This window comes from Janthinobacterium sp. SUN026, from assembly GCF_030397625.1.
Taxonomy (GTDB): domain Bacteria; phylum Pseudomonadota; class Gammaproteobacteria; order Burkholderiales; family Burkholderiaceae_D; genus Janthinobacterium; species Janthinobacterium kumbetense.
In genome coordinates this window covers 57,672-114,505 of sequence record NZ_JAPQNU010000009.1, presented here as the reverse complement: position 1 = coordinate 114,505, position 56,834 = coordinate 57,672, and the positions used below count along the sequence as shown (strand labels likewise).

At 62.8% G+C, this 56,834-nt stretch carries 52 protein-coding genes (1 of these 52 only partly in view); 28 read left to right on the top strand and 24 right to left on the bottom strand.

Translation table 11 applies throughout. From position 1 onward, the window contains the following. On the top strand, window positions 1-851 hold the 3' portion of the coding sequence (locus OX459_RS26930) for a LysR family transcriptional regulator (RefSeq protein WP_034778821.1). Its footprint begins 67 nt before the window's first position; the window shows 851 of its 918 coding nt (coding positions 68-918); its start codon lies off the left edge, out of view; it ends in the stop codon at window positions 849-851. A 14-nt stretch (window positions 852-865) separates the two neighbouring features. Here the strand turns inward: OX459_RS26930 and rsmA are convergent, their stop codons facing one another. The 4 genes from rsmA to OX459_RS26910 form a co-directional block, all read right to left on the bottom strand. Further along, window positions 866-1,645, bottom strand: coding sequence for a 16S rRNA (adenine(1518)-N(6)/adenine(1519)-N(6))-dimethyltransferase RsmA (rsmA, locus tag OX459_RS26925; RefSeq protein WP_076573213.1), 780 nt, complete (start codon window positions 1,643-1,645; stop codon window positions 866-868). Between the two features lie 52 nt (window positions 1,646-1,697). Next, window positions 1,698-2,747 carry a 4-hydroxythreonine-4-phosphate dehydrogenase PdxA gene (gene pdxA, locus OX459_RS26920; protein WP_289907291.1) on the bottom strand — a complete coding sequence of 350 codons (1,050 nt, stop codon included), beginning with the start codon at window positions 2,745-2,747 and terminating at the stop codon, window positions 1,698-1,700. Between the two features lie 19 nt (window positions 2,748-2,766). Continuing rightward, window positions 2,767-4,170: a peptidylprolyl isomerase gene (locus OX459_RS26915; protein WP_289907289.1), complete on the bottom strand. Its 1,404-nt coding sequence runs from the start codon at window positions 4,168-4,170 to the stop codon at window positions 2,767-2,769. 88 nt (window positions 4,171-4,258) lie between these two features. Beyond that, window positions 4,259-6,496 (bottom strand): LPS-assembly protein LptD, encoded by a 2,238-nt coding sequence (locus OX459_RS26910; RefSeq protein ID WP_289907287.1) that lies wholly within the window; start codon window positions 6,494-6,496, stop codon window positions 4,259-4,261. Window positions 6,497-6,595: 99 nt separating this feature from the next. Between OX459_RS26910 and OX459_RS26905 the strand changes: the two genes are divergently transcribed. From OX459_RS26905 to OX459_RS26885, 5 genes are all read left to right on the top strand, one after another. Continuing rightward, complete coding sequence (locus OX459_RS26905) at window positions 6,596-7,663, top strand: phosphotransferase (protein WP_099666250.1); 1,068 nt, start codon at window positions 6,596-6,598, stop codon at window positions 7,661-7,663. A 198-nt stretch (window positions 7,664-7,861) separates the two neighbouring features. Then, entirely contained in the window at window positions 7,862-8,581 is a 720-nt protein-coding gene (gene murU, locus OX459_RS26900; RefSeq protein WP_289907286.1) for an N-acetylmuramate alpha-1-phosphate uridylyltransferase MurU, read from the top strand. Beyond that, entirely contained in the window at window positions 8,581-9,903 is a 1,323-nt protein-coding gene (locus tag OX459_RS26895) for an aminopeptidase P N-terminal domain-containing protein (protein ID WP_289907368.1), read from the top strand. Before murU ends, OX459_RS26895 begins: the two co-directional genes overlap by 1 nt. 9 nt (window positions 9,904-9,912) lie before the next feature. Then, window positions 9,913-11,055: an FAD-dependent monooxygenase gene (locus tag OX459_RS26890; RefSeq protein WP_289907285.1), complete on the top strand. Its 1,143-nt coding sequence runs from the start codon at window positions 9,913-9,915 to the stop codon at window positions 11,053-11,055. Between the two features lie 115 nt (window positions 11,056-11,170). Then, a complete protein-coding gene (locus OX459_RS26885) occupies window positions 11,171-12,124 on the top strand; it encodes a sensor domain-containing diguanylate cyclase (RefSeq protein ID WP_077408800.1) in 954 nt (317 codons plus the stop codon). 45 nt (window positions 12,125-12,169) lie between these two features. Here the strand turns inward: OX459_RS26885 and OX459_RS26880 are convergent, their stop codons facing one another. The 3 genes from OX459_RS26880 to OX459_RS26870 are packed head-to-tail and all read right to left on the bottom strand — an operon-like array spanning window position 12,170 to window position 15,098. Continuing rightward, a complete protein-coding gene (locus tag OX459_RS26880) occupies window positions 12,170-13,624 on the bottom strand; it encodes an NAD(P)(+) transhydrogenase (Re/Si-specific) subunit beta (protein WP_099666245.1) in 1,455 nt (484 codons plus the stop codon). Window positions 13,625-13,632: 8 nt separating this feature from the next. Then, complete coding sequence (locus tag OX459_RS26875) at window positions 13,633-13,947, bottom strand: NAD(P) transhydrogenase subunit alpha (protein WP_034778841.1); 315 nt, start codon at window positions 13,945-13,947, stop codon at window positions 13,633-13,635. Window positions 13,948-13,985: 38 nt separating this feature from the next. Further along, entirely contained in the window at window positions 13,986-15,098 is a 1,113-nt protein-coding gene (locus tag OX459_RS26870) for a Re/Si-specific NAD(P)(+) transhydrogenase subunit alpha (protein WP_289907284.1), read from the bottom strand. A gap of 412 nt (window positions 15,099-15,510) precedes the next feature. Between OX459_RS26870 and OX459_RS26865 the strand changes: the two genes are divergently transcribed. Further along, window positions 15,511-15,990, top strand: a complete 480-nt coding sequence (locus OX459_RS26865; RefSeq protein WP_010401817.1) for an NUDIX hydrolase — start codon at window positions 15,511-15,513, stop codon at window positions 15,988-15,990. A 41-nt stretch (window positions 15,991-16,031) separates the two neighbouring features. After that, complete coding sequence (gene mnmA, locus OX459_RS26860; protein ID WP_289907283.1) at window positions 16,032-17,153, top strand: tRNA 2-thiouridine(34) synthase MnmA; 1,122 nt, start codon at window positions 16,032-16,034, stop codon at window positions 17,151-17,153. On the opposite strand, the gene OX459_RS26855 is transcribed toward mnmA, so the two are convergent. The 3 genes from OX459_RS26855 to OX459_RS26845 form a co-directional block, all read right to left on the bottom strand. After that, a complete protein-coding gene (locus OX459_RS26855; RefSeq protein ID WP_289907367.1) occupies window positions 17,150-17,557 on the bottom strand; it encodes a response regulator in 408 nt (135 codons plus the stop codon). The two genes, mnmA and OX459_RS26855, sit on opposite strands and share 4 nt — an antisense overlap. A 50-nt stretch (window positions 17,558-17,607) precedes the next feature. Then, complete coding sequence (locus OX459_RS26850; protein WP_077408804.1) at window positions 17,608-18,381, bottom strand: 5'-3' exonuclease H3TH domain-containing protein; 774 nt, start codon at window positions 18,379-18,381, stop codon at window positions 17,608-17,610. Between the two features lie 71 nt (window positions 18,382-18,452). Then, on the bottom strand, window positions 18,453-19,124 hold the full coding sequence (locus OX459_RS26845) for a glutathione S-transferase (protein ID WP_289907282.1): 672 nt from the start codon (window positions 19,122-19,124) through the stop codon (window positions 18,453-18,455). Window positions 19,125-19,287: 163 nt separating this feature from the next. Here OX459_RS26845 and OX459_RS26840 point away from each other — a divergent pair, with 163 nt between their 5' ends. The 4 genes from OX459_RS26840 (at window position 19,288) to nagZ (ending at window position 24,793) form a co-directional block, all read left to right on the top strand. Further along, window positions 19,288-20,340 (top strand): YjgN family protein, encoded by a 1,053-nt coding sequence (locus OX459_RS26840; protein WP_289907281.1) that lies wholly within the window; start codon window positions 19,288-19,290, stop codon window positions 20,338-20,340. Between the two features lies 1 nt (window position 20,341). Then, window positions 20,342-21,355 carry a M48 family metallopeptidase gene (locus tag OX459_RS26835; protein ID WP_289907280.1) on the top strand — a complete coding sequence of 338 codons (1,014 nt, stop codon included), beginning with the start codon at window positions 20,342-20,344 and terminating at the stop codon, window positions 21,353-21,355. 104 nt (window positions 21,356-21,459) lie between these two features. After that, a complete protein-coding gene (locus tag OX459_RS26830; RefSeq protein WP_289907279.1) occupies window positions 21,460-23,070 on the top strand; it encodes an FMN-binding glutamate synthase family protein in 1,611 nt (536 codons plus the stop codon). 181 nt (window positions 23,071-23,251) lie between these two features. Beyond that, complete coding sequence (gene nagZ / locus OX459_RS26825) at window positions 23,252-24,793, top strand: beta-N-acetylhexosaminidase (RefSeq protein ID WP_289907278.1); 1,542 nt, start codon at window positions 23,252-23,254, stop codon at window positions 24,791-24,793. Between the two features lie 45 nt (window positions 24,794-24,838). Here the strand turns inward: nagZ and OX459_RS26820 are convergent, their stop codons facing one another. Continuing rightward, the gene (locus tag OX459_RS26820; protein ID WP_289907277.1) at window positions 24,839-25,828 is read right to left on the bottom strand and encodes an oxidoreductase; all 990 of its coding nucleotides are present in this window, start codon (window positions 25,826-25,828) and stop codon (window positions 24,839-24,841) included. A 128-nt stretch (window positions 25,829-25,956) separates the two neighbouring features. Here OX459_RS26820 and OX459_RS26815 point away from each other — a divergent pair, with 128 nt between their 5' ends. Further along, complete coding sequence (locus OX459_RS26815; RefSeq protein WP_289907276.1) at window positions 25,957-26,877, top strand: AraC family transcriptional regulator; 921 nt, start codon at window positions 25,957-25,959, stop codon at window positions 26,875-26,877. A 35-nt stretch (window positions 26,878-26,912) separates the two neighbouring features. On the opposite strand, the gene OX459_RS26810 is transcribed toward OX459_RS26815, so the two are convergent. The 4 genes from OX459_RS26810 to OX459_RS26795 form a co-directional block, all read right to left on the bottom strand. Then, window positions 26,913-27,074 (bottom strand): hypothetical protein, encoded by a 162-nt coding sequence (locus tag OX459_RS26810; protein WP_161784184.1) that lies wholly within the window; start codon window positions 27,072-27,074, stop codon window positions 26,913-26,915. Between the two features lie 64 nt (window positions 27,075-27,138). Next, on the bottom strand, window positions 27,139-27,420 hold the full coding sequence (locus tag OX459_RS26805; RefSeq protein ID WP_289900615.1) for a hypothetical protein: 282 nt from the start codon (window positions 27,418-27,420) through the stop codon (window positions 27,139-27,141). A 9-nt stretch (window positions 27,421-27,429) separates the two neighbouring features. Continuing rightward, complete coding sequence (locus OX459_RS26800) at window positions 27,430-29,331, bottom strand: ferrous iron transporter B (protein ID WP_289907274.1); 1,902 nt, start codon at window positions 29,329-29,331, stop codon at window positions 27,430-27,432. Window positions 29,332-29,333: 2 nt separating this feature from the next. Then, complete coding sequence (locus OX459_RS26795; RefSeq protein WP_077408814.1) at window positions 29,334-29,618, bottom strand: FeoA family protein; 285 nt, start codon at window positions 29,616-29,618, stop codon at window positions 29,334-29,336. Between the two features lie 412 nt (window positions 29,619-30,030). Here OX459_RS26795 and OX459_RS26790 point away from each other — a divergent pair, with 412 nt between their 5' ends. After that, complete coding sequence (locus OX459_RS26790) at window positions 30,031-30,246, top strand: (2Fe-2S)-binding protein (RefSeq protein WP_034745611.1); 216 nt, start codon at window positions 30,031-30,033, stop codon at window positions 30,244-30,246. Between the two features lie 17 nt (window positions 30,247-30,263). Then, window positions 30,264-30,965: an energy transducer TonB gene (locus OX459_RS26785; protein ID WP_077409313.1), complete on the top strand. Its 702-nt coding sequence runs from the start codon at window positions 30,264-30,266 to the stop codon at window positions 30,963-30,965. A 154-nt stretch (window positions 30,966-31,119) separates the two neighbouring features. On the opposite strand, the gene OX459_RS26780 is transcribed toward OX459_RS26785, so the two are convergent. After that, a complete protein-coding gene (locus tag OX459_RS26780; RefSeq protein WP_077408815.1) occupies window positions 31,120-31,800 on the bottom strand; it encodes a Fe2+-dependent dioxygenase in 681 nt (226 codons plus the stop codon). A 421-nt stretch (window positions 31,801-32,221) separates the two neighbouring features. Here OX459_RS26780 and bfr point away from each other — a divergent pair, with 421 nt between their 5' ends. After that, window positions 32,222-32,698, top strand: coding sequence for a bacterioferritin (gene bfr, locus OX459_RS26775; RefSeq protein ID WP_034745609.1), 477 nt, complete (start codon window positions 32,222-32,224; stop codon window positions 32,696-32,698). 57 nt (window positions 32,699-32,755) lie between these two features. On the opposite strand, the gene OX459_RS26770 is transcribed toward bfr, so the two are convergent. Further along, window positions 32,756-33,370 carry a glutathione S-transferase N-terminal domain-containing protein gene (locus OX459_RS26770; RefSeq protein ID WP_099666233.1) on the bottom strand — a complete coding sequence of 205 codons (615 nt, stop codon included), beginning with the start codon at window positions 33,368-33,370 and terminating at the stop codon, window positions 32,756-32,758. Window positions 33,371-33,647: 277 nt separating this feature from the next. On the opposite strand from OX459_RS26770, the gene purB reads away from it, so the two are divergent. The 6 genes from purB (at window position 33,648) to OX459_RS26740 (ending at window position 39,957) form a co-directional block, all read left to right on the top strand. Further along, on the top strand, window positions 33,648-35,027 hold the full coding sequence (gene purB / locus OX459_RS26765) for an adenylosuccinate lyase (protein WP_289907273.1): 1,380 nt from the start codon (window positions 33,648-33,650) through the stop codon (window positions 35,025-35,027). A 186-nt stretch (window positions 35,028-35,213) separates the two neighbouring features. Further along, on the top strand, window positions 35,214-35,738 hold the full coding sequence (locus OX459_RS26760) for a cytochrome b (protein WP_046684510.1): 525 nt from the start codon (window positions 35,214-35,216) through the stop codon (window positions 35,736-35,738). A gap of 43 nt (window positions 35,739-35,781) precedes the next feature. Beyond that, window positions 35,782-36,336, top strand: coding sequence for a YceI family protein (locus OX459_RS26755; RefSeq protein ID WP_034778891.1), 555 nt, complete (start codon window positions 35,782-35,784; stop codon window positions 36,334-36,336). 142 nt (window positions 36,337-36,478) lie between these two features. Continuing rightward, on the top strand, window positions 36,479-37,054 hold the full coding sequence (locus OX459_RS26750) for a YceI family protein (RefSeq protein ID WP_077408818.1): 576 nt from the start codon (window positions 36,479-36,481) through the stop codon (window positions 37,052-37,054). A 173-nt stretch (window positions 37,055-37,227) separates the two neighbouring features. Next, window positions 37,228-37,497, top strand: coding sequence for a GlsB/YeaQ/YmgE family stress response membrane protein (locus OX459_RS26745; protein WP_071075198.1), 270 nt, complete (start codon window positions 37,228-37,230; stop codon window positions 37,495-37,497). Window positions 37,498-37,803: 306 nt separating this feature from the next. After that, window positions 37,804-39,957, top strand: coding sequence for a S46 family peptidase (locus OX459_RS26740; RefSeq protein WP_251351326.1), 2,154 nt, complete (start codon window positions 37,804-37,806; stop codon window positions 39,955-39,957). Window positions 39,958-40,026: 69 nt separating this feature from the next. Here the strand turns inward: OX459_RS26740 and OX459_RS26735 are convergent, their stop codons facing one another. Then, on the bottom strand, window positions 40,027-40,608 hold the full coding sequence (locus OX459_RS26735) for a hypothetical protein (RefSeq protein ID WP_289907272.1): 582 nt from the start codon (window positions 40,606-40,608) through the stop codon (window positions 40,027-40,029). Between the two features lie 150 nt (window positions 40,609-40,758). Here OX459_RS26735 and OX459_RS26730 point away from each other — a divergent pair, with 150 nt between their 5' ends. Further along, window positions 40,759-42,447 carry a M14 family zinc carboxypeptidase gene (locus OX459_RS26730; RefSeq protein ID WP_289907271.1) on the top strand — a complete coding sequence of 563 codons (1,689 nt, stop codon included), beginning with the start codon at window positions 40,759-40,761 and terminating at the stop codon, window positions 42,445-42,447. Window positions 42,448-42,537: 90 nt separating this feature from the next. Further along, the gene (locus OX459_RS26725) at window positions 42,538-44,688 is read left to right on the top strand and encodes an FUSC family membrane protein (protein ID WP_289907270.1); all 2,151 of its coding nucleotides are present in this window, start codon (window positions 42,538-42,540) and stop codon (window positions 44,686-44,688) included. 11 nt (window positions 44,689-44,699) lie between these two features. On the opposite strand, the gene OX459_RS26720 is transcribed toward OX459_RS26725, so the two are convergent. The 5 genes from OX459_RS26720 to OX459_RS26700 all read right to left on the bottom strand — a co-directional run bounded on the left by OX459_RS26720 (window position 44,700) and on the right by OX459_RS26700 (window position 52,322). After that, the gene (locus OX459_RS26720) at window positions 44,700-46,649 is read right to left on the bottom strand and encodes a S9 family peptidase (RefSeq protein WP_289907269.1); all 1,950 of its coding nucleotides are present in this window, start codon (window positions 46,647-46,649) and stop codon (window positions 44,700-44,702) included. Window positions 46,650-46,716: 67 nt separating this feature from the next. Then, window positions 46,717-48,189 carry an amino acid permease gene (locus tag OX459_RS26715; protein ID WP_099666227.1) on the bottom strand — a complete coding sequence of 491 codons (1,473 nt, stop codon included), beginning with the start codon at window positions 48,187-48,189 and terminating at the stop codon, window positions 46,717-46,719. Between the two features lie 289 nt (window positions 48,190-48,478). Next, window positions 48,479-49,909 carry an amino acid permease gene (locus tag OX459_RS26710; RefSeq protein ID WP_099666226.1) on the bottom strand — a complete coding sequence of 477 codons (1,431 nt, stop codon included), beginning with the start codon at window positions 49,907-49,909 and terminating at the stop codon, window positions 48,479-48,481. A 116-nt stretch (window positions 49,910-50,025) separates the two neighbouring features. Next, entirely contained in the window at window positions 50,026-50,484 is a 459-nt protein-coding gene (locus OX459_RS26705) for a RidA family protein (RefSeq protein WP_076571881.1), read from the bottom strand. 254 nt (window positions 50,485-50,738) lie between these two features. Next, entirely contained in the window at window positions 50,739-52,322 is a 1,584-nt protein-coding gene (locus tag OX459_RS26700) for an ATP-binding cassette domain-containing protein (protein WP_289907268.1), read from the bottom strand. Between the two features lie 97 nt (window positions 52,323-52,419). Here OX459_RS26700 and OX459_RS26695 point away from each other — a divergent pair, with 97 nt between their 5' ends. From OX459_RS26695 to OX459_RS26685, 3 genes are all read left to right on the top strand, one after another. Beyond that, window positions 52,420-52,812, top strand: coding sequence for a hypothetical protein (locus OX459_RS26695; protein WP_289907267.1), 393 nt, complete (start codon window positions 52,420-52,422; stop codon window positions 52,810-52,812). 63 nt (window positions 52,813-52,875) lie between these two features. Continuing rightward, window positions 52,876-53,391: a DUF2844 domain-containing protein gene (locus OX459_RS26690; protein ID WP_289907266.1), complete on the top strand. Its 516-nt coding sequence runs from the start codon at window positions 52,876-52,878 to the stop codon at window positions 53,389-53,391. A 33-nt stretch (window positions 53,392-53,424) separates the two neighbouring features. Continuing rightward, window positions 53,425-54,885: a DUF3443 family protein gene (locus OX459_RS26685; protein WP_289907264.1), complete on the top strand. Its 1,461-nt coding sequence runs from the start codon at window positions 53,425-53,427 to the stop codon at window positions 54,883-54,885. Window positions 54,886-54,932: 47 nt separating this feature from the next. Here OX459_RS26685 and OX459_RS26680 read toward each other — a convergent pair whose 3' ends face one another. Continuing rightward, window positions 54,933-56,045: an NADH:flavin oxidoreductase/NADH oxidase gene (locus OX459_RS26680; protein WP_289907263.1), complete on the bottom strand. Its 1,113-nt coding sequence runs from the start codon at window positions 56,043-56,045 to the stop codon at window positions 54,933-54,935. Between the two features lie 163 nt (window positions 56,046-56,208). On the opposite strand from OX459_RS26680, the gene OX459_RS26675 reads away from it, so the two are divergent. After that, a complete protein-coding gene (locus OX459_RS26675) occupies window positions 56,209-56,781 on the top strand; it encodes a glycine zipper 2TM domain-containing protein (RefSeq protein WP_289907261.1) in 573 nt (190 codons plus the stop codon). Window positions 56,782-56,834 lie beyond the last annotated feature (53 nt).

Genomic DNA, 56,834 nt, shown 5'->3' with positions numbered 1-56,834 from the left:
ACAGCTTCAGCAAGGCTGCACAGGAATTGTGCGTGACCCAGCCGGCCCTCAGCGCGTCGATCAAGCTGCTGGAAAATCAACTGGGAAAAAAGTTGTTTAACCGCACAACCCACCAGCTGGAACTGACGCGCGAAGGCAAGCTGGCGCTCGATTACGCCACGCATTTATTGAATACGGCGAGCAATACCTTTGCCGATATCCAGCGCGCCATCGGCAGCGGCCGCCACCGCATCCGCATCGGCGCCATCCCCTCGGCCATGGCGATGACGGCCGTGGTGGTGGCACGCTACTGCGAACAGCATGGCGATGAAGTGGAAATCGTCCTGTCGGACATGCCCAACGATGGCTTGCTGCACGCGCTGCATTCGGGCCAGCTGGACTTTTGCGTAGGCATCGAGGTGCCCGGCTCCGTGTCGCTGGAAAGCGTGGGCCTGTTCGAGGACGAGCTGGTGCTGGTGACGGCGGGACGCCATGCGCTGGCGCCGCTCAAGGAAGTGCGCTGGGAACAGCTGGCGGGGCAGGAAATCGTCGTGTTTACCAAGGGCAGCATCTGGGAGTTCGCCTCGAGCGCCCTGCGCCAGCATGGCTTGAGCCCGTCGAGCCTGTACCAGATGATCCATAGCGAGTCGCTGTATGGCGTGGTGCGCGCCGGCATCGCCGTGGGCATCATGCCCAGCCTGTACACGACTTTCCTCAACGACGAGGACTTGCACGTGGCGCCGCTGCGCCAGCCCACCTGCAAGCGCAAGATCGCCTTGATGCGGCGCAATGAAATCAGCCGCAACCACCATGTCGACGACTGCTTTTCAGCGTTGCGGCAAGATCTGCAACAGGTCGACCAGTGGTTTTGAGTTAAACCGGGGGCTTAGGCCGGCGCCTTCAGCAAGTTCGCCAGGGCAACATACTGCTCCAGGCCCACGGTTTCCGGACGCAGGGTCGGGTCGATGCCGGCCGCCTTGATCTGCTCTTCCGTAAACATCCCGGCCAGGCAGTTGCGGATCACCTTGCGGCGCTGCGAGAAAGCTTTCATGACCACCGCTTCCAGGGTCGCCTGGTCGCACGCCAGGCGTTCAGCCACGGGGATCATGCGCACGATGGCCGATTCCACTTTCGGCGGCGGGTCGAACGCCGTCGGCGGCACGATGAACAGCAGCGACATGTCATAGCGCCATTGCAGCATCACGGACAAGCGGCCATACGCCTTGCTGCCCGGTTCGGCCACCATGCGCTCGACGACTTCCTTTTGCAGCATGAAATGCTGGTCCTGCACCAGCGGCGCGAAGTCCGCCAGGTGGAACAGCAGCGGGCTGGAGATGTTGTATGGCAAGTTGCCCACGATGCGCAGCTTCTGGCCGGCCGGCACGGGAATTTGCGCGAAATCAAACTTCAGCGCGTCGCCCGAGTGGATCGTCAGCTTGGCCGGGTTGAAGGTCTTTTCCAGGCGCACGATCAGGTCGCGGTCCAGCTCGACCACATGCATCTGTTTCAAATGGCGCAGCAGCTGCTCCGTCATGGCGCCCAGGCCGGGGCCGATCTCGACCATGGCATCGTCCGCCTGCGGCGCGATGGCGGCCGTGATGTCGTCGAGGACGAAGCGGTCATGCAGGAAGTTCTGGCCAAAGCGTTTGCGGGCAACGTGTTTCATATTCTGTTTTTCTATTCTAGAGGCGGTGTAGCGTGGTAAAACCGGTGGGCGGTCAGGCGCGGGTGCTGGCGCGCAGCATGGCGAGCGCCGTTTGCAGGGCTTGCTCCATGCTGTGTCCATCGGCCAGCCCCAGCCCTTGCGCGGCCAGGTCCAGCGCCGTGCCGTGGTCGACCGAGGTGCGGATCAGCGGCAAGCCCAGCGTGACATTGATGCCGCGCCCGAAGGTCGCGTATTTCAGCACGGGCAAGCCCTGGTCGTGGTACATGGCCAGCACGCAATCGGCATCGGCCAGGTATTTGTGCTGGAACAAGGTGTCGGCCGGATACGGTCCGCGCGCATCGATGCCGCGCGCTTGCGCCGCGGCAATCGCCGGAGCGATGACATCGATTTCCTCGCGTCCCAGGTAGCCGCCCTCGCCCGCGTGCGGGTTCAGGCCGGTCACCAGGATGCGCGGCGCGGCGATGCCGAATTTCTGTTGCAGGTCGCGCTGGAGAATGTCCAGGATGACGGCCAGGCTGTCCAGCGTGATGGCGGCGGACACGTCCTTCAAGGGCAGGTGCGTGGTGGCCAGCGCCACGCGCAGGGTCGGTTCGCCATGGCCGGGTTCGCCGGCCAGCATCATCACCACCTGCGGCGTATCGGTTTTTTCTGCCAGGTATTCCGTATGGCCGGAAAAGGCCACGCCGGCGTCGTTGATCGTGCTCTTTTGCAAGGGTGCCGTGACCATGGCGCCAAACCAGCCGGCCTGGATACCTTCCACGGCCGCGTCCAGGGTAGCGAGCACGGAGCGCCCGTTTTCCTTGTCCAGCACGCCGGGGATGACATTGTTCACGGTGGGAATATCGATCACGGCCAGGCGGCCCGGTCCGAACTGGGGCAAGCCGCTGTTGCGCACGGCTTGCAGCGACAGCGCCGCCAGGCGGATGTCCGGGTCGATCAGGCTGGCCGTCAGCGCCAGGAAGGCGGCGTCGCCCAGCAGGATGCAGTTGACTTCATTGCGCATGGCCCAGGCCGCGCGTATGGAGATTTCCGGGCCGACACCGGCCGGTTCGCCACAAGTGATGGCGATGGCCGGGCGGCGTGCAAGGGGCAAGTTACTCATGCGCAATGAATCAGCAGCATTACTGGTCGTCCGCGCGGAATTCGACGTAGGCACGGTCGCGCACTTCGCGCGCCCAGTTTTCCGTCGCTTCTTCCAGCTTGCGTTCGCGCAAGGCATTGCGTGCGGCGGCGCGCTGTTTCTCTTTCGAGACGTCATCGCTCTTGCGTTCCAGCACTTCGATCAGGTGGAAGCCAAAGCTCGATTCGATCGGCTGGCTCACTTCGCCCGGTTTCAGCGCATTCATCGCCGTTTCAAATTCCGGCACGGTGTCGCCTGGATACAGCCAGCCCAGGTCGCCGCCCTTGGCCGCGGAACCGTCGTTCGAGAACAAGCGGGCCAGGTCTTCGAACTTGGCGGCCTTGTTATCGAGACGCTCTTTCAATTCCAGCAATTTGCGCTTGGCTTCGGCAGCCGACAAGGTCGGGGTTACTTTCAGCAAGATATGGCGGGCATGCGTCTGCTGCACGGCAGCGACGGCTTGCGCTTCGGCCGCGCTGCGGCGGTCTACCAGCTTGAGGATGTGGAAACCGGTGTTGCTCTTGATGATAGGCGTGATCTGGCCCGGCTTCAGTTTCAGCAGCTGTTCCGTGAACAGGGGCGGCACGCGGTCGCTATGGCGCCAGCCGATATCGCCGCCGCTCAGCGCATCGCTGGCGTCGGAATAGGTAGCGGCCATCTTGGCGAAATCGGCGCCCGTGCGCAGCTGGCGGCTGACTTCTTCGGCGCGCGCGCGGCGTGCGGCGATCTGTTCGGGGCTGGAATTTTCCGGAATGCGCACGAGAATCTGCGCCAGGTTCAGTTCCACCTGTTCGCTGGCGGCCGCTTTTTCCGCTTCCAGGAAGTTATCCACTTCGGAATCGGAAATCTGGATCTTGGCGTCGACTTCATGCTCGCGCAGGCGCTGCATGATGATTTCATCGCGGATTTCTTCGCGGAAAGTCGCAAACGGCGTGCCTTCCTTTTCCATCTGGTTGCGCAATTCCTGTACCGTCATTTTTTGCTGTTCAGCAATACGGCCAATCGCGCGGTCCAGGGTCAGGTCATCCACGCGCACGCCCATTTCCTTGGCCAGCTGCATTTGGGCGCGCTCGACAATCATGCGCTCCAGCAATTGACGACGCAGGTCGGCAGGATCGGGCAAGGGCACGTTCTGCGCCTTCATGCGCTGCTCCACGCTCTTGATGCGGGCCGCCACTTCATTACGCGTAATCACCTCGTCATTGACGACGACGGCGATGGAGTCGATGGTCTGGCCACTGCTCGAGGCCGGTGGTGTGAACCCCTTGGCCGGTGCCGCGGCGGCGGGCTTGGCGACAGGCGCTGACGCAGCCTGTTGCGCCCAGACACTACTGGTCGTGGCGCCGGAAATGGCGCACAACAAAACCGTTGCAATTTTGAGTTGGTGCATACTGGCATTACGCATAATGTGTAGAGCGCTCATGAGTTCAGGTGAATAAAAAAACCGGTTTGTGCCAGCGCCGGGAACACCGGCGGCGGCAACGGTGCCTATCTTAACGGAGTGGCTGGCTCAGTGTCTGGTAACCAGGGATGGTTTTTGTAAAAGTTTCCAGGCCATTCGCGCCCAGACCCAGGCCATTCGACAAGCCCGTCAATTCCAGCTGGAAGAAGATCGGCGTCGAAACGGTATTGGACGTCGTCACGAAACGCTGCGCGCCCATGCGGAACACCCAGCAGTCGCCCTTGTATTCCAGGCCGATCAGGCTTTCCAGCATGCTGCGATCCTTGATGGAGTAACTGATGCGTCCCACGCCATACAGGCGGTCCGTCAACGGCCATTGCGTCGACACTTCCGCATTGCGCAAACTGCCGCGCTGGAAACGATTGCTGAAATTCAATACTTTCTTGGCGCCTGGCTGATATTGCAAGGTGTAGTTATAGCTCATCAAGCGGCGATCGCTGGGATTGTACTGCACCAGGCTGTCGGCGGTCCAAGTCTCGGACACGCGGCCCGTTGCGGCCAGCAGGATATCCGAGCGCGACTGGTTGACGGGCGTGGTCGAATTGAGCTGCACGCGCTGGTCGGCAAAATAGAAACGCTGGCCGAAGGTCAGCCGCATGCGTTCCGTGCCGTCGGCCTGCAGGAAGCGCGATACCAGGGCGGCCGTGACCTGATTGGCGTCGCCGATGCGGTCGCTGCCGACGAAACGGTTTTCCGTGAAGATCTGCGTCAGGTTGAAGGTGCCGTCGGCCGTATCGAAATTCGGAAACTGCGTCTGGTCGCGGTACGGCGTGTAGACATAGAACAGGCGCGGCTCCAGGGTTTGCGTGCCGCCCTTGGCGCCAAACAGATTCGTGTCGCGTTCAAACACCAGGCCGCTGTCGACCGAGAAGGTCGGCACGGCGCGTGTAAACGAGGTCGTCGGGAACAGCGCCTTGGTCCTCGCGTCATTATCAAGCTGATAAGCACTGGCATTGAGCATCAGCTTGGGCGTGATGAAGTAGCCAGGGCGCATGATGGGGAAACTCACTTGCGGCACAGCCACGAGGCGCGACCCTTGCACCAGGGTCGGGTGCGCGAAGCGCGTCGCTTCCGCGTCGAAGGTCCAGTCGAAGCCGCCCCAGACGTCATATTTGCCAGCGTGGAAGTTCACCGCCGGCAAGCGGTCATACGGACGCGACACGGTCACCGTGGGATCGGGATCCTGCAGCACCTGGTAATTCTGCACGCGCGCCGTCAGGCTCCAGTCCTCGGTGCGGTAATCGGTGCGCAATTCGCGCAGCAACTGGCGCTCGGTGGCGGTGGCGACGGTTTTCGAAAAATCGTTCGGGTAATTATTGTCGGACGCTTCGCGCAAATCCCAGCTGTAGCTCCAGCCCTTGGCCAGCGCCTGCTCATGCTTGGACTTGATCATGTAGCGGTTGGTCTTGGTTTGCTTGTCGTTAGGCAAGAATTCAAACGACGTTTCGCCCTGGTACAGGCCGGCATCCGTTTCGCCCATGTAGCGGCCCGTCGCACCGAGCTGGATGCCGCGCCGCTGGATGTAGCGCGGGTACAGGGTCAGGTCGCGGTTCGGCGCAATGTTCAGGTAGTACGGCATCAGCAGCTCGAAACCGTTCTTCGAGGCAAAGCCCGGCGTGGGCGCCAGCCAGCCCGACCGGCGCGCGCCCGACAGCGAAAACGAGATGCCCGGCGTGCCCAGGATCGGCACGTCCTTGAAATAGATGATGGTCTTGCTGCCGGTGCCCACGTCGCGGCCCGTATCGAGGTTCAAGGTGCTCGATTTCAGGTACCAGTCCGGATTCGGCCCTTCGCAGGTACTGTAGGTACCGTCGATGACATTGGCTTCATCGGGGTTGATGAAGTCGACGCGCTCGGCCTTGCCCTGGCCGCCGCCCACTTCGAAGCGATACGTCGGGTTGAGCAGGAAACCCTTGCCGGTCTCCATGTTCAGCTTCAGGACGTCGCCCGTGTAGTAATCGCCGAAACGCCACATCTTGATATGGCCCTCGGCGTCGAACTCATCTTCAACTTGTTTGTAACAAGCTGTATCGGCCGTCATTTTTGTGGTTTTTCCGCGCTCGATCACGACATTTTGATCGAGATTGAGCTCCCTTTCGGGGCGTCCCTTCATGCTGTTTGCCGTCATGACGGTGGGCGCGTCGGGATCTTCCACATGAACCGGACGCGGCGCTTTCTGGGCGTGGACAGGCACCGTCGTGGCGGCGACAAGCGCGCTGATGGCGAAAGCCCAGCGCTGCGAAGGGGGGGAGGCCGAAAACCAGCTCATGAATTGGAAGGGGCAAGCACCATTGACAGGCGATTTTTTGATTTGAATCCCTTATTATATGGGAATCTGCACCATCAACCCGATTCCACAGGCCGCTTAATGTCATTCTCCCCCAATTCCCCTGCCGCGCCGGCCTCCGCCGACGCTCGCCTGACCCTGTTGAAAGCCTGGTTGGCCCCGCTGAACCTCGTTGCGCCCGATTCCGCCCGCCCCGCTTCCAGCGATGCGAGCTTCCGCCGCTACTACCGTCTCGATGTGCTGCCAGGCAATACAACATTGCCAGGAAGTACATTGATTGCCATGGATGCGCCGCCCGAGCGCGAAAACGTGCCCGCCTTCGTCAAGGTGGCCGGCTTGCTAAAAGGCGCCGGCGTGTCCGTGCCCGAGATCATTGCGCAAGACCTGGACAATGGCTTCCTGCTGCTCTCCGACCTGGGCACGACCACCTACCTCGACGCCCTGAACCACGACAATGCCAGCGTGCTGTACGCGGAAGCGCTCGAGTCGCTGATGAAAATCCAGCTGGCCAGCCAGCCGGACGTCTTGCCCGAATTCGACCGCGCCTTCATCCTGCGCGAAATGAATTTGTTCCCGGAATGGTTCATCGGCAAGCACCTGGGCGCCACCTTGACGGATGTACAACAAACCCAGCTGGACAAGGTCTTCGAAGCCATCACGGCGAATATCTTGTCGCAGCAGCAAGTTTTCATGCACCGCGACTACCATTCGCGCAATTTGATGCACATCAACGATGGCTCGATTCCCAATCCCGGCATCCTCGATTTCCAGGACGCCGTCTTCGGCCCCGTCACCTACGACATCGCCTCGCTGCTGCGCGATGCGTATCTCCAGTGGGACGAAGAACTGGTGCTCGACTGGGTGATCCGCTACTGGCAGCGCGCCAAGCAGCTGGGCTTGCCAGTCAATCCCGACATCGACGCCTTCTACCGCGATTTCGAATTCACGGCCCTGCAGCGCCACCTGAAAATCCTCGGCCTGTTCGCGCGCCTGAATTACCGCGACGGCAAGGATCTGTACATGGGCGACCTGCCAACCGTGCTCGACTACGTGCGCAAGACGGCCAACCGCTATACGGAACTCAAGCCGCTGGTGCGTCTGCTCGATGCCCTGGAGAATAAGACGCCGCAAGTCGGCTATACCTTCTGATGACACCCGCCAAAACCTACTGCGCGTCGCGCTTTGCGGCCGGCGATGCTCACCGTACTGCAGTACGGTTGCGCTTCTCGGCCACAAAGCACTGCCGCTCGCTACGGTTTTGTCAGGTGTCGCTACTGCAGAATTAACTTATTGTGCGGCTCACGCCACGCAACAATTACCGAACAAAACAGAAAACGAGTCCTACCCATGAAAGCCATGATCTTTGCCGCAGGCCGCGGTGAACGGATGCGTCCGCTTACCGATACCTGCCCCAAACCGCTGCTGAAAGTGCGCGGCCGTCCACTGATCGTCTGGCATGTGCTGAACCTGGTGCGCGCCGGCATCACGGACATCGTCATCAACCATTCCCACCTGGGCCACCAGATCGAGGAAACCCTGGGCGACGGCAGCGCGTATGGCGCGCGCATCGCCTATTCGCCCGAGAGCACGCCGCTGGAAACGGCGGGCGGCATCGCCCAGGCGCGCCACCTGCTGGGCGAGGAGCCATTCCTCGCCATTTCCGGCGACATCTATTGCCCCTACTTTGATTTCACGCAAGTACTCGACGTGCTGGCCGACAAGGACGTGCTGGGCACGCCGTATCCGGCCGACCAGCGCGACATCGCCTGGACGTACCTGGTGCCCAATCCCGACTTCCATCCCACAGGCGACTTCGGCCTGACCTTGTTCGCGATCAACAATACGGACGACACCAAGTGGACCTTCGCCAATATCGGCGTGTACCGTCCCGAGATGTTCGACGGCATCGCGCCCGGCAGCCACGCCAAACTGGGCGATTTGCTGCGCCAGTACGCGGACCAGGGCCGCGTGGGCGGCGAAGTCTATCCGGGCGAATGGACGAATGTGGGCACGCCGGCACAGCTCGACGCCCTCAACGGCGTCACGGCCAAGGCCAGCGCAACATGATGGCCAACTACGCGGCACGGCGCGCGGCGCTGCTGGCGCAGATGCTGCCGGGCAGCGTGGCCATCCTCGCCACGGCGCCCGAAGTGCCGCGCAACAGCGATTGCGATTATCCGTACCGCCACGACAGCTATTTCTATTACCTGAGCGGCTTTACGGAGCCCGACAGCGCCGTGGCCCTCGTGGCCGCCAGCGCCACGGCGCCGGCGCGCGCCATCCTGTTTTGCCGCGCCAAGAATACGGAGCGCGAAATCTGGGACGGTTTCCGCCACGGCCCCGAGGCGGCGCGCGCCAGCTTCGGCTTCGACGCCGCCTTCCCCATCGAGGAACTCGACGTGGAAATGACGCGCCTGCTGGCCGACGTCCCCGCCATTTACTATGCGCTGGGCGGCAGCCTCGATGCGCAGGTCAAGGTCTGGCGGCACAACGTGCGGCAAAAGGCCCGCAGCGGCGTCACGGCGCCCGCCATCGCGCATGACATCCATGGCATGCTCGACGCCATGCGCCTGCTGAAAGACACGCAGGAACAGCAGTTGATGCGCCGCGCGGCCGCCATTTCCAGCGCGGCCCACGCGCGCGCCATGCGCGCCACGCGGCCCGGCATGCACGAATACGCGCTGGAAGCGGAGCTGCTGTACGAATTCCGGCGCAGCGGCGCACAATTCCCCGCGTATTCCTCCATCGTGGCCGGCGGCGACAACGCCTGCATCCTGCATTACAACGCCAACAACGCGGTATTACAGGACGGCGAGCTGGTACTGATCGACGCCGGCTGCGAACTCGATGGCTACGCCTCCGACATCACGCGCACCTGGCCCGTCAACGGCCGTTTCAGCGGCCCGCAGCGGGCCCTGTATGAACTGGTGCTGGCCGCGCAACAGGCGTCGCTGGACATGGTGCGCCCCGGCTTGCCGCACAGCGCCATCCACGAGGCGGCCGTGCAGGTACTGGCGCAAGGCATGCTGGACCTGGGTTTGCTGGACCGGCAAAAAAGCGGCAGCGCGCAGGACGTCATCGCCGACAAGGCCTATATGCCCTTCTACATGCACGGCACCAGCCACTGGCTGGGCATGGACGTGCATGACGTGGGCGCCTACCGTGACACGGACGCGCCCGGCAAGCCATGGCGCGCTTTGGCACCGGGCATGATGCTGACGGTGGAACCGGGCATCTATGTGCGCCCCGGCGCGGGCGTGCCGGAGCAGTTCTGGCATACCGGCATCCGCATCGAAGACGATGTGCTGGTCACGCCGCAAGGCCATGAAGTCTTCAGCACGGCGCCCAAGGGCGTCGCTGAAATCGAACAACTGATGTCACAGGATTAACGCCGCCGCATGCATACACCGTCCACTTTCGATCTCGCCATCTGCGGCGCCGGCCCCGTCGGCATGGCGCTGGCCGCCCTGCTGGTGCAACGGGGCTGCCGCGCCGCCGGCATCGCCATGCTCGACGCCAAATCCCTCGACCAAGCCAGGCGCGACCCGCGCACCATCGCCCTGTCGCACGGCAGCCGCCAGATTCTCGAGGAAGCGGGCGCCTGGCCCGTGGCAGCGACCCCGATTCACCAGATTCACGTCTCGCGCCGCGGCAAGTTCGGGCGCAGCCTGATGGACCGCGGCGAGCATGGCGTCGAGGCGCTCGGCTATGTGGCCCGTTACGGCGCCGTCGTCAGCGCGCTGGCCGACGTGTGCGAACGCCTGGGCGTGGCCAGCCTGCGCCCGGCCCTGGTCACGGGCAGCGTGGAAGACGCCGACGGCGTCAGCGTGCAGATCGACCAGGCGGGCGCCGCCTCCAGCTTGCGCGCCAGCCTGCTGGTGCAGGCCGAGGGCGGCCTGTTCGGCCAGCAGCCGGAACGCGCCGTCAGCCGCGATTATGGTCAAAGCGCCATCATTGCCCACGTGCGTACCAGCGATCCCGTCGCCCACCGCGCGTACGAGCGCTTCACCGATGAAGGGCCGCTGGCCCTGCTGCCGCAGGACGACGGCTACGCGCTGGTCTGGTGCGTGCCGCCCACGCGCGCGGAACAGTTGCTGGCGCTCGACGAAGTAACCTTCCTGGCGCGCCTGGGCGCCGCCTTCGGCAGCCGCCTGGGGCGGTTTACCCATACGACGCCGCGCCTGGCCTATCCGCTGGGCCTGAACGCCCAGGCGGGCGGCACGGCGCGCACGGTCGCCATCGGCAATGCGGCGCAAACCCTCCATCCGGTGGCGGGACAAGGCCTGAACCTGGGCTTGCGCGACGCCGCCGTGCTGGCCCGCGTGCTGGCGCAGGACAGCAGCCCGGCCGGGCTGGAACGCTACGCCAGCCTGCGCCAGGCCGACCGGGGGCTGACCGTGCGCGTCACCGACACCATGGCGCGCATCTTCACGGGCAGCGCGCCCACGCAAGGCTTGCTGGGCCTGTCGCTGGGCCTGCTGGACGCATTTCCCCCTGCGCGCAAGACGCTGGCCGAGCTGATGATGTACGGCCGCCGCTAAGTCTTAGCAATAAGGAAAGGGCACGGGCGAAAAAGAAACAGGCGGGCGATCCGGCATGGAGTAAACGGCCCGCGGATGCGACAATGGCTGTCACCTGGCTTTTGGCGACCGTTCCATGACAGATGCATTGCCCGCAGCACCGCCTGCCGCTCTTCCCGAAGTCCTCTTTTCCCGCCTGCTGGAAGACGCCCTCGACGCCGTCATCATCATCGACGAGCAATGCCGCATCCGCTATATCAATGGCGCCATGCAAACGCTGTCGGGCTATGCCAGCGGGGAATTGCTGGGCCAGACCCTGAACGGCCTGCTGCCTGACGCCGTCGGCGCGCAGCACGACAACCACGTGCTCAATTACATCCGCAGCTCGCGCACCTCCAGTGTGCTGGGCAAGATACGCGAATTCGCCATCCGCCACCGCGACACGCAAATGATCCCCATCGAAATGAAGGCGATGGACCTGGGCGTGGTCGATGGCATGCGCTATTTCGGCGCCTTCTTGCTCGACGTGCGCGAACGGCGCGAACTGGCGGCGAAAAACGCCAGCCTGCTGGCGCAGCTGGAACAGCAGGCGCTGCACGATGCGCTGACGTCGCTGCCGAACCGGCGCGCCTATGAAGCGCAAGCCGAGCAGGCGATGGCGCGCGCGGCACGCAGCGGCGCCGCCCTGAGCGTGGGCGTGGCCGACCTCGACCACTTCAAGAAGATCAACGACCGCTATGGCCATGCCGTGGGCGACGCCGTGCTGCGCACGGTGGCGCAGGCGCTGCGCGACACGGGACGCATCACCGACGTGGCGGCGCGCCTCGGCGGCGAGGAGTTCGGCCTGCTGTTCCCCGACGCCAGCCTGCAGCAGGCACACCAGGTGGCCGAACGCATCCGCGCAGCCGTGGCGGCGGCGGTCACCGTGCTGCCCGACGGTTCCCCGCTGCACGTCACCATCAGTATCGGCGTGGCGCCGCTGGTGCAGGGCGCCAGCCTGGATGCGGCCATGTCGGATGCCGACAAGGCCCTGTATGTCGCCAAGCACCAGGGACGCAACCAGGTCGTCGCGGCAGCGGCCGGCCAATAAAAACGGCCCGCGCAAGGCGGGCCGCTCCTCCTGCACCGGGAGACTTTACTCGATTGCCTTCACCATATCCTCGATCACCTTCTTGGCGTCGCCGAACACCATCATCGTGTTCGCCTGATAGAACAAATCGTTGTCCAGGCCCGCATAGCCGGACGCCATCGAACGCTTGTTGACGATGATGCTCTTGGCCTTGTAGGCTTCCAGGATCGGCATGCCGGCGATCGACGATTTCGGGTCTTTCGCCGCCGGGTTGACCACGTCGTTCGCGCCCAGCACCAGCACCACGTCCGTCTGGCCGAATTCGCCGTTGATGTCTTCCATCTCGAAGACCTGGTCGTACGGCACTTCCGCCTCGGCCAGCAGCACGTTCATGTGGCCCGGCATGCGCCCCGCCACGGGGTGAATCGCATACTTGACGGTCACGCCCTTGTGCGTGAGCTTTTCCACCAGTTCTTTCAGCGAGTGCTGCGCGCGCGCCACGGCCAGGCCGTAGCCGGGCACGATGATGACGGTTTCCGCATTGCCCATGATAAAGGCGGCGTCGTCGGCCGAACCCGATTTCACGGGACGCTGTTCCTGCGCACCCGCCACGCCGGCGGCCGGCGCATCGCCGCCGAAGCCGCCGAGGATGACGTTGAAGAACGAGCGGTTCATGGCCTTGCACATGATGTACGACAGGATCGCGCCGGACGAGCCGACGAGCGAACCGGCGATGATCAGCATCGAGTTATTCAGCGAAAAACCGATGCCGGCCGCAGCCCAGCCCGAGTAGCTGTTGAGCATGGACACCACCACCGGCATGTCGGCGCCGCCGATGGGAATGATGATCAGCACGCCCAGCGCAAAGGCGATGACGGCCATGACGATGAACGGCGTCCAGGCCGGCTCGGCGCCGTCGGCAAAGCAGAACACCAGGCCCAGCGCGATCATCACCAGCGCCAGCACCAGGTTGAGCATGTGCTGGCCCTTGAAGCTGACGGGCGCGCCCTGGAACAGGCGAAACTTGTATTTGCCCGACAGCTTGCCGAAGGCGATCACCGAACCGGAGAAGGTGATGGCGCCGACAAAGGTGCCGATGAACAGCTCGAAGCGGTTACCGATGGGCAGCGCCTCGCCCTGTTTGGCGATATTGAAGGCCCACGGTTCCGACACGGCCGCCACGGCGATGCACACGGCCGCCAGGCCGATCAGCGAATGCATGGCCGCCACCAGTTCCGGCATCTTCGTCATTTCCACGGTTTTCGCCAGGTAGGCGCCGATGGCGCCGCCCGTAACGATGCCGATGATGACGAGGGTCAGGCCCATGCCGCCCGCTTGCTGCTCCTTCAGTTTCAGGATCAGCGCCACGGTGGTGACGGCGGCAATGGCCATGCCGCTCATGCCGAAGGCATTGCCGCGGCGCGCCGTCGAGGGCGACGACAGGCCTTTCAAGGCCTGGATGAAGCACACCGAGGCGATCAGGTACATCATCGTCACCAGGTTCAGGGTGACGAAGCTCATGGCGTGACTCATTCTTTTGCTCCTTGCTTGGCTTTCGGTTCTTTTTTACGGAACATCTCGAGCATGCGCTGCGTGACGAGGAAGCCGCCAAACACGTTGACGGCGGCCAGGGCCACGGCCAGGGTACCGGCCGCCTGCGCCAGCGGGCCTTGCGTCAGGCCGGCCGCCAGCATGGCGCCGACGATGATGATGGCGGAAATGGCATTGGTGACGGCCATCAGCGGCGTATGCAGCGCCGGCGTGACGGTCCAGACGACGTGGTAGCCGACATAAATGGCCAGCACGAAGATGATCAGGTTAATGATGGTGTGACTGATTTCCATGATGTGGTTCTCTCCCGGTGCCGCGTTGTTTTTGTAACTTATTTACGTAAGATTTCGCTGCCCGCACACACCAGGCTGGCCTTGATGATTTCATCCTCGCGGTCGATCAGCAACTGGTCGTCCTTGTCGATGATGAGCTTCAAGAAGTCCAGCACGTTGCGCGCATACAGGGCCGAAGCGTCGGCCGCCACCAGGGTCGCCAGGTTCGGTTCGCCCACGATGTAGACGCCGTGCTTGAGCACCGTCTTGCCCAGTTCCGAGAGCGGGCAATTGCCGCCCTGCTCCACGGCCAGGTCGACGATGACGGAACCGGGTTTCATGGCTTTCACCGTTTCTTCGGAAATGAGCACGGGCGCGGCGCGGCCGGGAATCAGCGCCGTGGTGATGATGATGTCGGCCAGTTTCGCCCGTTCATGCACCAGTTCGGCCTGGCGCCGCATCCAGTCGGCCGGCATGGCGCGCGCATAGCCGCCCGAGCCCTTGGCGATCTCTTTTTCTTCCTCCGTGAGGAAAGGCACGTCGAGGAACTTGGCGCCCAGCGACTCCACTTGCTCCTTGACGGGCGGGCGCACGTCGGACGCCTCGATGACGGCGCCCAGGCGCTTGGCCGTGGCGATCGCCTGCAGCCCTGCCACGCCCACGCCCATGATCAGCACGCGGGCCGCCTTGACGGTGCCGGCCGCCGTCATCAGCATCGGCATGAAGCGCTGGTAAGTGTTGGCCGCCACCAGCACGGCCTTGTAGCCGGCGATGTTCGCCTGCGACGACAGCACGTCCATCGACTGCGCGCGCGTGATGCGCGGCACGGCTTCCAGCGCGAAGGCGGACAGGCCGGCCGTGGCCATGGCGGCGATATTGTCCGCGTCAAATGGGTTCAACATGCCGATCAGCACCGTGCCGCTGGCCATCAGGGCCCGTTCATCGGCATCGGGCGTGCGCACCTTGAGCACGATGGCGCAGCCATAGGCTTCCTGGGCGGTGCCGATCTGCGCGCCGGCGGCGACATACGCGTCGTCGGGAATCGACGCCTGCAGGCCCGCTCCCGATTGCACGACGATCTGATGTTTGGCTGCCAGCTTCTTGACTGTCTCGGGCGTTGCTGCCACCCGTGTTTCACCAGGCCGTGTTTCGGCCGGTATGCCTATCCTCATGATGCCTCCGCTAATTGATAAACTGACTAGAATCTAACACGGAAAGCAGCGCGTTAAACGTTTGTGAACCAGCAACTTTTAGTCGTACGACACTAATTTCACCAGCATCCCACGATTCGTTTCACCATGCGGCGCGGCGCCCATATTGTGGGAAAGGTGTGTCAATCTCACCACAGTCGAGCGTGCGTGCGCGCTTGTTTTGGCCACAGGGAAAGCCTATATTAGCGGGCGTTTCCTGCCATCTTGGCGACTAAGCCCCCATGCTAGTGCGCTCCCCGGGAAAGACGTAAGTACCTCCCACCGCTATTTGCTAAAACGTTGTCATTTATCAATATGTCCGCGCAACAGAAGGCCGGGTTCAAACCGCGCGCGCAGAACAAGATAAAATGTCGGCTCTTTCAAGGATGGAATCATGCCGAGAATCTGGAAACCCTCTGTCACCGTTGCCGCCATCGTCGAGCGCGACGGCCTGTTTTTACTGATTGAAGAAGAGACCAGCGAAGGCATCAAGCTCAACCAGCCGGCCGGTCACCTCGACCCGTTCGAGTCGCTGGAACAGGCGGTGATCCGCGAAACGCTGGAAGAAGCGGCCTACGATTTCATCCCCACGGCACTGGTCGGCATGTACATGTCGCGCTATCAGTCACTGCGCACGGGCGAGGACGTGACCTATTTGCGCTTCACCTTTTGCGGCACGGCCGGCGCCGAGCATGACCGCCCGCTGGACGAAGGCATCATCCGCACCCTGTGGATGACGCGCGACGAGCTGGCGGCGTGCCAGGAACGCCACCGCAGCCCGCTGGTGCTGCAGTGCGTGGACGAATACCTGGCTGGCCGGCGCGCGCCGCTGGCCCTGCTGCACACGCATGCGTCCGTTTTCAATAGCGCATAGCAACACGCATTGCCATATTATTAAAGTAACTGGAAAGCAAGATGAGCAAGAAGAAAGTCGTTATCGGCATGTCGGGCGGGGTCGATTCCTCGGTCGCGGCATGGATGCTGAAGGAACAAGGCTATGAAGTCATCGGCCTGTTCATGAAAAACTGGGAAGATGACGACGATTCGGAATACTGCTCCACGCGCCAGGACTGGATCGACGCGGCCAGCGTGGCCGACGTCATCGGCGTCGATATCGAAGCCGTCAATTTCGCCTCCGAATACAAGGACCGCGTGTTCGCCGATTTTTTGCGCGAATACCAGGCCGGCCGCACGCCGAACCCGGACGTGCTGTGCAACGCCGAAATCAAGTTCAAAGCCTTCCTCGACCACGCCATGACCCTGGGCGCCGACCTGATCGCCACCGGCCACTATGCGCGCGTGCGCCAGGCGCCCACCGATGCGGGCCGCTACGAGCTGCTGAAAGCCGTCGACGCCAGCAAGGATCAAAGCTACTTCCTGCACCGTTTGAACCAGGCGCAGCTATCCAAGACCTTGTTCCCGCTCGGTGAAATCCCGAAGACGCAAGTGCGCCAGATCGCCGAGAAACTGGCCCTGCCGAACGCCCAAAAGAAGGATTCGACGGGCATCTGCTTCATCGGCGAACGCCCGTTCCGCGAATTCTTGAACCGCTACCTGTCGTACAAGCCGGGCCCGATGAAGACGGCCGACGGCAAGACCGTGGGCGAACACGTGGGACTGAGTTTTTATACCCTGGGCCAGCGCAAGGGCATCGGCATCGGCGGCGTGAAGTCGTACCAGAACGCGGACGGCAGCAGCGACGCCTGGTATGTGGCGCGCAAGGATATCGCCAACAACACCCTGTGGGTGGTGCAGGGCCATGACCACCCGTGGCTGCTGTCGCCATCCTTGACGGCCGACCAGGCCAGCTGGGTGGCAGGCAGCGCGCCGCAGGCGGGCGCCTTGAGCGCCAAGACGCGCTATCGCCAGGCCGACGTGGCTTGCCAGCTGCTGCCGGACGGGAATGAACTGTTCAGCCTGGCGTTTGACCAGGCGCAATGGGCCGTCACGCCGGGCCAGTCGGCCGTGCTGTATGACGGCGACGTGTGCCTCGGCGGCGGCATCATCGCCAGCGCCACGGGTTTGGCTGGCAGCTAGGAATTGCCTTGCGCGGCGGCGGCTAGGGCTTGCTGCTTGCGCACCATGGCAATGACCGTATTGCGCACGGTTTTCAGGACCGTGTCGGCCATGAAGGGTTTCACGATGAAGCCCGACACGCCCATGGCGTGGGCCGCCTGCAGCGAGGTGGCGTCGATGCCGCCCGAAACCATGAAAATGAGCGTCTTCGGATACTGGGCGCGGATGGTCTGCACCACATTGGTCCCGTCTTCCACCTGCTCGCGCGCGATGCACACGAAATGCGGGTGGTGCTTGACCAGCAGCGCCAGCCCCAGCGCGCTGGTATGCGTCTGCCCGCAGACATCGTAGCCGCCATCGGTCAGGACCGTGTTCAGCAGGCCGCGCGCCACGGCGCTGCTATCGATCAGGACTGTCTTTAACATCATGATTACTTTCCTTGCTTGATTTATTCCGTGTTCTGGCCAAAAGAGCTCTATTTTTCCCACACGAGCTTGTTCCAGGTCACGCCTAACGTGACATCCGTTTTCAGCGCCACTAACTTTCTTGAAAGATACAGTATTTCCCGCTCTTTTCGCAGGCTTTCGCCCAGCGCGCCCGGCAAAATGCCCGCGCCAGCCATCACGGCATCGATATTGCCGTAGGCGCGCAACAGTTTCGCGCCCGTCTTCAGGCCGATCTTCGACACGCCGGGGATACTGTCGGTGACGTCGCCCATCAGCGCCAGCAGGTCGGGCAGCAGTTCCGGCGGCACGCCGAACTTTTTCTCGACCCAGGCGTGGTCGTGCCAGATGCCCTTGAAATGGTCCCATACCAGCGCGCCGTGGGCGATCAAGCCGTGCAAATCCTTGTCGGTGGTGGCGATGACGGCCGCGCCGCGCCCCTCGTGCAGCCAGCGCATGACGGCCGTGCCGATCACGTCGTCGGCTTCCACTTCGGGAATGCTGACCACGTGCATGCCGAAGCTGGCCAGCGTGGCGTAAAAGCCGGGCAAGGCGTCGCGCAGCACCTGCGGCATGGGCTGGCGCCCCTCGCGGTAACCGGCATACAGGGCGTGGCGCCAGGTCGGGCCGCCAAAGTCGAAGGCCGGCAGGATGTGCGTCGGCTCGTGGTCGTTGATGAGGGTACGGAACGACGACAGCGCATGGCGCAGCGCGATCTCCGCCTTCAGGTCGGAATCGGGTTCAGGACTGGCTTCGTAGACGCGGCGTACGATATTCAAGCCGTCGATAGCGAGGAGTCTGGCCATGCGGTAAGTGGATACTGGTTGAATCGGGCATTTTACCGTATGGTTCCCCGCACATCGGCCTTGAATGCCGCTTATTTGGCGAAATCGTAGGGCCCGCCACGTTCGAGAGCACGCTGGTAGGCCGGGCGTGCATGGATGCGCTGCAGGAAGGCCGTCAGCTTCGGCAGGCGCTCGTCGAGTCCGCCGCGCATGGCCGCCGCTTCCAGCGGAAAGCTCATCTGGATGTCGGCCGCCGTGAATTCATTGCCGGCAAACCATTTGGTTTTTTCCAGCCCCGCTTCCATATAGGCCAGTTGGCTGTTGATATTGGGCATGATGAAGCTGCTCTTGACCTTGCTGGCGATGCCGCGCGCGATGGGTTTGACGAAAAACGGCATCGGCGACGACTCGACCTTGTCGAACACCAGTTTCAGCAGCAACGGCGGCATGGCCGAGCCTTCCGCGAAATGCAGCCAGTAGGTCCAGCGCAGCTTGTCCGGCGTGCCCGCCGCCGGGATCAAGCGGCCATTGCCGTAGCGCTCGACCAGGTAGTCGATGATGGCGCCCGATTCGGCGATGGTGTTGGCGCCATCCGTGATCACGGGCGACTTGCCCAGCGGATGCACGGCCTTCAGCGAAGCGGGCGCCAGCATGGTCTTCGGGTCGCGCTGGTAGCGCTTGACCTCGTAGTCGAGGCCCAGTTCCTCGAGCAGCCAGAGCACGCGCTGCGAGCGCGAGTTGTTCAGATGGTGGACGACGATCATGGTTTTCCCGGTAACAATGGTTGAGTTCCAGTATAGCCGGGGATGGCCGGATCGGGTCAGCGCAAGCGAATCGACGAAAAAATTGCGAAAAACAGTATTTTCAATTGATAACTTTTCAATAATCCCTTATCTTGTTTTGTTTCCAATAAGTAAGGAAACCCCTGTGGATTTCGACGCAAACAACACACCTCCCCGACAAGAAGCCATCACCTTCAGCGCCACCGGCAGCGAATACTTCCGTATCTGGATCGTCAACCTGCTGCTGAGCATCGTCACCCTGGGCATTTATTCCGCCTGGGCCAAGGTGCGCCGCAACCGCTACTTTTATTCGAGCACCCACCTGGCGGGCGGCAGCTTCGAATACCACGGCAACGCCGTCGCCATCCTGAAAGGCCGTATCGCCGCCGTGGTGCTGATCGCCGGCTACAACATCGCCTTCCAGGTCTCGCCCGTCGTGGGCTTGCTGATGTTCGTGCTGCTGGCCGCCATCCTGCCCTGGCTGGTCTGGAAAAGCCTGCAATTCAAGCTGTACAACACCAGCTACCGCGGCATCCGCTTCGGCTTTGGCGGCAGCGCCAAGGAAGCCTACAAGTACTTCCTGTGGCTGCCCATCCTGAATACCTTCACGGGCGGCCTGATGACGCCTTTCCTGCACCAGCGCCTGAAGCGCTTCCAGCACACGCAAAGCCGTTTCGGCGCCACTCATTTCAGCTTTGACGCCACGGTCGGCAGCTTCTACAAGACCTATTTGCTGTTCTTCGCGTTGCTGCTGGGCGGCTTGCTGGTCCTGATTTTCGTCGTCTTCGGCAGCGTGTTCGCCTCGTTTGCGGCCAATGCGAATGACAAGACCAAGGTTGGCAGCCTGCTGTTTGCCATCGGCGCCCTGTACCTGTGGGCGTTCACCGTGCTGCCGCTGTTCCTGACCATGATCCAGAACCTGATCTGGAACCACACACGCCTGCAGCAGCACCAGTTCCAGTCGCAGCTGACGTGGGGCCGCACCACCTTCGTCATGCTGAGCAACCTGCTGGGCATCGTCGTCACCCTGGGCCTGTTTACGCCATTCGCCCATGTGCGCTGGCTGAAGTACCGCCTGGAAGCGACGTCCATGCTGGTGCACGGCAGCCTGGACGAATTTGTCGCCGCCACGGGCCAGCAAGTGTCGGCCACGGGCGAAGGCGTGGTCGACCTGCTGGACTTCGACCTGTCGCTGTAGCATGACGCTCGATCACCACGCGCCGGGCGCGGCCCCCGTGCCCGCGCGCTATTTCGACGGCCAGACCTCGCGCCTGTACCACGTCACGCTCAGCGTGCGCGATGGCCAGGCCGTGCTGGCCGGCGACATCGAGCGCAGCTGCCCGCTGGACGAGCTGCACGTGTCCGAACGCAGCAGCCACGCCGTGCGCAAGGTCAGCTTTGCCGATGGCGCCTACCTGGAAATCGCCGACCAGGCGGCCTTCAACAGCCTGCTGCACGACACGGGCCACCGCGACGGCTGGGTGGTGCGGCTGCAGCAAAGCTGGCGCGGCGCCCTGCTGGCCACGGTGGCCACCATCGTGGCCCTGTGGCTCAGCTATCAATACCTGCTGCCGCTGGCGGCCAAGGGCATCGCGTACACCCTGCCGCAGTCGGTCGAACGGCAGCTGGGCCAGGGCGTGCTCGACATGCTGGACCGCCATGTATTCGCGCCCAGCCAGCTCGATGGCGCGCGCCAGCAAGCCTTGCGCGCCCAGTTCGCCCGCCTGGCGACGCCCGGCGACAGCACGCCCGAGCACCGCATCGTGTTTCGCAAGAGCAAGATCGGCCCGAACGCGTTTGCCCTGCCGTCGGGCGACATCGTGCTGACCGATGAAATGATCGAACTGCTGCCGGACGACCAGGCCATCATGGGCGTGCTGGCGCATGAGCTGGGGCATTTGCAACAGCGCCACCTGACGCGGCGCATCATCCAGACTTCGGCCGTGGGCGCCGGCGCCGCGCTGCTGTTCGGCGACGTGTCGACGGTGGTGGCGACCCTGCCGCCGCTGCTGCTGGACCTGAAGTATTCGCGCGATGTCGAACGCGATGCGGACGACTACGCGATCGCCATGCTGCGCCAGAACGGCATTCCCCTGGAACACCTGGCGCAAGTGTTTGTCGCCCTGGGCAAGCTGGACCACGGCACGCCGTACCTGTCGAGCCATCCGGCCAGCACCGAACGGGTCGAGCGCATCCGCGCCGCACAGCGCTAAGCACCCACGCGGCGTCCACCGGGCGCCGCGTTCTTTCCAGCCAGCACGTTCCGTGAATCGAAGGTAGACTCATCAGTTATCAGTCTGACTTCACCGGAGTGCCCATGCACCTAGTACCATTTCGCTACCTGACCTTCATTGCGACGGCAGCCATCTTTGTCCTGTCCCTGTTTTACTACGATCACTACTGGCTGCCCGTGCTGGCCGGCGCGCTGACCCTGGTCGGCATCAGCGACCTGCTGCAAACGAAGCGCGCCCTGCGCCGCAATTACCCCATCCTCGCGCATTTCCGCTTCTTTTTTGAGAGCATCCGCCCCGAAATCCGCCAGTATTTCCTGGAAAGCGACAGCGAGGCGACGCCGTTCTCGCGCAGCCAGCGCAGCATCGTCTACCAGCGCGCCAAGGAGCAGACGGACAAGCGCCCTTTCGGCACCCAGCTCGACGTGTACGAAGCTGGCTATGAATGGATCAACCATTCCATCGCCCCCGCCAAGGTGACGGGTCATGACTTCCGCATCGACATCGGCAACCATCCGGACTGCCCGCGCGCCAAACCGTATTCGGCCAGTGTCTTCAATATCTCGGCGATGAGCTTTGGCGCCCTGTCGGCCAACGCCATCCTGGCCCTGAACGGCGGCGCGCGCAGCGGCGGCTTCATGCACGACACGGGCGAAGGCAGCATCAGCCCCTACCACCGCGAAAACGGCGGCGACCTGGTATGGGAAATCGGCTCCGGCTATTTCGGCTGCCGCAACCAGGACGGCACGTTTTCCGAGGAACGCTTCATCGCCAACGCCAGCTCCGAGCAGGTGAAAATGATCGAGCTGAAGATGTCGCAGGGCGCCAAGCCGGGCCACGGCGGCGTGCTGCCCGGCCCGAAAGTGACGATCGAAATCGCCACCACGCGCGGCGTGATGGTGGGCGAGGATTGCGTCTCGCCGGCCGCGCACAGCGCCTTTTCCACGCCGCTGGAAATGCTGCACTTTATCGACCGCCTGCGCACGCTCTCCGGCGGCAAGCCGACGGGCTTCAAGCTGGCCATCGGCCACCCGTGGGAATTCTTCGCCATCGTCAAAGCCATGCTGGAAACGGGCATCACGCCCGACTTCATCGTCGTCGACGGCAGCGAAGGCGGCACGGGCGCCGCGCCCCTGGAATTCACGGACCATGTGGGCACGCCGCTGCAGGAAGCGCTGGTGCTCGTGCATAACACGCTGGTGGGCGCCAACCTGCGCGACAGAATCAAGATCGGCTGCTCGGGCAAGATCATCACGGCCTTCGACATCGCCCGCCTGCTGGCGCTGGGCGCCGACTGGTGCAATTCGGCGCGCGGCTTCATGTTCGCGCTGGGCTGCATCCAGTCGCAAAGCTGCCACACGGACCGCTGCCCCACGGGCGTGGCCACGCAAGACCCGCAGCGCCAGCGCGCGCTGGTAGTGTCGGACAAGATCTCCCGCGTGGCGCACTTCCACCAGAACACCATGAAAGCGCTGGCCGAACTGATCGCCGCCGCCGGCCTGGCGCATCCGCAAGAACTGCGCCCGCACCACCTGGTGCGGCGCATCTCGCCAAACCAGGTGAAACTGGCCTCGGCCCTGCTGCCCTTCCTGGAAGCGGGCCAGCTGCTCGACCCGAGCCAGCTGCCGCAGCTGCCGCCCGTGTTCGGCCTGTACTGGCCCAAGGCGCAATCGACATCGTTCCAGCGCCTGGATTGAACCCGGCCTTGCGCAAGTGGAGCAATACCACTTAATAACCACTTGCGCAAAAACCCAAATCCAATACAATACCAAAATAAGGTCAAAACCAAGGCAGCTTTCCGGTGAGCGCTCCATTGCGCCGCCGCGGGCCACAATACGGACTTGTCGTCATCAGAATGAATACCGGAGGAGTTGCAGCATGGAGCAGGGTTTGCGCGAGAAAGTAGGACAGCTATTCATGGTGGGCTTCGACGCCCTGCAGGCGGACGAGCATATCAAGACCTTGATACGCGACAAGAAGGTGGGCGGCGTGATCCTGTTCCGCCGCAACGTGCACACGCCAGCGCAAGTGTCCGCCCTGTGCCGCGAGCTGCAGGAGATCAATGCGGAAGTGTCCGACATTCCGCTGCTGATCTCCATCGACCAGGAAGGCGGCATGGTGATGCGCATCGAGCAGGGCGTCACGCCGATTCCCGCCGCGATGGCTTTCCAGGCGGCCGGCTCCATCGACGATTGCGAACGCATGAACCAGATCAGCGGCGATGAAATGCGCCAGGTGGGCATCAACCTGCTGCTCGCCCCCGTGCTGGACGTGAACAACAACCGCAACAACCCCGTCATCGGCGTGCGCGCGTATGGCGAGGATGCCGCCACCGTCATCGACTACGGCATGGCGGCCATGCGCGGCCAGCGCGCCAGCGGCATGGCCGTCACCGCCAAGCACTTCCCCGGCCACGGCGACACGGCCATCGACACGCATTACGCAATGGCGCTGGTCCCGCACGACAAGGAACGCCTGCGCGCCGTGGAACTGGCGCCCTTCCGCGCGGCCATTGCCGGCGGCGTGGATGCCATCATGACGGCGCACGTGGTCTTCCCCGCCTTCGAAGCCGATACCAGCGTACCGGCCACCCTGTCGAAAGGCGTGCTGACGGACCTGCTGCGCGGCGAGATGAAATACCAGGGCGTCGTCATCACCGACTGCCTGGAAATGGCGGCCATTGCCGACGGCATCGGCATCCCCAAGGGCGCCATCGCCACCCTGCAGGCGGGCGCCGACATCGTCCTGATTTCTCACCGCGAAGCGCAGCAGACGGCGGCCATCGACGCCGTCATCGCCGCCGTGGAAAGGGGCGAGATCGCCATGGAACGCATCGACGCGGCTTGTGCCCGCGTGGCTGAACTCAAGCGCAACCGCGCCGTGCGCGACTGGCGCGCGCGTCCGCTCACCCCGCCGGCGCTGATGCAGCCGGCCGCCATGGCCCTGTCGCAGCTGCTGCAAAAGGCGGCATTGCGCGTGCAGGGCGACTACCGCCCGCTCGATGCCAGCCTGCCCGTGACCCTGCTGACGGTGGAAGTGCGCTCGCGCAGCGAAATCGACGAGGTGGCGCTGGGCCGCAACAAGGAAGCGCGCAGCTCGATGCTGCCGGCGCTGCTCGAAGCAGGCCTGGACGTGCGCGAGTACGCCTTGTCGGCCGAGGCGCTGGACGACGAAGTCAATGCAGCCATCGCCTTTGCGCAAGGCGCGCAGCAGATCGTGCTGCAAACGTATAACGCCATGTTCGTCGACGGCCAGCGCCGCCTCGTCGACGCCCTGCCGCAGGATAAACTGTGGCTGGTGGCGGGCCGCCTGCCGTATGACCTGGATCTGGCGCCGAATGCGCAAGGCCGCCTGGCCGCCTTCGGCTGCCGCCCGGCCGCGCTGGTGCCCGTGGTGGAAAAACTGGCGGGCAAGGCGTAAAGCCACGCCCCTCTCCTGCACATGCCGGGCCTTGCCCGGCATTTTTTATGCCGCGTCGCAATCGAAGCGCACGCCCGTCATCTGTTCGCTCAGCGTCCATAGCCGGCGCGCCTGCCCGGGGTCGATGGCCCAGCGCCGCACGCCCGGCCCCATGCTGTCGTCCTCCACCAAGGGGGCGATATCGCCATCCTCGCAATACACGCCGCCAATGCCCTCAAGCTGCGCGCTGGTGGCACACCAGACGGTGGTGGCCGCTCCCTGCGCCACATTCTTGAAACCCGACTGCGGCGGCGGATTCACCTGGCCCGCATCGTCAAGCGCTCCCACCCTGCGCAAATCATCCTGGTCCAGGTGGCGCACCAGCGGCGTCAGGATGGCCCCCGGATGCAGCGAGTAGGCGCGCACGCCGTGCGCCGCACCACGTCGGTCCAGCTCCACGGCAAACAGCGCATTGGCGCTTTTCGACTGCGCATACGCGCGCCATTTGTCGTACGGCTGGCGCAGGAAATGCGGGTCGTCCAGGTCGACGCCCGCCTGCCGGTGTCCCAGCGACGACACGCACACGACGCGCGCGCCCTGCGCCTGCCGCAAGGCGGGCCACAGGCGCGCCGTCAGCTGGAAATGCCCCAGGTGATTCGTCGCGAACTGCACCTCGTAGCCGCGCGCATCGCGCAGCAAGGGCGTGGCCATGATGCCGGCGCCGTTCACCAGCAGGTGCAGGGTGCGGCCGGTGGCAAGGAAGGCGGCCGCGAATGCGTCGATCGATTGCGGATCGAGCAGGTCGAGCGCCGCGACCTCCACGCCAGCCATGCCGGCCAGTGCCGCTTGCGCCTGATGCTGGTCGCGCGCCGGCACCAGCACCCTGGCGCCAGCGCCAGCCAGCACGCGCACCGTTTCCAGCCCCAGGCCCGACGCGCCGCCCGTGACGATGGCCTGCACGCCGGACAGGTCGCAGCCGGCCAGCACCTCGCTGGCGGTCGTGGCCGCGCCGAAGCCGGAATGAAGGGGAATTTGCCTGTGATCGTCGTATGTCATATCTGCCTCTGCATGTGGGTGGCCAGCGCGGGATGGCTGGCGACATGCGTATTTTGCGCGGGCTGTTCTGGACGGTGAATGGCGTAAAATCCGTAATACTATCGCCATCGTCCAGAATTGCCGCCACCATGGATTTGCTCTCCGATGTACTCTCGCTGTTTGATACGCGCAGCTCCTACTTTGCCGGCCTGAAGGCGGGCGGTGCGTGGGCCATCGACTTTCCGCCGCCGGACGGCATCAAGTTCAACGCCGTGATCGAAGGCGCTTGCTGGCTGACGGTCGCGGGCATCGACGCTCCCGTGCAGCTGCAGACGGGCGACTGCTTCCTGCTGGCGCCGGGACGCGCGTTCACCCTGGCCAGCACGCCCGGCTTGCCGGCCGCGCCAGCGCTGGAAGTGTACCGGTACACGCAGCAGGGCGTGGCCCGCCACGGCGCGCCGCAGCACGATTTCTTCCTCATCGGCGGACGCTTCCACTTTGGCGACGAGGCGGCCATCCTGCTCGACTGCCTGCCGCCGCTGCTGCACGTGCGCGGCGATACGGACCAGGCCAGCGTGCTGCACTGGGCCTTGCAACGGCTGGCGCAGGAACTGCAGGCGACGGCGCCCGGCGCGGCGCTGATGACGCGCCACCTGGGCCACATGATGCTGCTGCAAATGCTGCGCCAGTATCTTGAAGCGCAGGCCTCGCACCCGGTGGGCTGGCTGTTCGCGCTGGCCGATCCCCGGCTGCGCGCCGCCATCGAAGCCATGCACGCGCAACCGGCGCGGCGCTGGACCTTGTCGCAGCTGGCCGCCGTCGCGGGGCAGTCGCGCTCCGCCTTTGCCCTGCACTTCAAGAAGCGGGTGGGCGTGACGCCGCTCGACTACTTGCTGCGCTGGCGCATGCGCCTGGCCACGCGGCGCCTGAAGGACGGCAGCGCACCCGTCACCTTGATTGCGCAGGCGCTGGGCTACGATTCCGACAGCGCCTTCAGCCACGCCTTCAAGCGCGTCATGGCTTGCTCGCCGCGCCAGTACCGGCTGCGCCATGCGAACGCGCAGGCGTAAAAAAACCCGCGCTTGCGGGTTTTAATCATACAAGCTCAGCGCGCCGGCACCGGCGGCAAGGCCGCTACCGCCAGCAAGGCAAACGGTCCGAGAAACAGGCCGATGCCGAACCACAGTCCCCCGTGGCGGCCGCGCCGGCTGGCCAGCAGCCAGGTGGCGACCGCAAACAAAAACATGAAGATCAACAGTATCGCCATTGCCACTCCTTGCCATGCGGAAAGCCCAGTGTAGCCCACGGGCGCGCCCGTGGCTAGACGTACATCAGTCTTGGCGCTGCACCTGCATCAGGATCACGCGCTTGCTGCTGCCATCGGCTGGCGGCGTGCTTGACGGCGGCGGCGGGCTGTCGCACGAGCCGCAGGAACCGCAACCGCTGCCGCAGCCCGGCGCCACCTTGAAGAAGGTCGACATCTTCGCCTCATCGAGGCCGCAGCGCACGAGGCCCCGCACGATGGCGCGGCGCACGCCCGCCGGCAGGTACTTGGTCGAAAAATGCAGCAGCGCGGCTGCGACGATCAGGGCGACGATGAGGGTTTGCCACATGGTTTTCTCCTAAGCGCCCAGCATCAGGGCGACACGATACGTGATGAACGAGGCGGCATACGCCAGCGCAAACATGTAGCCGGCCATCAGCAGCGGATAGCGCCAGCCACCCGTCTCGCGCTTGACCACGGAGAGCGTCGACAGGCACTGCGGCGCGAACACATACCAGGCCAGCAAGGACAGCGCGGTCGCCAACGACCACGAATGGGCGATCAGCGGCTCCAGGGTGGTGGCCAGCGCGTCGCCCGTTTGCGACAGCGCATACACGGTGCCCAGGGCGCCGACGGCCACTTCGCGCGCCGCCATGCCCGGCACCAGCGCGATGCAGATCTGCCAGTTGAAGCCGATGGGCGCGAAGATCACTTCCAGGCCGCGGCCCAGGATGCCGGCCAGGCTGTAGTAGATCGGCGGGTGGATGGCGTTATCCGGCGCGCCGGGGAAGGTGCTGAGGAACCACAGGATGATCATCAGGCTCAGGATGATGGTACCGACGCGCGTGAGGAAGATTTTCGCGCGCTCCCACAGGCTGACGGCCAGGTTGCGCAGGTGCGGCCAGTGATAGGCGGGCAATTCCAGCATCAGCGGCTGGTTACCGCGCACGCCCATGCCGCGCTTCATGACCCAGGCCACGGCCATGGCCGAGATGATGCCGGCGAAGTACAGCACGAACAGCACCAGGCCTTGCAGGCTCAGATAGCCCCATACCTGGCGTTCCGGGATGAAGGCGGCGATGATCAGCGCATACACGGGCAGGCGCGCCGAACACGTCATCAGCGGCGCGATCATGATGGTGACCAGGCGGTCGCGCGGATTCTGGATGGTACGTGCCGCCATCACGCCGGGAATGGCGCAGGCAAAGCTCGACAGCAGCGGGATGAAGGCGCGGCCGGACAGGCCCACGCCGCCCATCAGGCGGTCCAGCAGGAAGGCCGCGCGCGGCAGGTAGCCGCAGTCTTCCAGGCTCAGGATGAAGAAGAACAGGATCAGGATCTGCGGCAGGAACACCAGCACGCTGCCGACGCCGCCGATGATGCCTTCCACCAGCAAGCTTTTCAGGTGACCGTCTGGCATGTTCGCCGTCAGTACGGCGCCCAGGTGGCCCACGCCATCGGTGATCATTTCCATCGGCGTGGCGGCCCAGGCAAACACGGCCTGGAAGATCAGGAACATCAGCACGGCCAGGATAATGGGACCGAACACGGGGTGCAGCACCACGTCGTCGATCTTTTCCGTCAGGTTGCCCTTGTCGCTCGTGTCATTGCTGACGGCGGACAGGATGCGGCGCACTTCGCGCTGGGTTTCTTCGACGGTGACGGCATCGATGGCCGCCAGCGGTTTCGCTTCCACGGCCGGCAGCGGCAGCATGGCGTCGATGGCGTTCAGCAAGGCTTTTTCGCCATCGTGCTGCACCGCCACGGTTTCCACCACGGGCATGCCCAGTTCCTGCGACAGTTTCACCGTGTCGATCAGCATGCCGCGCTTGCGCGCCACGTCCGTCATGTTCAGGGCCAGCAGCATGGGCAGGCCCAGGCGCTTGACTTCCAGCACCAGGCGCAGATTCAGGCGCAGGTTGGTGGCGTCGACAACGCAGATGATGGCGTCCGGACGCGGGTCGCCGCGGCGCAAGCCGCCCACCACGTCGCGCGTGATGGCTTCATCGGGCGTGGTGGCCGACAGGCTGTAGGCGCCCGGCAGGTCGAGCAGGCGCACGGGCTTGCCGGCTGGCGAGGTGAAATGGCCTTCCTTGCGCTCGATGGTCACGCCGGCGTAGTTCGCCACTTTCTGGCGCGCGCCCGTCAAACGGTTGAACAGGGCGGTCTTGCCGCAGTTCGGATTGCCCAGCAAGGCAATTTGTGGCTGATGCTGCGGCTTGTGCACGCCTGCATCCACGATAGTTTCGACAGCACCCATGGTCATTCCGGTTGAAGCAGCGGTTGAATCGTAATCAGCGCCGCTTCGAAGCGGCGCAGTGCGAACGTGGCATTGCCGACCTTGATGGCCAGCGGATCGCCGCCGGGAATGCCGCGCTTGAGCATGCGGATTCGTTCGCCGGGAACGAACCCCAGCTCCATCAAGCGGCGGGCCAGGTCGACGCCGTCCTCCGTCTGTCCTGCCGTGTGGGGCGTGATATGCAACACCGTGCCGCTCTGGCCGACTGCCAGCGCATCGAGCGTCATCATGGGTGGAACTAGAGTCATGAGCAAATTCCGTTCAAATTAAGAACACCTGATACCGGCGACGGCGCAAGGCGCCTCGCACCGGTTCCAGGTTTGTGAGGTAAAACGCAACTGTTGCGCATTACCGACAAGCGGCCATTCAATCTGTCCAGACGGCGACCGTCCGAGACAATACCAGCATTATAAACATGAATGCGAATAGTTTTTATTTAGCCCGGAGAGCCGCCCCCATCAAGGGCTGCGTCATTCGGAAACATGGCCTGTGAAGCTGCGGCGCCAGGCCGCCAACTGCCGCACACTTGATCAAAATCACTTGCATTGTCCCCAGCTTTGCGCGACAATGAAACGTAATGATAATGATTCTCATTAAAACACTAGCAACAATGCTTTCCAGCACTAGTGTCTGTTCATCCTCCAGCCAGAAGGTGTATCAATGATTGTATGTGTCTGCAACAACATATCTGATCGTGAAATCCGTCAAGCCGTCGATCTTGGCCTGTCCAGCATGGCCGAACTGCGCCGCGACCTGGGCGTGGCCACCTGCTGCGGCAAATGCCACACCTGCGCGCGGGAAGTGCTGAACGATCACCTGAACGCCACCGTGGCGCTGCAAGAAACCGTATTGATGCGAGCTGTACTGACAAACTAAAGAAAGCGATGAACGCCATGACGATGATGCCCCCGCCCGTAACGGTGCAGGCCGTGCAGCAATTTGCCGACTTCGACAAGAAGCGCAACAAATTCGCGCCGCTGATGGCCATCGTCGTCCTGCACATCGCCGGCTTTTACGCCATCCAGAGCGGCCTGCTGAGCCGTGTGGTCACGGCGGCCATGCCGACCATCACCACCATCAGCATCATCGCCCCGCCGGCGCCGCCCAAGCCGCCAGCGCCGTCCGTACCGAAAACCGTGGAATTGAGCGCCCCCGTGCCGCGCGCCGTGATCCCGCCGCTGCCGCTGATCGCCGTGGCGCCGAGCGAACCGACGATCACGCCGCCGCAGCCGACGCGCGCCGAAGCGGCACCGGTTGCCACCGCTGCGCCGACAGCGCCATCGACACCGTCGCCCACGCCTCCGGCGCCGTCGACGCCGCGCACCGTCAGCAGCGTCGAATACATCAAGGCGCCGCAACTGATCTACCCGAATCTGTCGCGCCGCCTGGGCGAGAGCGGCACCGTGGTGTTGCGCATCCTGATCAATGAAAAGGGCTTGCCCGAGCAAATCCTGATCCATAAATCGACCGGCTACGGCAACCTCGATGAAGCAGGCCGCCAGGCAGCCCAGCGCGCGCTGTTCAAGCCGATGATCGAAAACGGCAAGCCTGTTCCCGTGTACGTGTTAGTACCGCTGACCTTCCAACTGAGCTAGCCTTCCGGCGGCCCTTGCGCCGCTGCCAGCCCGCAAGCACCGCACCCTGTGCCCTGCTTGCTTTTTTGCGCCCTGTTTTCTGTACCAGTCAAGCAACTGCTTGTTTCAGTCTGCCAGCCTACATCCCCGGGCCAGGCAGACTTTTTTTTGCGCGCTACATCTCCGCCCACATCCTGAGCAGGTTGTGATAATGCCCGGTCAAGCCCACCGTCGCCGGCGAATCGCCGTGTTCTCCGCGCACGCTCTGGATGTTTTGATCGAGCTCAAACAGCATGCTGCGCTTCCAATCCTCGCGCACCATGCTTTGCGTCCACAGGAAGGAGCAGATGCGCTCGCCGCTGGTGACGGGCAGCACCTGATGCACGCTGCTCGACGGATACACGATCACGTCGCCGGCCGGCAATTTCACTTCATGCGTGCCATACGCATCGACCACCACCAGCTCGCCGCCTTCGTACTCGTCCGGTTCGCTCAGGAACACGGTCGACGAGACGTCGGCGCGCATCGATTGCATGCCGTTTTTCGGCGTGCGGATGGCGCCGTCGATATGCAGGCCATAGTGTTCGCCGCCCGCATAGCTGTTGAAGAACGGCGGCAGGATGCGCAGCGGCAGCACGGCGGAAAAGAACAGGGGATTGGCCATCAGCGCGCGGCTGACGATCTCGCCCAGTTCCAGCGCCAGCGGCGAACCTTCCGCCAGCTGGCGGTTGCGCTTGACTTGCGCGCCTTGCGCCCCGACGCTGGCGCGCCCGTCGACCCAGTCCGTCTGCGCCAGGCGCTGGCGAAACTGCGTGACCTGTTCCGGCGTCAGCACGCCGGGTATATGCAGCATCATCTTGCTATCCTTTTTCAGTAAATATCGCTGCCTGATTATCGCATCGCCGGCAGCGGCCAAGAAGACACAAAAGCAAGAACGGAGCAACATTTCCCGCCTTTTCAGCACGGCCATGCAGGCGCACCAACGGCGGCCAAATAGCAGCATGAACGCGAATGAGAATGGCCTTCATTTTCCTTAACAAATAAAAAACGGAAAAATGTGCCAATCCATTTGAGAATGGGTTTTATTCGCACGATATTTACGTTAAAAAGACGGAAAAATGCCGTTTACCGCCCGAAATCGCCCATATTTTGCGCTATCATGCGGGCATAGCGAAACCGGCAACCTGCGCGCCACCAGGCAGCCAGCGCCACCCGGCAGTGAACGCCAGCAGCCTCCGGTTTCATCATCGAACGCGACACAGAACAAAGGAAATCCCATGAAGGGCGATAAAGAAGTCATCCGCATGCTCAACGCACAGCTCACCAACGAACTGTCGGCCATCAACCAGTACTTCCTGCATGCGCGCATGTACAAGCACTGGGGCCTGGAAAAGCTGGGCAAGAAGGAATACGAAGAATCGATCGGCGAAATGAAACACGCCGACAAGCTGATCGACCGCATCCTGATGCTCGACGGCCTGCCGAACCTGCAAGCGCTGCACAAGCTGCTGATCGGCGAGAACACGCCGGAAATGCTGGAATGCGACTTGAAGCTGGAACGCGCCGCGCACGCCACCGTCAAAGAAGGCATCGCCATCAGCGAAAAAGCGGGCGACTACGTCTCGCGCGACCTGTTCCTGATGATCCTGGAAGACACGGAAGAACATATCGACTGGCTGGAAACGCAGATCGACCTGATCGCCAAAGTCGGCATCCAGAACTACCTGCAAAGCCAGATGGCGATTGAAGAGTAATTTTTCTTCGAGGCAGATAAAAAAACCGGCAATCGCCGGTTTTTTTACGTCCGCGCCTTATTGCGGCACGGTGTCCTTGAACGATGGCCGCTCGGACAGTTTGTCGAACAGGCGCGCCAGCGCGGGGTGATCGGCGCGCCAGTCGATTTCCGGGAAGCGGAAGCTGAGCCAGCCGAGGGTGCAGCCCACGGCCACGTCGGCCAGGGTGTAGTTCTTGCCGGCGCAATATGCACTCTCGCCCAGGCGCGCTTCCAGCGCCGCCAGGCCCAGGGTGACTTTGTCCAGCTGGCGCGCGATCCAGGCCGCGCTTTGCTGTTCGGGCGGGCGCTGCGTGCGCTCCAGGCGCACCAGCACACCCGCGTCGAGAATGCCGTCGGCCAGCGCTTCCCAGTTCTTGATGTCGGCCCGCTCGCGGCCATTGCCGCCGGCCGGCAGCAGCTTGCACACGGGCGTGAGCGTGTCGAGGTATTCGACGATGACTTTCGAATCGATCAAGGTGCTGCCATCCTCCATCACCAGGCAGGGCACCTTGCCCAGCGGATTGGCCTGGGCGATGCGGGTTTCCGGCACCCACACGTTTTCCAGCTCGAAGACATAGTCGAGCTTTTTTTCCGCCAGCACGATACGGGCTTTGCGGACATACGGGCTGGCGAGGGAACCGATCAGTTTCATAGGTACTTTAAGGTAAGGGAGCAGCAAGCAGTATAGCATCGGCAGCAGCGCTGTTTGGCAGCACGCGCCCGGCGGCCCGGCGGGTGTGGCAGGCACGCCGCATCGGGGCCGGATTCGGCCAAATTGCGCTGCGCCGGCGGCCAACGGACGGCTGGCCAGCGGCCAGCGGTGGTAAAATCGCCCTTTACTGTGGCGCCGTCAGTGTTGCTGTATTGCAATAGCCCTGCCCTCCCCGCGCGCCACGCGCCAACCGTTTCTTTAACTTGCGTCCGCTCTCATGACTTCTACTACTCCGTATTCCACGCTGTCGGCCCTGTCTCCGCTCGATGGCCGCTACGCCAGCAAGACCGATCTGCTGCGCCCGATCCTGTCCGAAGCCGGTTTCATGCACCACCGCGTGAAAGTGGAAATCTCCTGGCTGCAAGCGCTGTCGCAAGCCGGTTTCGCTGAAATCAAGCCGTTTTCGGCCGAAGCGAGCGCCCTGCTCGACAAGATGGCAGCCGACTTCTCGGAAGCCGACGCGGCCCGCATCAAGGCCATCGAAGCGGTCACCAACCATGACGTCAAGGCCGTCGAGTACTGGCTGAAGGAACAAGTGGCGGACGTGCCGGAACTGGTGGCGGCGTCGGAATTCATCCATTTCGCCTGTACCTCGGAAGACATCAACAACACTTCGCACGGCATGATGCTGAAAGCGGCCCGCGATGGCGTGATGCTGCCCGCATTGAACGGCCTGGTGGCCAAGCTGACGCAAATCGCGCACGACAATGCGGACGTGCCGATGCTGTCGCGCACGCACGGCCAGACGGCCAGCCCGACCACCCTGGGCAAGGAATTTGCCAACGTCGTGGCCCGCCTGCAGCGCGCCGTGAAACGCATCGAGCAAGTGGAAATCCTCGGCAAGATGAATGGCGCCGTCGGCAACTACAACGCCCACCTGTCGGCCTACCCCGGCTTCGACTGGCCGGCATTCTCGCAGGCCGTCATCGAACAGCGCCTGGGCCTGGTGTTCAATCCGTACACCATCCAGATCGAGCCGCATGACTACATGGCCGAGCTGTTCGACGCCTTCGCGCGCGCCAACACGATCTTGCTGGACCTGAACCGCGACATCTGGACGTACGTGTCGCTGGGCTACTTCAAGCAAAAACTGAAAGCGGGCGAAATCGGTTCCTCGACCATGCCGCACAAGGTCAACCCGATCGACTTCGAAAACTCGGAAGGCAACCTGGGCCTGGCCAATGCCGTGCTGAAACACCTGTCGGAAAAACTGCCCGTCTCGCGCATGCAGCGCGACCTGACCGACTCGACCGTACTGCGCAATATCGGCGTGGGCCTCGGTTACACCCTGCTGGCCTATGACAGCTGCCTGCGCGGCCTGAACAAGCTGGAAGTGAACCACGCGCGCCTGGAGCAAGACCTGGACGCGACGTGGGAAGTGCTGGCCGAGCCCGTACAAACCGTGATGCGCCGCTATGGCATCGAAAACCCGTACGAGCAGCTGAAAGAGCTGACGCGCGGCAAGGGCATCTCGAAAGAAGCGCTGCAAACCTTCGTCAATGGCCTGGCCATTCCGCAGGATGCCAAGGACGTGCTCCTGACCATGACGCCGGCTAACTACATCGGTATCGCCGCGCAATTGGCCAAAGCCATCTAAGCAGTTTCCACATGGGGATCTTCACGATCCCACTCCCGCGGGGCGGCCAGCACACAAATGCTGCCCGCCCCGCGGTTTTTCCGGCAATCTTTCTTGTAGAATCTGCAGCACGCAGCGCAATTTGCTTTTCTTTGGTATATTAGGCCGAATTAGTCCTAACACGTACTACTTTCAAGAAAGCCGTCGATGCAACGCTACACCACCACCGCCATCATCCTGCACTGGCTGACCGCCCTGCTGATCATCAGCGCCTTCGTCATGGGCCTGGTCATGGTCGATATTCCCGGCCTGACGCCCACCAAGCTCAAATATTTCTCGTGGCATAAGTGGCTGGGCGTGACCGTGCTGGCTATCGCCGCCATCCGTCTGCTGTGGCGCAAGGCCAATGTGCCGCCGCCGCACCCTGCCAGCATGGTGGCCTGGCAAAAGAAGGCGGCCGACGCCATGCACGTGCTGCTGTACATCCTGATCTTCGCCGTGCCCGTCTCCGGCTACCTGTACACCCTGGCCGCCGGCGTGCCCGTGGTCTACCTGGGCCTGTTCCAGCTGCCCGTCATCATGGCGCCGAACCCGGAACTTAAGCCACTTTTAAAAGAGATTCATTATGTTCTGAACATGACGATGGCCGCCGCCGTGGCCGCCCATGTGCTGGCGGCGCTGAAGCACCAGTTCATCGACCGCGATGGCGTACTGAAACGCATGCTGCCGTAACACCGACTTCACCCTTGCTCACTGAAACTCCAGGAAAAATAAGATGAAAACCACCCAACGCATCGTCCTCGCTTCCCTGCTGGGCCTGTCCGTGGCCGCCACTGCCGCCACCCTGCTGAAAGTCGATCCCGCCAAGACCAGCGTGTCGGCCGTGTTCAAGCAAATGAACGTGCCCGTGGAAGCGAAGTTCAAGAAATTCAATATCGCCATCGATTACAACCCGGCCACGCCGGATGCGTCGAAAGCATCGGTGGAAATCGAGACGGCCAGCATCGATATCGGCGACCCGGAATACAACAAGGAAGTGGCCAAGAAAGAATGGTTCAACGCGGCCCAGTTCCCGAAAGCCACCTTCGTCTCGAGCAGCATCAAGGCCGCCGGCGCGGGCAAGCTGACGGTCAGCGGCAAGCTGAGCATCAAAGGCAAGACCACCGACGTGACCTTCCCCCTGACGGTGAAAGCCGACGGCGGTAAATATGCGTTCGACGGCGCCCTGCCGATCAAGCGCCTGACCTACAACATCGGCGAAGGCGAGTGGAAAGACACGAGCATGGTTGCCGACGAGGTCACCATCAAGTTCCACGTCGCTGCGCAGTAACACCTGAGAAAACGTCCATGACTGCGTTGCTCTTGCCTCGTCGTACTATTCGTACTGCCTTCGGCAAGGCGCCTTGCCCTGAACGTTTTTCAACCGTTACTGATTAAAATCACACCACCAACCGATTCTTTTTAGGATATTGATGAAACTTAAGCACTTGATGATCGCCGTGCTGGCAGCCGCCGGCGCGGGTTCGGCCATGGCCGCTACCGACACCTACAACCTCGACCCGACGCACACGTTCCCCAGCTTCGAAGCCGATCACATGGGCATGTCCGTGTGGCGTGGCAAGTTCAACAAGACCAAGGGGACGGTCACCCTGGACCGCGCCGCCAAGGCGGGCAGCCTGGACCTCGTCATCGATGCCGATTCGATCGACTTCGGCCTGGACGCCATGAACACGCACGCGAAGAAAGCGGACATGTTCAACGTCGAGAAATTCCCTGAAATCACCTACAAGAGCAAGTCGCTCAAGTTCAACGGCGAGCAGCTGGTGGAAGTCGATGGCGAACTGACCCTGCTGGGCGTGACCAAGCCCGTCAAGTTGAACGTGAGCAAGTTCAAGTGCATCATGCACCCGCGCTACAAGCGTGAAGTGTGCGGCGCCGATGCCACGGCAGAATTCAAGCGCAGCGACTTTGGCTTGAACTACGGCATGCCGGCGTTCTCGCCGGAAGTCAAGCTGGCCATCCAGGTGGAAGCCATCAAGGCCGATTAAACACTGCCTTGCCGCATGACAAGCCCGCCTCACTGCCCGCAGCCAGGCGGGCTTTTGCATGCGCCATGCGAATCCGCTGGACTTTTCTATCGTGCGGCATCAGTATCAATTTGCCATGACGTGCAGGCCGCACCGCTCTGGCACAACCACTCATCCATCGCGCGGAGGATTACATGAATTTCATTATCTGGATCGTTATTGGCGGTGTCATCGGCTGGCTGGCCAGCATGGTCATGAAAACGGATGCGCAGCAGGGCATCTTCCTCAATATCGTCGTCGGTATCGTCGGCGCCTTTCTGGGCGGCTGGCTGCTGGCGCCCCTGTTCGGCACGGGTACCATCAACAGCGACAATTTCAGCCTGTCTTCGCTGCTCGTCTCGTTCCTGGGCGCCGTGATCCTGCTGGGCATCGTGAATCTTTTGCGCCGCGGCAAAATACGCTAAGCAGACCAAAAGCAGCACATCCGCAAATGGCCGGGCCGCGCAGGCGCCCGGCCATTTTTATTGCTGCCAGGACAATTGTATGGACAATACCACAGCCGCGGCACGGGAAAATGCCAGCTGGCAGCCGCTTTCTGCCCCTGTGACACCGAAAATAGTGTCATTTAAACAAGCAACTACAAACATGCCGCCGGGAAAATGTGATTGACTAGTGCGAGTTCGGTGCGGATACTCTAGGTCGCCCGCTGAGAAAAAACACTGGGTACACGTTGGTTCCGACTTCCCTTCATGTAAAAGACTAGAACTCGAATGAAAAAATCTTTAATCGCGCTCGCCATCCTGAGCAACTTCGCACACGCCGACGAAGGCATGTGGATGCCCCAACAGCTGCCACAAGTAGCCAAGGAACTGAAAGCGGCCGGACTGAAACTCGATCCGACCACCCTGACCAAACTGACCGAGTTCCCGATGGGCGCCATCGTCAGCCTGGGCGGTTGCTCGGCCTCGTTCGTCTCGCCGCAAGGCCTGGTTGCCACCAACCACCATTGCGTCTACAACAGCGTAGCGGTCAATTCGACCAAGGAGCGCGATTTGCTGGCCAACGGTTTCCTGGCCAAGACGTTCGCTGAAGAATTGCCGGCCGCCCCAGGCAGCCGCATCTTCGTCACCTCCGCCGTGACCAATGTCAGCGACAAGATCATCACCGCCGACGTGGCCAAGCTGCAAGGCAAGGCACGCATCGACGCGATCGAGAAAAACCAGAAGAAACTGGTCGCCGAATGCGAAAAAGAAGCCGGTTTCCGCTGCACCGTGTCGAGCTACTACGGCGGCCTGGAGTTCTACCTGATCAAGCAACTGGAAATCCGCGACGTGCGCCTGGTGCACGCGCCTCCTGCCGGCGTGGGCAAGTTCGGCGGCGACACCGACAACTGGATGTGGCCACGCCACACGGGCGACTACGGTTTCTACCGCGCCTACGTCAGCAAGGACGGCAAAGCTGCCGACTTCAGCAAGGACAACGTGCCATACCAGCCAAAACACGTGCTGAAACTGGCCAAGGATGGCTTGAAAGAAGGCGATTTCGTCATGGCGCTGGGCTACCCTGGCCGCACCAACCGTCACCGCCTGCCATCGGAAGTGGCATTCACGTTTGACTGGAACTACCCGGCCTTCGTGAAAGCGTCGGGCGAAACCCTGGCCATCATCGCGCGCGAAACCAAGGACAACAAGGATGTTGCCCTGAAATACGCGGGCCAGGTGGCTGGCGTGAACAATTACTACAAGAACCGCCAAGGCATGCTCGATTCGTACGCGGGCAGCGACTTCCTGGCACGCAAGACGGCAGAACATGAAGCCCTGAAAACCTGGGTCAACGCGAATGCTGCCCGCAAGGCGGAATTTGCCGGCGACATCGAGCAAGTGGAAAAGCTGATCGCCGAGCGCGATGCCGACACCAAGCGCGATTTCTTCCTGGGCTACGCACAGCCACGCCTGCTGAACACGGCACGCAGCCTGTACCGCCTGTCCAACGAAAGCACCAAGGCCGACACGGAACGCAAGTCCGGCTACCAGTCGCGCGACTTGCCACGCCTGGAAGCGGGCATCACGTCGGTCGAGCGCACCTACGATGAAAAAGTCGACAAGGCGCTGGTACTGAACAGCCTGGCCAAGTACGCCGCGCAACCGGCAGCACAGCGCCGCGCCAGCTTTGACGCCGCCATCGGCATCAAGGACGGCATGTCGCAAGCCGACCTGTCCGCCGCCCTGGACAAACTGTATGCGGGCAGCAAGCTGGCCGACAAGGCCGAGCGCGCAGCATGGCTGAAACGCACGCCAGCCGAATTCCAGGCCAGCAAGGACAGCTTCATCCAGGCAGCCGTCGCCATGTACCCGGATTCGCTGAAAAACGAAGCGGAAGACGAAGAACTGGCAGGCAAGATCCAGCAAGCCTACGCCAACTACATGAAGGCAAAAATTGCCTTCATGAAGAGCAAAGGCCAAGCCGTCTATCCTGACGCCAACAGCACCCTGCGCGTCACCTTCGGCCGAGTTGCCGGCCGTGACCATGGCGCCGACGGCACCACCTGGACCGCGTTCACCACCGTCAATGGCGTCGTGGCCAAAGCCACGGGCCAGGGCGAGTTCAATGCACCGGCAAATCAACTGGCCGCGATCAAAGCCAAGGACTTCGGTAAATTCGTCGATCCGAAACTGAAAACCGTGCCGGTCGACTACCTGGCGACCCTGGACATCACCGGCGGCAATTCCGGTTCGGCTGCGCTGAACTCGAAAGGCGAATTCATCGGCCTGGCCTTCGATGGCACCTTGGACTCGATCATTTCCGATTGGGACTACAACAAGGCCAACACCCGTTCGATCCAGGTCGACCTGCGCTACATGCTGTGGAACATGAAACACATCGACCACGCAGACAACCTGCTGAAAGAAATGGGCGCTGAATAACAAAAAGCAATAACCCGGCAACGGGCGCTTTAACCTGAGCCACTCCTGCGGGAGTGGCTTTTTTTTCGCCTAACGTTTTTGCACTTTCGCAAAACGGTAAGGCACGGCTTGCTCCGCGCCAAACACTTGCGCGCTGCCACTTCCCAGCGGCAACATGACCCGCCGGCCATCCTGCAGCAGCAAGGCCAGATCGGCGCCGGGAAAGCGCTGCGCCAGCAGTGGATAGGCTTGCCGTTCGATGGGGGCGGCGGGAATCACGATGCGGTAATCGCTCTCGCCAAAGTCCAGCAGCAGCGCGGGAAGCGCTTCAAGCCCCGGCAGCGCCGTGATGCGCAGGCGCGCGCTTCCCTTGACGAGCTCGAAGGCCGACCACAGGGGCAAGGTGCGCTGCGTCGCGCCGATCTGCAGCAGCGGCGCGTGGCGCGCATCCGCCGACGTCAGCACGATGTCAGGCCGCTCTTCCGGCACGGCGCCATCGATGGCCAGCAGCCAGCCCCGGTAGCGTATCAACGCACCCTGCGCAACGGCCGTGACGGATCCGCCCTGCGCCACCGGCTCCTTGCCCGCAGGCAAGCGCAATGGTGCCGCCTGCGCCGCCAGGCCTATCCCCCACACCAGCGCCGCCATCGCTGCCATCGCCGCCTTGCCCATGCCGCCTCCCCTCGCGCGTGAAACGTATTCATAACACAAGTACGGCAACCAGCCCCTGCGGCGCCTCAAGGCAGGAGCGCCGGTGCTACAATTGGCCCCTAGCGGGCGTACTTACCCAGCGCGCCTTCCCCCTCCCAGACTCAGACCGCTATGCCACCAGACTTGCGCACGACCTACGAACTCGGTAACCACAACCAGACCACGACCTGGCTGGAATGCATCACCTTCTATCAAGATCTTGCAGCACGCTATCCGCAGGTGCTGCACTTCGAACAGATCGGCCTGTCCGACTCGGGCGTGCCCATCCACGCTGGCGTCGTCAGCGCGGATGGCGTGTTTGACCGCGAGCAAATCAAGCGCGCAGGCCGCACCGTATTCTTCAACAATAACGGCATCCACCCGGGCGAACCGGAAGGCATCGACGCCTGCATGGCCATCGTGCGCGACCTCTGCACGCAGCCGGAACGCCTGGCGGCGCTGGGCAGCACGGTATTGCTGTTCATTCCGATCTACAACGTCGATGGCAGCCTGAACCGCGCCAACACGTCGCGCGTGAACCAGGATGGGCCGGAGCAATTCGGTTTCCGCGGCAACAGCCGCCACCTGGACTTGAACCGCGATTTCATCAAGTGCGACAGCCTGAACGCGCAAGTGTTCAACCGCCTGCTGGCTAGCTGGGACCCGGACGTGATGGTCGACACGCACACGTCGAACGGCGCCGACTACCCGTACACGATGACCCTGATCCACACGCAGACGGATAAGCTGGGCAATGGCCTCGGCCCCTTCCTGCAAGACACCATGCTGCCGCACATCTTTGCGCAGATGGAACAGGCCGGCTGGCCCACCTGCCCGTATGTGAATCCCGTCAAGGACAGTCCCGACCACGGCATCGCCGAATTCCTCGAAGTGCCCCGTTTCTCGACCGGGTTTGCGGCCTTGCATCACGTCATTGGTTTCATGCCGGAAACGCACATGCTGAAACCGTTTGCCGACCGCTACGCATCCATGCGCGCCCTGCTCGACATCACCATGGCGTTCACGGTCAAACATGGCGAACAGATCAAGCAGCTGCGCGCGCAAGCGAAGGCGGCCGGCCGCACGCAAGCCGCGTGGCCGATCCACTGGGCCATGAATGAAGAACAGCCGTCGACCTTCCCCTTCAAGGGCTATGCGGCGCAATACACGCCGAGTCTGCTGGGCGACTACCAGCGCCTGTCGTATGACCGCTCGCAGCCGTGGGAACGCGATATCAAGTATTACAACCGCTTCGATGCGGACGTCACCGTGGCCGCGCCGAAAGCCTATATCGTGCCGCAAGCGTGGCGCGAAGTCATCGAACGGTTGCGCTGGAACGGCGTCGAAATGAGCCGCATCACCACCGAACAGACGCTAACGGCGCGCTACTACCACATCACCAACGTCGGCACGCGGGCCACGGCCTACGAAGGCCACATGTTCCACGACAATGTAGAACTGGAAACGCGCACGGGCCAGTTCACCGTGCAGGCGGGCGATTATGTCGTCGGCCTGGACCAGGACAACGCCCGCTACGCCGTGGAAACCCTGGAACCGCAGGCGCACGACAGCTTCTTCCGCTGGGGTTTCTTCAACAGTGTGCTGGAGAAGAAAGAAGCGTTTTCCGATTACGTGTTCGAAGACATGGCTTCCGAACTGCTGCGCGACGAGCCGGCGCTGGCCGCCAAGTTTGCCGACTGGAAAGCAGCGAATCCCGCCCTGCTGAGCAATCAGGAAGCCGTGCTGAACTTCATCTTTGCACACTGCCAGCGCTTTGCCGAACCGGAATGGCGTAGATATCCCGTGATTGCCCTGATGTAAATCAAGGCTGTAGCGACTGCAACATCCTGGCGCCGCATCGGAGACCCCGGTGCGGCGCCTCTTTCTGTGCCCTGCCCACAAGGTAATCCCATGCACTACGCACTGAACCTGCGCACCTTTATTTACAGCCATTATTTTTACCTGGGCTTGCGCGTGGCCATCGGTCTCGTCGGCCTGGCCTTGCTGACCCAGGAAATCAGCGACAGCAATACCGCCATGACGGTGTGCATCGGCGCCCTGTGCACGACCCTGATGGACATGCCCAGCCCGCTGCGCCACAAGTTCAATGAGATGCTCGCTTCCGTGCTGCTGTGCAGCGCCGTCACTTTGCTAATCAGCCTGTGCGGCCCCGTGCAGTGGCTGTTGATGACGGTGCTCGTGCTCGTGAGTTTCCTCGCCAGCATGATGGTGGTGTACGGCAAGAAATCCATGCCCTTGCAACTGGCCGCCCTGTTCATCATGACCATGTCGATGGAGCACCAGATGACGTGGCAGCAATCGTTCCACCATGCGGGCCTGTTCATGCTCGGTGGCCTCATCTATCTGGCGTACGCCATGGCCATCGCCTGGGTCTTGCGCCACCGCATCAAGCAGCAAGTGCTGGCCGAAGCCCTGTTCGAACTGGCCGCCTACATCGACATCAAGGCCGATTTCTACGACACGCGTTTTAACCTGACGGAACAGTTCAACAAGCTTGTGCGCCATCAAAGCATCCTGGCCGACCGCCAGCAAGCATCGCGCGACTTGATTTTGCGCAGCCACAAGAACAGCAAGGATGCTATCGTCGTGCAGGTGCACGTGTGCATGCTGGATCTGTATGAACTGATACTCTCCACGCACACGGATTACGCGCTGCTGCGCCAGCACCTGGCGGACTCCGACGTGCTGAAATCCTTGCACGACCTGGCCTACAAGGCGGCGCGCGACATCGAAGCCGTGGCCTACGCCGTAACGCGCAAGCGCGCCTCGTATGCGCAGATCAGTTACGACAAGGAATGGGCCGATATCGAAGAGGAAATTGCCCGCCTGCATGCAAAAGGCGATGCTGCGCAGGAAGCGCTGGCCACCCTGCGCGCGCAGCGCAACAAGATCCGCGCCATTCTGAAAATGATCGCGGAATTGCACCTGGCCAGCCAGAAAGTGTATGACAACGTGCCGTTCTGGAGCGGTGCGGACATGGCGCCGTTCCTGTCGCAGCAGAAATACGAGCTGAAAACCCTGCTGTCGAACCTGCGCCCGGACTCGCCCGTGTTCCGCTTCGCCCTGCGCGTCTCGATGGCCATCTCGGTGGGATTGCTGATCGGACACTGGCTGCCATATGCGGCGCACAGCTACTGGATCGTATTGACCATCGTCATCATCTTGCGCCCCACGTTCAGCATGACGCGCCAGCGCCGCGCCGACCGCATCATCGGCACCATCATCGGCTGCATCATCACGGCCATCGTGATCCGCTTCGTGCACAGCAATATCGTGCTGATGGCCATCCTGTTCCTCTCCATCGTGGCCACGCCCACCTTCATCTATTTGCGCTACCGCTACACGGCCATCGCCGTGAGCCTGATGATTCTGCTGCAAATGCACCTGGTGGCGCCCAGCAACCCGAACCTCGTCAGCGAGCGCCTGATCGACACCCTGATTGGCGCGTTTGTTGCCACCGTGTTCAGCTTCGTGCTGGCCAACTGGGAATACCAGAGCCTGCCACGGCTGGTGCGCCAGGTGCTGAATGTGAATGTGAGCTATATGCAGGCCAGCTTCGCGCTGCTGCAGGGGAAATGTTTCGATGACTTCGCCTACCGCATCGAGCGCAAGCGATTGATGGACAGCCTGGCTGCGCTCAGCTCGGCGCTGGTGCGCATGCTCGATGAACCGGCCAGCAAGCAGCGGGCCGTGGAAGACATCAACCTGTTCATCGTGCAAAATTATTTATTGGTCGCCCACGTGGCGGCGCTGCGCTCGATCCTCGGGCGCCACGCCAGCCAGCTGCCCGTCGCCCCCGTCAACGCCCTGCTCAGCCACAGCCATACGCAAGTGTGTCTGACCCTGTCGCGCGCACTGGAACAGCTCGACAACCAGGCCGCCATCAGCGCCCCGCTGGCCGCGCCTGCCGCGCCGCCCGTCAGCGACGTGGCCTGGTCAGGCTGGCCGCTGGTGCAGCGGCGCATCCGCCTGTTGCAGGCCGATGCGGACAAGATCGTGGTGCATAGCGCGGCGATCGTGCATATTGTAGCGCCGCGCTAAGCTGGCGCAACTTACTTCAGATACTGCTCAAACCAGCCGATGGTGCGCTTCTGCAAGTCGCGCTGATGCTCGGGCTTGCGGAAGGAGTGGCCTTCGCCATCGTAGATGAACAGGCTGGACGGCACGCCCATGGCGCGCAAGCCGTGCCAGAATTCCAGCGACTGGGCAGCCGGCGTTTCCACGTCGCGCTCGCCCACGTAGATCAGGGTCGGCGTCTTGGCCGCCTTGATCGATTCGATGGGTGAAGCCTTGCGGTAGACGGCGGGATTGTCATACGCGGAGGCGCCAAAGAACGGGATCATCCACTGGTTGATGCCGTTCTGGCCGTAATAGCTGATCCAGTTCGACACGCCCGCGCCCGCCACGGCCGCCTTGAAGCGGTCGCTGTGCGTGACGCCCCACATGGTCATGAAGCCGCCATACGAATGGCCGATCAGACCCAGGCGTTCCCCATCGATGGGCGCCACTTTTTGCGCGGCATCAATGCCGGCCAGGATGTCGCGCCAGTCGCCGCCGCCGAAGTCGGCCATGTTGGCGCGCGTAAAAGCCTGGCCCTGGCCAAAGCTGCCGCGCGGATTGGGCAGGAAGACGAAATAGCCCTTTTGCGTCAATTCATGGATCAGGGTGTTCGCTCCCACGTAACGGGGCGAGGCGGCGGCGCCCGGGCCGCCATGCACGTTGACGATCATCGGGTAGCGCTTGCCTGCGTCCGCCTTCAACGGCCCCAGCAGCCAGCCTTGCACCTTGTATTGCTCGTTGTTCCAGCCCACGTTCTGCACCGTCAGTTGCGGCGCAAAACCGTCATTGTCGCGCGTAATCTTTTTCAACTGCCCCACCGGTCCCGCCACCAGGTAGCTGGCGTGCGTAAAATCTTCCTGGGCGGCAGCGGCGTGACGGCCATCGGCGCTGAACGACAGGCGGCCATCGCTGCCGCTGCTGCTGAGCTCACCGAGCAGCACAGGCCGGGCCGGGCCGCTTTGCGCATCGACGGGCACCAGCGCCAGCTGCGAATCGATCAGGGCCGTTGCCAGCAAGCCGGCGCCGCGCCAGACGACGCCATTGAAGGTGCCGCGATAGTCTGGCGTGAGATTGCGCGGCGTGCCGCCGGCCAGCGGTACGGTGTAGATATCGCCGCCGATGGAGCCGAAATCGCTCATCAGGCCGCCGATGAAGACCACCGTCTTGCCATCCGGCGAGACCGATGGCAGGTTCAGCTGCATGGCCGGCGACGCGATCACGCGCAAGGCGCCCGTGGCCGCATCAATATGGCTGAGCTTGGCGACCCACCAGTTGCTGTCGCCATTGCCTTGCGCGCTGGTGGCGACAAAGCCGCGGCCATCGGGCGTCCAGCTGTATTCATACACATAGGTGTCGCCTGGCGACAGCAGACGCGGCTCGCCGCCGCTGGCCGGCACGACAGCGATGCGTTGGGCATCGTCTTCGCTGCCCACTTCGCCCACCTGGCGCGCCCCCGCTTCCACGGCGCCGGCCAGCTTGCGCGCGCCCACCGTCGCGAGCAGGGCCAGCTGCTTGCCATCCGGCGACCAGCGCGCCGTACTGGCCACACCTTTGATGCTCGTCAATATCTGGGTTTGCGCCTGTGTCATCGTGGCCAGGTACAGTTGCGCCGTGCCCGCCTTGGCGTCGTAGCCGACAAAAGCCAGCTGCCGGCCATCGGGCGACCAGCTAGGCTTGTCGTAGGAGCACACGGCGCACGGATCGAATTGCTGCACGATGGCGCCGTTGGCGGCGTCGCGCACGACGATGACCGCATGCGGGCGCTGCGGCAGTTCGCCCGCCCTGCTCGATTCGATGGCGGCGATGCGCTGGCCATTGGCCGACAGGGCGACGGCGCGGTAATCGCGCAAGGCCGGCTCGGTGGCAGAAGCGGCCTGTGCCAGGGTGCCCAGAAGGCTGCTTGCCAGCAAGCCGCAAGCGGCCAGATCAGTTATTTTCATCATGTAAATTCCGGTTAGAAATAAAAAAAACCGCCGGCAAGCGCGGCGGTTTCGGATGGAACAGACTGCATTAGCGGGCCTTCTTGCCCAGGTGCGAATGCCGCATGCTGTACAGGAAGTAAATGGCTACCGTCACCGCCATCCACACACTGAACACAACGAACGTCGTATGCGGCAAATCGCGCATGATGTACAGGCAAGCGAGCACGCTGAGGCCAGGAATCACGTACGGCCCGAACGGCACGCTGAAGCCTTCGATGCGGTTCGCGCCCTGCTTGTGGCGCAGCACGGGCACGGCGATCGACACCACCATGAAGGCTGTCAAAGTACCGATGCTGACCATGTCCCACAAGTAAGTCGCATCGACGGAACCGGCCACCACGGCCACCACCAGGCAAACGATGATCGTATTGCTCACCGGCACCAGGGTGCGCGGGTGGATCTTCTGGAACGACTTCGGGATCAGGCCGTCGCGGCTGACGGCAAACAGGATGCGCGTCTGGCCGTAGATCGTCACCAGGGTCACGCTGAAGACGGAAATGACGGCGCCGGCCGACAGCACCAGCGCGGGCCAGGTCTTGCCCGTGACGTTTTGCAGAATCACCGCCAGGCCCGCTTCCTGGCCTTCGAACAATTTCGCCTGCTGCGCGCCGAGGGCGGCCACGGCCACCAGCAAATAAAACACGGTGACGATGAGCAAGGCGCCAAGAATGCCGCGCGGCACATTGCGCGTGGGATTTTTCACTTCGTCGCCGGCCGTCGCCACCGTATCGAGGCCGATGAAGGAGAAGAAGACGGTGCCGGCCGCCGCCGTCACGCCCGTCATGCCGGCAAAGCCCTTGCTGTTGTCGGCATTGAAGAAGGGGAAGAAATTGTCGGCATTGAAGCCGGAAAACGCGATGACGATGAAAAACACGAGGATCGCCAGCTTGATGATGACCATGATGGCGTTCATCAGGGCCGATTCCTTGGCGCCGCGCAGCAGCAGGAAGCCGCACATGCAGATCAAAAAGATGGGCGGCAGGTTGATGTGGCCGGCATGAAACTCCATGCCATGCGGGCCGGAAACGATCATCGGCGTGCGCAGCATCTCGGGAATGTGCCAGCCGAAGGCATTTTCCAGGAAATTATTCAGGTAGGACGACCAGCCGATGGCCACGGCACTGCCCGCCAAGCCGTATTCCAGCAGCAGACAGGCGGCCATGATGAAGGCCAGGAACTCGCCCACGGTGGCATAGGCAAACGAATACGAAGAGCCGGAAGCGGGAATGCGGAACGACAGCTCCGCATAGCACAGGGCCGTCAGGCCGGCCGTGATGGCGGCGATCAGGAAAGACAGGACGACCGAAGGGCCCGCCTTGGGGACGGCTTCGACCATGGTAAAGAAAATGCCCGTGCCGATGGTGGCGCCCACGCCGATCATGGTGAGGGAAAACAGGCCGATGGACCGGCTCAAGCCACTGCTGCTGAGGCCTTCACCATATTCGACCGTGGTATCGATCGGCTTGGTGCGGCAAAGTTTCTGGACCAGGGTTTGGCTCACTAGCATTCCTTTATGAGGCACACGTATTTTCGCATGACGGGTAAAAACAAATAGCACTCCGGCCCCACCTGGCAAAAAACCGGAAAGATCGCGTCCATTTTCAAAACTAAGCGATTATAGGGCTTTCATCGGTTCAGCTAAACAGAACTTTGATGCAAGGAAACAACGCCAGGCGTGCGCCATCAAACGCGCACTGGCGTTAGTGCTGCATGGAATGGCCAATATGAAAGAAAAAGCGCGCCGCTGCAAGTGCAGGGGCGCGCTTTTGATTCAGCTCAACTAGGCTGGATTACTTCTTGCCGTGCGGCACATCGGCCGGCGGCCAGCCCGCTTCGTAGCCTTGCGGCACGTCGTCGCGGCGGTCTTTCGGCGCCAGACCCAGCGCGTAGTACAGCACCGTCAGCAGGATCAGCCAGGCCGGTCCCACCATCAGGGCGATGCGCGTATCGGGGAAATACGCCATCAGGCCGATCACCAGCGCCAGGAAAGCCAGCGAAATCCAGGAACCGTAGGGCGCGAACGGCATGCGGAAGGCCAGGTTCTTGATTTCCAGCGGCGTCAAGGTCTTGCGGAACTGGATTTGCGTGACGAGGATCACGCCCCAGGTCCAGACGGCGCCGAAGGTGGAAATCGAGGTGACCCAGATAAACACTTTTTCCGGCACCAGGTAGTTCAGCAGCACGCCCAGCAGCAGCGCAAACACGGATACCAGGATGGCGCGGCGCGGCACGCCGCTGGCCGTCGTTTCCGCAAACGCCTTCGGCGCCTGGCCTTGCAGCGCCAGGTTGTACAGCATGCGGCCCGTGCTGAAGATACCGCCATTGCACGACGACAAGGCTGCCGTCAGCACGACGAAGTTGATGATGCCGGCGGCCGTCTTGATGCCCAGGCGTTCGAACGTCATGACGAAGGGGCTGCCGGTGGTGCCGATTTCATTCCATGGGTAAATCGACAGGATGACGAACAGTGCGCCGACATAGAAAATCAGGATGCGCCAGAACACCGAATTGATGGCGTCGGGAATCGATTTCTTCGGGTTCGCCGCTTCGCCGGCCGTCAGGCCGATCATTTCCACGCCCAGGTAGGCAAACATCACCATCTGCAGCGACATCAGCACGCCCTGCGCGCCATTCGGGAAGAAGCCGCCATGCGTCCACAGGTTGGAAATGCCGATGGCCACGCCGCCATTGCCGAAACCGAAGATGATCATGCCCGTGCCGCCGACGATCATCAGGATGATGGTGACCACCTTGATCAGGGCAAACCAGAATTCGAATTCGCCGTAGGCTTTCACGGCCAGCAAATTGATCGCGCCCATGGAGCCGAGGGCCGCCAAGGCCCAGATCCAGCGCGGCACATCGGGGAACCAGATGCCCATGTAGATGGCGACGGCGGTAATTTCCGCCACGCACGTGACCAGCCACAGGAACCAGTAGTTCCAGCCCGTCAGGTAGCCTTGCAGGGGGCCCAGGTAATCCTGGGCATAGCGGCTGAAGGAACCAGCCACAGGGTTGTGCACGGCCATTTCGCCCAGCGCGCGCATGATCATGAAGATGACCGCGCCACCGATGATGTACGACAGCATGATGCCGGGACCGGCCATCTTGATCGCATTGCCGGAACCCAAAAACAGGCCCACGCCAATCGCGGCGCCCAGCGCCATCAGGCGAATCTGCCGCTCGCCCAGGCCGCGGTGCAAGCCTTGTTCACTCGTTTTCATTACGTGTCTCCGTTTTTTTCTTGAATACACCGATCCCTCCACCCCAATGGCGGTTCCGCTCTTGCTGGAAAGGAGGAAAAGGCGAGCCGGCGACAGGCGCCGGCATGCTCAGCTGATCAGGCCAGTTCGGCGATCAGTTCGATCTCGACGCAAGCGCCCAGCGGGATTTGCGCCACGCCGAAGGCGGAGCGGGCGTGCTTGCCGCTGTCGCCGAAGACTTCGACGAACAGTTCCGAGGCGCCATTGGTCACCAGGTGCTGTTCCGTGAATTCGGAAGTGGAATTGACCAGGCTCATGACCTTGACGATGCGCTTGACCTTGCTCAAGTCGCCGCCGCACGCGTCTTGCAAGGTGGCGATCAGTTCGATGGCGATGCCGCGCGCAGCGATCTTGCCTTCTTCCGTGGTGACGTCCTTGCCCAGTTGCCCCACCCAGACCTTGCCATCCTTCTTGGCCAGGTGGCCGGACAGGAAGACGGTGTTGCCCGTGCGGGCATGCATCACGTAAGCGGCAGCTGGTGCGGCAACGACTGGCAATTCGATGTTGAGGGCTTTGAGTTTTTCGTAAAACGACATGCTATTTCTCCAAGAAAACAATATAAGCGAAACCAAAATTCATGCACGGCAGGGCACGGAGGATGACGCCCTGGCAGCGCGGCAGTGACCGACAACAGTGCCAGATTAAACGTCATCATATTGGTGAACCAGCAGTTTTAGTTCACAAATAGGCCCGGTTATTCAGTGGATTATACCGACAATCAAACAAAATTCAGCATCGGTTCATGAAGCATGCTCTCCAGGCATCGAGCGTGTATTTTTTCATTCAATTATCACTTATGCAATGTCAAGCCCTCCGGGTCAAGGTTTATCGCCTCCAGAAATGCCTGGTCATGCGAAACCACAAGTAACGCCCCCTGATATTGCAGCAGCATCTGCTCGAGCGCCTGCAGGCTGGCCAGGTCCAGATGATTGTCGGGCTCATCTAACAGCAGCAATTGTGGCGGCGTCTGCGCATACAGTTCGGCCGCCAGCGCCACCTTCATGCGCTCGCCCCCGCTCAGCAAACGGCTGGGCATGGTGGCGCGCGCGCCGGCAATGCCCAGCAGCGCCAGCCGCGTGCGCAACTCGCCTTCCGGCACAATGCTGTTGCGTTCCTGCAAACGTTGCACGGCGCTCCACTCGCCGTCTTGCAGCCCAGCATGCTGGTCCAGCCAGGCCACCTGCGCATGGCAGCGCAGCGCGCCGCTGGCGGGCGCCAGCTGTCCCGCGATCACGCGCAGCAGGGTCGACTTGCCGCTGCCATTGTCTCCCGTCACGGCCAGGCGGCGCGGGCCGCTCAGCACCAGGTTGATGGCGTGCGCCTGGCCATGCGGCAAGACCAATTCGCGCAGCTCCAGGATCAGTTTCCCGTTCGGCACGCCACTCTCGGGCGCCAGCAGCAGCCGTTCGGCCTCGGGCGCGCAGCGGGCGCTGGCGTCCATCACCCTTTGCTGGCGCGCCTGCTGCGCCTCTTGCGCGCGCACGCGCAGCCTGCCCTGGCTATCCTGGCTTTTCTCCTTTTTCGCGTCCAGCAGCAGCTTGCTTTGATTGCCTTCGCGGCCCTCGCGCTCACCGCGCGTCACCCGTTTCTGCTGGCGTTCGGCCTGCTGCTGCGCCTCGCGCTGTTCACGCCTGGCGCCGGCCTTTTCCGCTTGCAGGGCGGCGGCGTAGCCAGCCTGCTCCAGCGCGCGCTGCTGCGCAAACAGGGCGTAATTGCCGCCATAGCTGCGCAAGCCATGCGGCGACAACTCGACAATTTCATCGACGTGCTGCAGCAAGCCGCGGTCATGGCTGATCAGCAGCAAGCCGCCCGGCCAGCGCGCCATCTGCGCCACCAGGCGGGCACGTTGATGGACATCAAGGTGGTTGCTCGGCTCATCGAGCACCAGCCAGTCCGCCTGCGACAGCCAGGCGCCTTGCAGGGCGATGCGCTGGCGCTCGCCACCGCTCAGGCCAGCCGTCGGCGTGTCGGCATCGACATGAGATAAATCAAGCGCATCGAGCGCCTGGCGCAAGCGCGCGTGGGCATCCCAGCGGTCTCCCACCAGGGCGTAGTCGGCCTCGTCGATGCTGCCTTCGGCGATGCGCGCCAGCGCTGCCAGCAAGCTGACCACGCCAGCGAGGGCCGCCACGGTGGGATAGCGCTGCGGATCGAGTTCCTGTGCCACGTAATGCACGGCGCCGTCACAGCGCACGGCGCCAGAGGACGGCTGCGCCTGGCATGCCAGCAGGCGCGCCAGCACGCTCTTGCCCACACCGTTATCGCCGACGAGGCCGATACGTTGCGGAGCAAACGCGAATTGCAAATCGGAAAACAGGGTGCGGCCATCGGGCAGCACGAAGGAAAGACGGTCGAGTTGTAGTAATGCGGGCATGGATACTCCTTGTACGTGCAGACAGGGCTGGCGAACCCGCGCGGCGCAAAGGCGCTGTGGCGGGAAGGGCGAGGCCGTGCACAGCACGGCAGTATCAATGGCGCATGTCGAAGTGTCCGGAATGAATAGTGGAAGAAACCGGAGTTTAGCAGAAGATGAAAGCTATTGCCCGATGCGGGCCACGTGGAATTTTTGTCATATCGATCAGCATTTGTCGCACAGATTCAATCTTATTCTCCACGGCTGCGGTATTTTTCATCTTGTCGCAAAGCAAGAATTTCATCGTCGGCCCATCGCAGCGGTGGAACCCGATGCTGGAGCGGCATTCGATGGCAAGACGATGTTATGCGCGAGCCATGCAATGGCTTCGCAGCAGGACTTTTCTTATAAACATGTTTCCTTGAGGAAACTTCCAATAGAGACGCCTTTCCTGAATCCGCGCAAGGATGCAAGCGGAAAAGAGGGGCGATTATTTATGATTAGCAAATGAAGAGGTGTCGGTATGTTTAATTATCCACGTAGTGGCCCGGCGCGGCGCACAAACCAGTTGGCGATGGCAGCCGCTTCGTCGCCTGCGCTGCCTGCCATGCGTCCCGCCATCCTGGCATGCCTGCTGGGTATTTTCTCCCCTGCTGCCCAGGCAGGCCTGGGCGACATCATCTCGCCGGCCCAAGGGCCCGTTGCCGACGCCAGGGCCATGCATGCGCGCTCCTTTTCAACCGTCCTGGACGCATCGGCCTCGACGAGTTTGCCGTATTCCAGCCACAGGATCGTCCTGCCCGATGGCGGTGTCGCCACGGAGTTTGCGGATGCCGGCGGCTTCGTATTCGCCGTGTCGTGGGCCGCCCCGACCATGCCTGACCTGGCATCCCTGCTGGGCGCCTACAAACCCTCCCTCGATCGCGCCCAGGTCGCCCAGCGTTCGTCGGGGATTCGTTCGCCGCGCCTGCTCAATGCCACCGCCGGCGACTGGACCATCGTTTCAAGCGGACACCTGCGCGCCTATTCGGGCTACTCCTACCTGAGTTCCCGGCTGCCGGCAGGCTTCGACCTGGCGACACTGCGCTAAGCGCCTCTCCCAATTCACCCCCTCAAGGATTCCATGAAAACGCCCCCCTTCGCGCACCGCTTCCGCCTGCCATTGATGTCCGCGGCATTTGCCCTGTTCGCCACCCTCGCCCTGAGCGCCTGCGGCGGCGGGTCCGGCTCGTCAACCCCTCCTCCCGTGCAGACTAACCCGCCCGTGACCCCGCCCGTGGTGGCGCCTCCCGTCGTCAGCCCGCCTGTGGTGGTGGAGCCTCCGGTCGTCACCAATCCGCCCGTCACCCCCGTCGATCCGCCGATCATCATCAAGCCTCCGGAAAACAAGCCCGGCGGCTCGCCGTTGAATCCGGTCGCCGCCGTCATCGGCGACGACAATGTCGCGCCTATCTATGTCGATGCCGGTCCTGCAAACGGCAACGGCAACACGCCGAACGCGATCTTTGTCGATGTCAAAATTTGCGCTCCGGGCAACACCAACAACTGCGCCGTCATCGACCATGTCCTGGTTGACACCGGCTCGGTCGGACTGCGCGTGTTTGCCGCCGACATGCCCTCCCAGCTGCTGGGCAGCCTGGCCAGTGCCACTTCAGGCGGTGAACCGTTGGGCCAGTGCATTTCCTTCATTTCCGGCACCACCTGGGGCAGCGTCCGCAAGGCCGACATCCGCATGGGCGGCACCAATCAAGGCGGCAAGCTGGCCACCAACATGGCCATCCAGATCATCGCCGATCCGGGTGCCAAATTTGCCAGCATCCCTGCATCGTGCCAAACCCAGGGCACCATGCTGAAAACGGCTGCGGACGTGGGCGCCAAGGGCATCATTGGCGTGGGCTTGTTCGCGCAAGACTGCGGCTCCGCGTGCACGGTCTTTGCCGCGCCCGTCTACTACGCGTGCTCCTCGGTTCCATGCCGCCAAATTCCAGTGCCGCTGGCGGACCAGGTTGGCAATCCCCTCACGGGCTTTGGGGCCGACAACAATGGCAACATCATCATCTTGCCCCCCTTGTCGAACCACGTTGCCGAGCGCGCCGAGGGCATGCTGATCTTCGGCCTGGGAACCCGCTCGAACAATGCCCTGCCAGCGGGCAGCTCGGTACTGGGCGCCACCAATCTCGGCTACTTTTCGTCGGACTTCAATGGCCGTACCTTGAGCAACAGCTTCATCGACAGCGGCTCGAGTATTAACTTCTTCCCGGCTGGCGGCAACTTCATCTCCTGCAGTGGAGCAATCTCCTCCTTCTTCTGCCCCGGCGGCACCCTGTCGCTCACGGCCTCGAACACTGGCCGCGCTGGCACGGTCTCGAGCGTCTCCATCCTCACCGTGGACGCATCGGCCGCGTTCACCGCGCATCCGACCGCCCATGCGTTCGAGGGCTTGGCCGGCGCCGTGGGCGCGCCTTACCTGACCTTGAACATGGGGGCGAGCTTCTTCTTTGGCCGCTCGGTTGGCATGCTGATCGATGGCCGCTCCGCAGTGGGGGTGAGCGCCACGGGACCCGCCTTTACGCATACGCCTTAGCCCTCCAGCCGCCGGCCGCCAGCGGAAGACGCTCCCGGCCGGGACTCCTAGCGCTGGCCCAGGGTCGTGTCGCCGAACAGGTGCTTGTACTCGCGCGGCTGCGAGCGCCAGTACTGCGGTGGCGCCTGCACTTGCGCGCCCAGCTGGGCCGCCGCATGCCAGGGCCAGCGCGGATCGAACAGGATGGCGCGCGCCAGCGCCACCATGTCGGATTGACCTTGCGCAATGATGTCTTCCGCCTGCTGCGCTTCCGTGATCAAGCCCACGCTGATGGTGGGCAAGCCGCTGTCGCGCTTGATGCGCTCGGCAAACGCCACCTGATAGCCGGGACTCACGGGAATTTGCTGCTGTGGCGAAATGCCACCGCTGGAGACGTGGATGAAGTCGGCGCCCAGCTGCTTGAGTTCCTGCGCGAAGCGCACGCTTTGCTCAATTTCCCAACCGCCCTCGACCCAGTCGGTGGCGGAAAGGCGCACGCCTACGGCCACGCTGTCGGGCACGGCGGCGCGCACGGCTTCATACACTTCCAGCGGAAAACGCATGCGGTTTTCCAGGCTGCCGCCATACACGTCGGTACGGTGATTGGACAGGGGCGACAGGAACTGGTGCAGCAGATAACCGTGCGCCGCATGCAGTTCGATGCCTTCGATGCCGAGCGCATGCACGCGCTGGGCGGCCGCGACAAACGCGCCCTTGATCTGCAACAAACCCATCTCATCGAGGGCGATCGGCACGGTTTCGCCGGGAGAGTGGGCGATGGCGGACGGCGCCACCGTTTGCCAGCCGCCCTCGGCCAGGTGCACGCAGGCGCCGCCCTGCCAGGGCGCGCGGCTCGACGCCTTGCGTCCTGCGTGACCCAGTTGCACCACCAGCGGAATCGGCGCGTGGCGGCGGATCGCCTGCACCACGTTGGCCAGCGCCGCCTGGTTCGCATCCGACCACAGGCCCAGGTCTTCGGCCGAGATGCGTCCCTCGGGCGAGACGGCCGTCGCTTCCGTCATCAGCAAGCCCGCCCCGGACAGGGCCAGGTGGCCCAGGTGGATCATGTGCCAGTCGGTGGCGTTGCCGTTGTCGGCCGAGTACTGGCACATGGGCGCGATGGCGATACGGTTGGCCACGAGCAGCGGCCCCAGTGCATATGGCGTGAATAACTGGCTCATGGCGGACTCCGGAAAGGGGAATGCACCGATTCTACTGTGCTTTGGAAAGCGCGGCTTACACCTGCTTACGTTTGATACAGCGCAAGGGCTAGCCTTGGGCCGACGCGACCGTTAATCTGGACACATCAACAACAGCGCAACACCTTGCCACCCAGGAGAACACATGAACACGACGACTACCGCCAGCCGCATCCACCCCTTGATGGCCGGCGCCGCCATTTCCGTGACCGTCCTGTGCCTGGTGGGCGCGGCGTCCATCGCCGGCATCCTGCCCAATTCGCGGGCCAATGTGCCTGCCACGCCAGCCATCCCTGCCGACGTGGCCGCCATGACGCCGGCCAGCGCCGCGGCCCTGGCAGCGCCCGTGACGGCCCCGCTCGCCGCGCCTGTCGTGGCGCAAGCCGCCCCGGCACCAGCCCCGGCTCCCGTCGTGCACAAGCGCGTCGTGCACCACACGCAAGTGGCGCAGGCGCGTCCTGCCTACAACGATAACAATGATGGCTACCGCGACACGGCTTACCGTGAACCCGTACGCCAGCCGCAGCCAGTGCCTGCACCGGCGCCGGCACAACCGAACTACGTGGGCATCGGCACGGGCGCCGTCATCGGCGGCTTGATCGGCAATCAGGTCGGTGGCGGTCGCGGCAAGGCGCTGGCGACGGTGGCCGGCGTGATCGGCGGCGGCATGCTGGGCAACGCGGTGCAGAATCAGGTTCAGCAGCAGCCACAGCGATAAAAAACCTGCTAAAACCTGCTGCGCGTCGCGCTTTGCGGCCTGCGATGCTCACT

Coding starts and splice junctions, on each gene's coding strand:
- OX459_RS26705 (WP_076571881.1), bottom strand. CDS start 50,484: ATGTCGTTTTACGAAAAACTCAAAGCCCTCAACATCGAATTGCCAGTC.
- OX459_RS26855 (WP_289907367.1), bottom strand. CDS start 17,557: ATGTTAAAGACAGTCCTGATCGATAGCAGCGCCGTGGCGCGCGGCCTG.
- OX459_RS26790 (WP_034745611.1), top strand. CDS start 30,031: ATGATTGTATGTGTCTGCAACAACATATCTGATCGTGAAATCCGTCAA.
- OX459_RS26720 (WP_289907269.1), bottom strand. CDS start 46,649: ATGATGAAAATAACTGATCTGGCCGCTTGCGGCTTGCTGGCAAGCAGC.
- nagZ (WP_289907278.1), top strand. CDS start 23,252: ATGGAGCAGGGTTTGCGCGAGAAAGTAGGACAGCTATTCATGGTGGGC.
- OX459_RS26805 (WP_289900615.1), bottom strand. CDS start 27,420: ATGTGGCAAACCCTCATCGTCGCCCTGATCGTCGCAGCCGCGCTGCTG.
- OX459_RS26815 (WP_289907276.1), top strand. CDS start 25,957: ATGGATTTGCTCTCCGATGTACTCTCGCTGTTTGATACGCGCAGCTCC.
- purB (WP_289907273.1), top strand. CDS start 33,648: ATGACTTCTACTACTCCGTATTCCACGCTGTCGGCCCTGTCTCCGCTC.
- OX459_RS26865 (WP_010401817.1), top strand. CDS start 15,511: ATGCCGAGAATCTGGAAACCCTCTGTCACCGTTGCCGCCATCGTCGAG.
- OX459_RS26675 (WP_289907261.1), top strand. CDS start 56,209: ATGAACACGACGACTACCGCCAGCCGCATCCACCCCTTGATGGCCGGC.
- OX459_RS26680 (WP_289907263.1), bottom strand. CDS start 56,045: ATGAGCCAGTTATTCACGCCATATGCACTGGGGCCGCTGCTCGTGGCC.
- OX459_RS26730 (WP_289907271.1), top strand. CDS start 40,759: ATGCCACCAGACTTGCGCACGACCTACGAACTCGGTAACCACAACCAG.
- OX459_RS26760 (WP_046684510.1), top strand. CDS start 35,214: ATGCAACGCTACACCACCACCGCCATCATCCTGCACTGGCTGACCGCC.
- OX459_RS26785 (WP_077409313.1), top strand. CDS start 30,264: ATGACGATGATGCCCCCGCCCGTAACGGTGCAGGCCGTGCAGCAATTT.
- bfr (WP_034745609.1), top strand. CDS start 32,222: ATGAAGGGCGATAAAGAAGTCATCCGCATGCTCAACGCACAGCTCACC.
- mnmA (WP_289907283.1), top strand. CDS start 16,032: ATGAGCAAGAAGAAAGTCGTTATCGGCATGTCGGGCGGGGTCGATTCC.
- OX459_RS26795 (WP_077408814.1), bottom strand. CDS start 29,618: ATGACTCTAGTTCCACCCATGATGACGCTCGATGCGCTGGCAGTCGGC.
- OX459_RS26880 (WP_099666245.1), bottom strand. CDS start 13,624: ATGAGCTTCGTCACCCTGAACCTGGTGACGATGATGTACCTGATCGCC.
- OX459_RS26750 (WP_077408818.1), top strand. CDS start 36,479: ATGAAACTTAAGCACTTGATGATCGCCGTGCTGGCAGCCGCCGGCGCG.
- OX459_RS26740 (WP_251351326.1), top strand. CDS start 37,804: ATGAAAAAATCTTTAATCGCGCTCGCCATCCTGAGCAACTTCGCACAC.
- OX459_RS26850 (WP_077408804.1), bottom strand. CDS start 18,381: ATGGCCAGACTCCTCGCTATCGACGGCTTGAATATCGTACGCCGCGTC.
- OX459_RS26910 (WP_289907287.1), bottom strand. CDS start 6,496: ATGAGCTGGTTTTCGGCCTCCCCCCCTTCGCAGCGCTGGGCTTTCGCC.
- OX459_RS26915 (WP_289907289.1), bottom strand. CDS start 4,170: ATGCGTAATGCCAGTATGCACCAACTCAAAATTGCAACGGTTTTGTTG.
- OX459_RS26800 (WP_289907274.1), bottom strand. CDS start 29,331: ATGGGTGCTGTCGAAACTATCGTGGATGCAGGCGTGCACAAGCCGCAG.
- OX459_RS26685 (WP_289907264.1), top strand. CDS start 53,425: ATGAAAACGCCCCCCTTCGCGCACCGCTTCCGCCTGCCATTGATGTCC.
- OX459_RS26745 (WP_071075198.1), top strand. CDS start 37,228: ATGAATTTCATTATCTGGATCGTTATTGGCGGTGTCATCGGCTGGCTG.
- OX459_RS26735 (WP_289907272.1), bottom strand. CDS start 40,608: ATGGGCAAGGCGGCGATGGCAGCGATGGCGGCGCTGGTGTGGGGGATA.
- OX459_RS26810 (WP_161784184.1), bottom strand. CDS start 27,074: ATGGCGATACTGTTGATCTTCATGTTTTTGTTTGCGGTCGCCACCTGG.
- pdxA (WP_289907291.1), bottom strand. CDS start 2,747: ATGAGTAACTTGCCCCTTGCACGCCGCCCGGCCATCGCCATCACTTGT.
- OX459_RS26890 (WP_289907285.1), top strand. CDS start 9,913: ATGCATACACCGTCCACTTTCGATCTCGCCATCTGCGGCGCCGGCCCC.
- OX459_RS26700 (WP_289907268.1), bottom strand. CDS start 52,322: ATGCCCGCATTACTACAACTCGACCGTCTTTCCTTCGTGCTGCCCGAT.
- OX459_RS26770 (WP_099666233.1), bottom strand. CDS start 33,370: ATGAAACTGATCGGTTCCCTCGCCAGCCCGTATGTCCGCAAAGCCCGT.
- OX459_RS26895 (WP_289907368.1), top strand. CDS start 8,581: ATGGCCAACTACGCGGCACGGCGCGCGGCGCTGCTGGCGCAGATGCTG.
- OX459_RS26755 (WP_034778891.1), top strand. CDS start 35,782: ATGAAAACCACCCAACGCATCGTCCTCGCTTCCCTGCTGGGCCTGTCC.
- OX459_RS26835 (WP_289907280.1), top strand. CDS start 20,342: ATGACGCTCGATCACCACGCGCCGGGCGCGGCCCCCGTGCCCGCGCGC.
- OX459_RS26830 (WP_289907279.1), top strand. CDS start 21,460: ATGCACCTAGTACCATTTCGCTACCTGACCTTCATTGCGACGGCAGCC.
- OX459_RS26780 (WP_077408815.1), bottom strand. CDS start 31,800: ATGATGCTGCATATACCCGGCGTGCTGACGCCGGAACAGGTCACGCAG.
- OX459_RS26845 (WP_289907282.1), bottom strand. CDS start 19,124: ATGATCGTCGTCCACCATCTGAACAACTCGCGCTCGCAGCGCGTGCTC.
- OX459_RS26690 (WP_289907266.1), top strand. CDS start 52,876: ATGGCAGCCGCTTCGTCGCCTGCGCTGCCTGCCATGCGTCCCGCCATC.
- OX459_RS26820 (WP_289907277.1), bottom strand. CDS start 25,828: ATGACATACGACGATCACAGGCAAATTCCCCTTCATTCCGGCTTCGGC.
- OX459_RS26905 (WP_099666250.1), top strand. CDS start 6,596: ATGTCATTCTCCCCCAATTCCCCTGCCGCGCCGGCCTCCGCCGACGCT.
- OX459_RS26725 (WP_289907270.1), top strand. CDS start 42,538: ATGCACTACGCACTGAACCTGCGCACCTTTATTTACAGCCATTATTTT.
- OX459_RS26710 (WP_099666226.1), bottom strand. CDS start 49,909: ATGAAAACGAGTGAACAAGGCTTGCACCGCGGCCTGGGCGAGCGGCAG.
- OX459_RS26695 (WP_289907267.1), top strand. CDS start 52,420: ATGGCGCATGTCGAAGTGTCCGGAATGAATAGTGGAAGAAACCGGAGT.
- murU (WP_289907286.1), top strand. CDS start 7,862: ATGAAAGCCATGATCTTTGCCGCAGGCCGCGGTGAACGGATGCGTCCG.
- OX459_RS26875 (WP_034778841.1), bottom strand. CDS start 13,947: ATGGAAATCAGTCACACCATCATTAACCTGATCATCTTCGTGCTGGCC.
- OX459_RS26885 (WP_077408800.1), top strand. CDS start 11,171: ATGACAGATGCATTGCCCGCAGCACCGCCTGCCGCTCTTCCCGAAGTC.
- rsmA (WP_076573213.1), bottom strand. CDS start 1,645: ATGAAACACGTTGCCCGCAAACGCTTTGGCCAGAACTTCCTGCATGAC.
- OX459_RS26870 (WP_289907284.1), bottom strand. CDS start 15,098: ATGAGGATAGGCATACCGGCCGAAACACGGCCTGGTGAAACACGGGTG.